This is a genomic window from Micromonospora sp. HM134, from assembly GCF_007833915.1.
GTDB lineage: Bacteria > Actinomycetota > Actinomycetes > Mycobacteriales > Micromonosporaceae > Micromonospora > Micromonospora wenchangensis.
On record NZ_CP041061.1, the window covers coordinates 2,860,153 to 2,917,823 of the forward strand.

Sequence of the window (57,671 nt, forward strand, 5' to 3'; positions counted from 1 at the left end):
GCGTCGCCCGCCGCTGGCTGCTGGGGTGCATGCGCCGCACCGGTCAGCTTCAACCCGGCACCACGGCCTCTGCTCGTGCCGCCGCGCGACGTGGTGACCGGTCGGGTCTGCGCGCTCGCCGACCCGGCGGGAGCCGTCTTCACCGTCATTCGGCCGGCCCACACCGGTAGCTGACTGCCAGGCGTTCTCCGGCAGGTCGTCGTCACCCTGGCATCCCGAGACCGACACCGAGGCACGGCGGGACCCGGCCTGCAACGTGGTCAGGGATCCCCTCGGAGGATGTGCCGCGATCGCGGGAGCGGGGGTCTGGTCAACGACGGGCCGCCCGCCGCAGCGCACCCACCAGCACGACGAGGACGGTCAGGGTTGAGCCGGCAACGAGGATGAGGTTCCCCCGGTTTGCCGGAGGCTCCTCGGGACCTGAACCGGCGCCTGCCTCACCTGCCACCAACCCGTGAAACCATTACACCGCAACAAGCGCCACAGAACCTAACAAAGCACTACCAGGCCTGGTCATACTGCTCCCAAAACCGTGCGCGAAGCTGGTGTCGCACGGCTTCACTCAGATCGACTTCCCCGAGGTGATCAGACAGGTCGGTCAGTAGGGCTTTGTCGATGTCGCGGGGGATCGATGGTTTCCCGGCGGTGAGTTCCGCCAGGGCCTCCGGCGTGGCCGAACTGCGGAAAGTCGTCAGGACGTTGGTGACGACCGAGCCGATCTGTTCGGCAAGGTCAGGAGGGTCCTCGTGATTCGTCGTGCCCGTGCTGATGTCCAGGGCCCCACTGGCGGCGGGCGCGGACGACAGGCGGGCTGCTGGTGAGCCTTCCTGCGCGGTGGAGCCCGTCAACGGGGCTTTGGCACGCGGGTGCCCGCCCAGCGACACCGCCATCGGTGACGGCACCGCCGAGGGTGTCTCCATCTTCGTCACGGCATGATCGATGGCGTCCGGAAATATGATCTTGAGCCCGTCGGCCGCCCGGATCAGATGCCGGCTGATGCCGTGAGGCCGGTCCTGCCCGTTGGGGACGGCGAGCAGGATGACCTGCACCCCGTGCACCTGGGCCTCCTCCACGGCCTCGGTCAGATCATCGTCGCCCGAGACGAGGACGAAGACGTCCGCAACGGCGTTGCGTGCGTGCATCACCAGGTCGAGCCCAATGCGCAGGTCGACACCCTTCTGCTGGCCATCCACGCCGAACCGGCCGAGCCGCAGCTTGACGTTGGGCAGTTCACCGATGAACTGCTGCGAGCCGTCGGGCACGCCGTCTCTCGCGGAGTCGTACCAGTGAACGCGCAACATCGGCAGCTCCGACAGCGCCTCGGACTGCTGGACCAGCGCGTCGATCAGTGACTCGTAGTCGACCTGAATCCCGTTCCGCAGCGACGTCCCCGTCACCCGGACCGCCGCGGCGCTGAGCAGGTAACCGACGTCCACGTAGAGGGAGCATTTAGGCCTCACGATCCACAGGATGCCACCCCCGTGCCGCAACTATCGAGGCCGCATCCCGGCGGCGCAGCTGCGGCCGCCCGCAGGCAACGGCGTCCGCGATCTTGACATCGCGTCGTCCTGGGGGTCGGGGTGTAGCACCACGCCTTGATCGAGGACAGGACCAAGCCGACGATGAGGGATCGTTCCAGGAACGACGCCGCGCAGCAGGCCACCGATGCTGGCGCAGGTGACCGATCCGGCCGCGACATCGGCGAGCATGGCGGTGGAGCATGGTGAAGCCGTGCGATCACGACCAGCATGGTGGGGGAGTGGCACCGCCAGAGACAGGATCCGTTGATCTTGATACGTGCTGGTCGGGTGGTGCTGGACGCTGCCCGCTCCGGTCTACTCGGGTGCTGTGAGGACGCCGGTGGTGAGCAGCAGGACTTCGAGTTGGTGCCTGATGAGGGCGGGTGCTTCGGGGTCGCGCAGCATGGGTCGGGCCCCTGGGTGTCGCCCGGTGCGACACCCAGGGGTTCCCGGGCCCCGTCGGCCCGTCATCGGCGTACCGGGACCGTCCTCGCCGGTCCGGTGCGCTGCCGGTGTGCGCGGATCAGGTCGGCGTACCGCAGCCCGCTCGCCTTGACCGTGCGCCGCTGGGTGGGGTAGTCGACGTGCACCAGACCGAACCGCTTGTCGTAGCCGTACGCCCACTCGAAGTTGTCGAGCAGCGACCAGACGAAGTATCCGGCGAGGGGAACGCCCCGGTCGACGGCGGCCGCGCAGGCGGCCAGGTGCCGCTCCAGATGGTCGGTGCGCTCCCGGTCCTGCACGGTGCCGTCGGCGGTGACGTGGTCCGGCCAGGCCGACCCGCTCTCGGTGACGACGATCCGGGCCGGCGCGTACTCCTCGTGCACCGCGACCAGCAGCCGTTCCAGCCCGGCCGGATGGTTCTCCCAGCCCATCGCGGTCTGCACCGCCCCCGGCACCGGCACCTGCCGGGCGTACGGCGGGGGGCCGTCCGGATCGTCGACGACGACCTGCCGGAAGTAGTAGTTGATCCCGAGGAAGTCGGTCGGCGTGGCGATCACGGCGAGGTCGTCGCCGCGTACCGGCGGTTCCACCCGGTAGGTGGCGAGCATGTCGGCGGGGTAGCCGCGGCCGTGCAGCGGGTCCAGCCACCAGCGGTTGACGTGGCCGTCCATCCGGTGGGCGGCGGCGACGTCCGCCGGACGGTCGGTGGCGGGCTCGCAGGGGCTGAGGTTGAGCACCACCCCGACGGAGGCCTGGCGGGCGGCGTTGGCGCGGACCGCCAGGGTGGCCAGGCCGTGGCCGAGCAGCGTGTGGTGGGAGGTACGCACCGCGCGCGCGAGATCCCGCTCGCCCGGTGCCATCCGGCCCTCCAGGTGCCCGATCCAGGACACGCAGAGCGGCTCGTTGACGGTGGTCCAGTCGGCGACCCGATCGCCGAGGCGGGCCGCGACGACCGCCGCGTAGTCGGCGAACGCCTCGGCGGTGGCGCGTTCCGGCCAGCCGCCCCGGTCCTGGAGGGCCTGCGGCAGGTCCCAGTGGTAGAGCGTGACGAACGGCCGGATCCCGGCCGCGAGCAACGCGTCGACCAGCCGGTCGTAGAAGTCCAGCCCTCGCGGGTTGACCGGGCCGACGCCGGCGGGAAGCACCCGGGGCCAGGCCACCGAGAACCGGTACGCGTCGACGCCGAGGCCGCGTGCCAGCGATATGTCCTGCGGCCACCGGTGGTAGTGGTCGCAGGCGACGGTGCCGCTGTCGCCGTTGTCGACGGCCCCGGGCACCTGGCAGAAGGTGTCCCAGATCGACGGTGCCCTGCCGTCGGCGGCGACGGCACCCTCGATCTGGTATGCGGCGGTCGCGACGCCCCAGATGAAGTCGGCTGGCAGCGTGGACAGGTCGGGCACGTCGGGTTCTCCTCGCGGGACACGGTGGCGGACTCACTTGACCGCGCCGGCGGTGAGGCCGGCGACGAAGTAACGCTGCAACGCCAGGAAACCGGCGACGACGGGCATGCTGACCACCAGCGAGGCGGCCATCACCTGGTTCCAGTAGACGTTGAACTGGGTGGAGTAGCCCTGGAGGCCCACGGCCAGGGTGCGACTGCCCTCGTTGGTCATCACCGAGGCGAACAGCACCTCACCCCAGGCGGTCATGAACGCGTACACGGTCACGGCGACCACTCCGGGCACTGCCGCCGGCAGCACCACCTGGAACAGCGTGCGGAGCGGGCCGGCGCCGTCGACCTGGGCGGCCTCGTCGAGTCCGCGCGGGATGGAGTCGAAGTAGCCGACCAGCATCCAGATCGAGAACGGCAGCGAGAAGGTGAGGTAGGTGACGATCAGGCCGGTGCGGCTGGCGTACAACTGGATGCCGGTGGCGTTGCCCAGGTTGACGTAGATCAGGAACAGCGGCAGCAGGAACAGGATGCCGGGGAACATCTGGGTGGACAGGACGGTCACCGAGAACAGGCCCCGGCCGCGGAAACGGTAGCGGCTGACCGCGAACGCCGCGAAGATCGCCACGGCCACCGACAGGACCGCCGCCACCGAGGAGACGACCAGGCTGTTGACCAGGTAGCGGCCCAGCGGCACGGTCGACCACATGTCCACGAACGCGTCGACGGTGGGACGGCGGGGCCACCAGGTGAACGCGTTCTGCACGTCCTGCAGCGGTTTGACCGACGAACTGACCATCACGTAGAGCGGGACGAGGACGAACAGCGTGAGCAGGGTCAACACGCTGCGGCGGGCCCAACGCTCGGCGGTGGTCTCACGCATCGTTCCTCCGGCGGTTGGTGAGCAGCAGGTACCCGGCGGTGACCAGGAGCAGGAACAGCAGCAGCGCCACCGACATCGCGGAGCCGGAGCCGAAGTCCCAGGTCTTGAAGGAGCTGCGGTAGATGTGGATGGAGACCAGGTCGGCCTGCTCCGGCGCGGAGCCGCCGAACAGCACGTACGGGGTGTTGAAGTCGTTGAAGGTCCACAGGAACAGCACCAGCAGCAGCACCAGGTTGACCGGACGCAGCATGGGCAGGGTCACCGAGCGAAACCGCCGCCAGAAGCCCGCGCCGTCCATCGCGGCGGCCTCGTACAGGTCGGCCGGGATGTTCTGGAGGCCGGCCATGACGCACAGGAAGGCGAACGGCCAGGACCGCCAGACCGACACGATCAGCAACGCGACGAAGCTGTTGTCGCCGATCAGCCAGAACGGCCGGTCGCCGAGCAGCTGCAACTGGTCGACCAACACGTGGTTGACCAGGCCGTTGTCGCGCTGGAATAGGAAACTCCAGGTGATCACGGCGGTGTAGACCGGCAGGGCGTACGGGGTGAGGAAGAGCGCACGCAGCAGGCCCCGGCCGCGGAACGGGCGTTGCAGCAGCACGGCCGCGGTGGTGCCGAGCACCCAGGACAGGCCGACCGAGCAGACCGTGTAGAGCACTGTCACCTGAAACGAGTGCAGCAGTTCGGCTCCGGCGGCAGAGTCGAGATCGAGCACCATCCGGTAGTTCTCGGTGCCGACGAACGGGGCGGTGGACCAGTCGCGGATGTGGAACTGGGTCAGCTCCAGCAGGCTCATCCAGGCGCCGACGAGCATCGGCACGACGTGGATCGCCAGTTCCAGCACGACGGCCGGGGCGAGCAGCAGGTACGGCAGGAGTGAGCGGCGGGGTCGGCGGGGGCGGTTCTGCGGTGCCCCGCCCCGGGGCGGCCCGTCGCGCCCGGTGGCGTCGTGGACGGTGGTGATGGCCATCGTGGTCCTCTCGCGGGGTGGCCGTGGCAGGGTCGGCGTCCCTGCCACGGCCACCGGTCCGGCGGGTCAGCGCATCTGCTGCTGGGCCTTGCTCAGCTTCTGCCGGACGCTGTCCTCGGTGACCGGCTTGCCGCTGGCGGCGTCGGCGAAGAGTTCCTTGATGGCGGTGCCGACGAGGGTCTCGAAGGTGCTCTCGTCGGGAACCTGCGGCAGCGGGGCCGCGGTGGTGGCGAGGGTCGCCTGGAGCACCTTCTGCTCGGGGGCGGTGAACGCCGGATCGCTGGCGGCGGTCGTGACCGGCGGCAGCGATCCGTACGTCTTGTTGAGCGTCACCTGCTCGGCGTCGCTGGTCATGAACTTCACGAACTCCAGGGCGGCGTCGGGGTTCCTGGTGTGCTTGAACACCGCGATGTTGATCCCGGCGACCATGCTGTTGACCTTCCTGCCGCCGGCCGGCGGGGCGGCCAGGAACGGCACGGGGGCCACGCCGTACGCGTCGGCGGCCATGTTCTGGGACTTGAGGTTCGCCCCGGCGGCCTGCCAGAGCAGCATCGCCGCCTTGCCGTTGGCGAAGTCGGACACCGACTGGTTCTGCGCGTACTCGGCGTTGCTCGGGTTGATGACCTTGTCGGTGGCCATCAGGTCGACGTACCGCTTGACCGCGGCGACGTTCTGCGGGGTGTCGAAGGTCGGCTTGCCGGCGGAGTCGAACCACTCGCCGCCGTACTGCTGGCTGAAGGTGAAGGCGTGGTGCGCGTTCTCCGAGGCGTTGGCACCCTCGACGGCGAGGCCCCACCGGCCGTCGCCGGTCAGCTTGCGGCCGAGCTCGGCCACCTGTTCCCAGGTGGTCGGCGGGGTGGTGATGCCGGCGTCGGCGAACGCCTTCTTGTTGTAGTAGAGGGCGTAGGCGAGGCTGTAGAGGGGCACCGCGGCGGGCGGTTTACCCGGGGCCCCGGCGGCGGCGAGCGCGGCCGGGACGAACCGGTCCCTGCCGCCGACCTTGGCCAGGGTGGCGTCGTCGAACTCGACCATGGCTCCGGTCGCCTGCAACGACGCCGACCAGGTGTTGCCGATGTTCACCACGTCCGGGCCCTGTCCGGAGGTGGCGGCGGCGAGCAGCCGGTTGAGCAGGTCCGACCAGGGCACCACCTCCACGTTGACCTTGATGCCGGTCTGCTGTTCGAACCGGTCCAGTTCGGGTTGGAGGATCTGCTTGTCGGCTTCCAGGCTCGCCCCCTGGTTGCTGGCCCAGTAGGTGAGGGTCTTGGCGGACCCGCCGGACGGGTCGTCCGAGCCACCACAGGCGGTCAGCGGGGCGGCAGCCAGGACTGCGGCGGTGAGTATCGCGAGGCGTCGTCTCGACACGATCGGACCTTCCGGTTCTGGTGGTGGGGTGTGTCGGTGCGGTGGCGTGCGCGAGGGGCCGGCAGTCGGAGATCCGGGACCGTCGGATCCGGGGGGTGCGCACCGTGTCGCGGGAGTTACATCACGGCTTAATTAATGTCGTCATTAAAGTGGTTGTCCGCAGGACCGTCAACCCCGGGGTCGTACAGTCGCTCCGGACGGCCCGGGGGAAGGTGGCGGGGTGGAGTTGGCGCGAGCGACGAATCGGAGCGTGCGGCTGCGGAACCGCTCCGCGCTGCTGTCCAGGCTCTTCCTCGACGGTCCACTGACCCGCCAGGACCTGATGCGCAGCACCGGCCTCAGCCAGCCCGCGATCAGCAACGTGGTCAGTGACCTCATCGGCGAGGGGCTGGTCGTCGAGGCCGGGGTGGCCGAGTCCGACGGCGGACGTCCCAGCATGATGCTGCGCGTCGCGCCCCGGTTCGCCTTCGTCATCGGGGTGGACGTCGGGGAGACCCTGGTCCGGGTCGAACTGTTCGACCTCGCCATGACCGTGCTGGCCCGCGCCGGCTACCCGCTGGACCCGGCGCGCACCGAACCGGCGACGGTCGCCGGACACGTGCTGGCCGGCATCGACGCGGTCACCACCCAGGCCCGGGTGTCCTGCGCCGACGTGCTCGGCGTCGGGATCGGTGTGTCGGGCGTGGTGGAGCAGGGCACCGAGGCGGTGGTGCACGCCCAGGCCCTCGGCTGGGACCGGGTGCCGCTGGAGCGGTTGATCCGGTCGGGCACCGACCTGCCGCTGCACATCGACAACGGCGCGAACACCCTCGGCCAGGCGGAGATGTGGTTCGGAGCCGGACGCGGTGCCCGCCACGCCGTGTTCGCCCTGGTCGGCTCCGGGGTCGGCGCGGCCCTGATGACCAACGGGGTCGCCTACCGGGGAGCGTCCAGCAGCGCCGGCGAGTGGGGACACACCACGCTGGTATACGGCGGCCGGACCTGCCGCTGCGGGGCCCGGGGCTGCCTGGAGGCGTACGTGGGCGCCGAGGCGATCATCGATCGCTACCAGGAGGCCCACGGCGGCCGGGCGGTGCCCGGCGGGGACGAGGAGTCCCGGATCGCCGCCCTGGTCGAGGCCGCTGCCAGTTCGCCCACCGCCCGTCGGGTGCTGGAGGAGACCGCCGGCTACCTCGGCGCCGGGGTCGCCAATCTGATCAACCTGTTCAATCCCGAGCGGGTGGTGCTGGGCGGCTGGACGGCGATGGCGCTCGGCGGTCTGCTGCCCGCAATCCGCGAGGCGGCCGGACGGCAGGCGCTGCGCCAGCCGTACGAGCAGGCGTCGATCGAACTGTGCCGGCTCGGCGTGGACGCGGTCGCGCTCGGCGCCGCCACCCTGCCGGTGGCCCGGCTGCTCGCCACCGGAGGACTGCGGCCGACAGTCGATAACCACCATAGGTAGCAACCGGGATAAATAACACTGTTATAGATCGATGTCTTGACGCCCGTGCAACATGACCGCAACACTCGGGAAGAGAGCGCTCTCCGGTCGCGGGCCGGTCCCGGCGGCACCACCCCGGCACCCGCGACCGCTCTCCTCAGCCCCGTCGTGCCCGGCGTCCGCACCCCCTACCGACAGGCGAAGTTCATGACATCTCGTGTCACCCCCGCACGCCCGAGAACGGGCCCACGGCGCTGGCGGCGTACCACCGTCGGCGTGGTCGTCGCCCTCGTCGCGGCCCTGACGCCGACCACCCTGGCCGCGCCGGCACACGCCGCGCCGGCACTGCTGTCCCAGGGCCGCCCGGCCACCGCGTCGTCAACCGAGGGCACCGGCTTCCCGGCATCGGCAGCGGTCGACGGCAACACCGGCACCCGCTGGTCGAGTGCCTTCAGCGACCCCCAGTGGCTACAGGTCGACCTCGGGGCCCGGGCCACCCTCAGCCAGGTCACGCTGGTCTGGGAGGCCGCGCACGCGCGGGCGTTCCAGATCCAGACCTCCGACAACGGCACCACCTGGACCACCGTCTGGAGCACCACCACCGGCACCGGCGGCACCCAGACGGTGCCCGTCACCGGCAGCGGCCGGTACGTGCGGATGTACGGCACCACCCGGGCCACCGGCTACGGCTACTCGCTGTGGGAGTTCCAGGTCTACGGCGAGAGCGGTGGAACCGACCCGGTCGAGCCCACCGACCCACGCAACCCGAACTTCGGCCCGAACACCTTCGTCTTCGACCCGTCCACGCCCACGGCCACCATCCAGAGCCGGCTGAACACCCTGTTCACCCAGCAGGAGACCAACCAGTTCGGCCCACAGCGGTACGCCGTGCTGTTCAAGCCCGGCACCTACACCGCCGACGTCAACCTCGGCTTCTTCACCCAGGTCGCCGGGCTGGGCATGAGCCCCGACGACGTGAACCTCAACGGCCACGTCCGGGTCGAGGCCGACTGGTTCGGCGGCAACGCGACGCAGAACTTCTGGCGCGCCGCGGAGAACCTGTCGGTCACCCTGCCCGCCGGAGTGACCGTCGAACGCTGGGCGGTGTCGCAAGCCGCACCGTACCGCCGGATGCACCTGCGTGGCGCGCAGAACCAGATCCAGCTCTGGAACGGCGGCGACGGCTGGTCCAGCGGCGGCCTGCTGGCCGACACCCGCATCGACGGACTCGTCGTCTCCGGCTCCCAGCAGCAGTGGTACTCGCGCAACAGCGAGTTCGGCAACGGCTGGACCGGCTCGGTGTGGAACATGGTCTTCCAGGGCGTGACCGGCGCACCCCCGCCGCACTTCCCGAACCCGTCGCACACCGTCATTGCGCAGACTCCGCAGATCCGCGAGAAGCCATTCCTCTACATCGACGGCACCGGCGAGTACCGGGTGTTCGTCCCGGCCTTGCGTACCAACTCCACCGGCACGAGCTGGTACGGCAAAACCCCGGCCGGCTCGTCCATCTCGCTGAGCCAGTTCTTCGTCGTCCGGCCGGGCACCAGCGCGGCCACCATCAACGCCGCGCTCGCCCAGGGCCGGCACCTGCTGTTCACCCCCGGCGTGCACCACGTCACCGAACCGATCCAGGTCAACCGCGCCAACACGGTGATCCTCGGGCTCGGCCTGGCCACCATCCAGACCGACAACGGCACCGTCGGCATGCGGGTCGCCGACGTCGACGGGGTCAAGGTCGCCGGCCTCATGTTCGAGGCCGGGCAGACCACCTCGCCCGTGCTCATGGAGGTCGGCCCGCCCGGATCGTCAGCCGACCACTCGGCCAACCCGACCTCGCTGCACGACGTCTTCTTCCGCATCGGCGGGCCGGGCGTCGGCCGGGCCACCAACACCCTGACCATCAACAGCGACGACGTCATCGGCGACCACATGTGGCTGTGGCGTGCCGACCACGGCGACGGCGTCGGCTGGACGGTGAACACCGCCGACACCGGACTGACCGTCAACGGCGACGACGTCACCATGTACGGCCTGTTCGTCGAGCACTACCAGAAATACCAGACCGTCTGGAACGGCAACGGCGGCCGGACGTACTTCTACCAGAACGAAATGCCCTACGACCCACCCAACCAGGCCGCCTGGACGAACGGGGCGACCCGGGGCTACGCCGCGTACAAGGTGGCCGACTCGGTCACCAGCCACCAGGCATGGGGGCTGGGCAGCTACTGCTACTTCAACGTCAACCCCGCGGTGGTCGCCGACCGGGCCATCGAAGCGCCGACGAACCCGAACGTCCGGTTCACCAACATGGTCACCGTCTCGCTCGGCGGGGTCGGCACCATCAACCGGGTCGTCAACAGCGCCGGCGGCACCGCCAACACCACCAACCAGGTCGTCTACCTGACCAACTACCCCTGACCAGAGCTGTACCGCTCAAGGACGGTGGTTGAGGTCGTGTGACGACACGACGTAGAGGGACGTGATGACGAAGGCCTCCGGTTGTGGAGTGGAACCGTCCAGGAACCGCTGCGGCAACCAGGAGGCCTTCGTATCCCACGCTGACGCCGCTTGACCCGCCAACCCGCATACCGACAAGCCCGCCGCACCTTCAACCGGACCTGACCGACCCCATCTCAAACACGCCCACCGCCATCAGACCAACCCTGCGGCGACTACTGTCAGACGCCCCGCCCCCCCGCTCGCGCTGAGCGTTGAACGATCTCGCTACGTCGCGGCGAGTTGTGTGAACGTGCAGGTGGTCGGCGAGTTTGCGGATGCTCCACCGGCTGGACGGCCGCCCCAACTTCTCGGAGCGGATGATGGCCGTCTCGACGATTGCTGCCTTGTCATCGGGACTGATCCGGCTGGGAGGCAACCCATCGCCCGCCTCGGTCGGATCGGTGAACCGGCTCCCCGACGGTCGACTCTGAGTAGCTGCTGACCTTCTTGATCACTGAGCCGCCGCACGCGCACAAGATCCGCCTGGGTGAAGAAGGGTCGCGAGGTGCGCGGCGAGGCCACCGGCACGGGTGGCTGTCGGGCGTCGGCGGCGTGCGGCAGGGCGGCCATCGCTCGTTTGTGCCGGGTAGCCGAGGGTAGCCAGGGCCTGTCCGGGACGGGAAGGGCGGGAGCATGGTCGAGCTGAAGTTCTTCGACAAAGTGGCGGCACGGGCGGGCGTTACGCCGGACACGGCGCAATCCCTGACCGTGGCCACCCTGCGTACCCTCACTGAGCGGATCAGCGGCGGCGAGGCGGCGGACCTGGCCGACCGTGTGGCGTACGAGCTACGCCAGTTCATGGTCAAGGGCACGGATGAGCCGGAAGCTTTCGGTTACGACGAGTTTCTGCGGCGGGTGTCCGACCGCGCGGGGGTGGAGCGCGGCGTCGCAGAGCGTGGCGTGCGGGCCGTACTGCAGACCTTGCACCGCGTGGTCGGGCACGGCGAGTTCGAGGATGCGATGGCGCAACTGCCGGAGGACCTCCGGGCCCTGGCCCGGCCGGTGCCCCGCGGGCCATGACCGGTACCGGCCCTGGTTGGCGGCCGTTTCGCAAGACGTTCCTCCGGTAAGTGGCTCGTAGCCTCGTCACACGAAGTGAGGGAAAGCAGTCCTTTTCTTCTCCCTCACGGGAGGGATTCCTGCGGGGCGCCGTGGAGGGTTCCTGCTTCATCGCCGATTGCCCGCATAGGCTTCCGGTCGGAGTTCACCCAGCGCGTCAGCGCACGCGCCGGCGTGGCGTACTCCTGGCCCAGAAGGGACGTTGCCCACGCCCGCAGGTGCCTGGGAAGGCAGAGTCGAAAAGGATGCCGGTCGCGGACACCTACGAGACTCTCCAACTGGTCGGGAGGGAGAAGCCGTGAACTTCGCCGAGTTTCTCGAAGCGGTGAGGAGGCAGGCGGGACTGCCACCGACGGAGGCGGCGAACGTCATCCGAGCCACGCTAACGACGCTGGCGGAACGGATAAGTGGTAGCGAGGCCCGCAATCTGGCCACGCAACTTCCCGAGGAGTATCGAGGGTACCTGCACAAGGAAGTGGATTTCGCCGAAATTCTCGATCGTGTGGAATTCCTGAACGAAGTGCGGACGCGGTCAGGATTGGATGACCAGCAGGCGGCTGAAGGTGCTCGCGCGGTATTGATGACCCTGCGCGAGGCAATGAGCGCCGACGAATTCGAGAACCTGGACTCCGAGCTGTCGGAGGACATTCGGCAGCTGTTTCATCCGGAAGGCCGAGTCTGGGCTTGACACGAGCCAGACCCTGGGCCGAGCGACGGGACAGCCCATGTCGAGCCGGCGGGCGGTCAGGCCAGACAGACCACGCAGCAACTGACTCAGAACCGTGTGGCAGCGGCAAGATCCGGGCGGTTCAGGGCGCGTTGGGTCACCGCAGGGGGCAACAGCAGCAGAGCTGATCGAGGTCCGCCGTGGTGTGTTGCTGCCGCACGTGGGGCAGGGGGCCCGCCCGGGTGCGGGTACGGCTGGAGGAGCTCGCGGCTGGGGTGTTCGCGGGGTTGCCGCGGTCGGGCCCCATCGACTACTCCGGTGCCAGCGTCCGCAGGCCGACAGTGCGGTGGAGAAGATTTCGGCCAACCGAACCGCTCGACATCCTTCGCTGGAGCCGTCCCGCTCGAAAGCATGGGTGCCCCGGCGCCGGGTACCCGCCGGGCATGGGTAGCCACAAGCGCAACAAGCATGACAGCGGCGGCGAGTCGGCGCGGGGCCGCCGGCATCCGGGCAGCGGAGCGCGGGGCCGGCAGGGGGCCACCGTGGAGAATTCGCCGGACCAGCGACACGAGCGCACCGCGACCGGATCGGCCGGGACCGAGCGCGACCATGGCCGGTCGAAGACGTCCCGAGAGGGAAGGGTCAACCGGCAGGGTACGGCCTGACCTGCGGTCACCCCCTCCGTGCACTCGTCGGTCCGCTCCGCGCCTGCGGGGAGTAGATGCCGCATCGCCGACGGGTGCCCGGCTATGCTCCCGGCTCGATCCTCGACCTCCCGATCGGCGCGGTTGAGCCGGCCGCCGTGCTCGCGTGGAGGCTTGTCCCAGGACGGGAAGAGGGAGACCTCGACGAGCCGGTCCCGGACTTCCGCTCACGGAACGGTCCCCAGCGCGCAGTCCCGGTTGCTCAGTGCGCACTGCGCGGGCCGGTCGCGAGGCGCGGCCGAGCATGGCGGGCCGTCGATTCGCCGCTCTCGGAGCAGCCCGATCCGGTGACCGCTCGGGGTTTCCCCTGCCCGAACCGGTCGAGCCAGAACGCTGCACGTCGCCGAGAGGGCCGCGTTCAGCCGACTGCCGGGCGAGACGCCGGCCGACCGCCGGGTCCGGCGCGCCCGCACTCAGATTCGACCGGTACGGCGCCTCACCTCGGTCGTGGTGACGGTCGTGGCGATCGGCCTGATCCTCACCACCTTCCCTCCGCTGCGCACCATCGGACTGTCCGTGCTCACCTCGGCGGGTGTCGTCGGCGCGCTGCTCGGCCTGGCCGCACGCACCGCGCTCGGCAACGCCTTCGCCGGCATCCAGGTCGCCTTCGCCGACGGACTCCACGTCGGAGACGTCATCGTGGTCGACGGGCAGTGGGGGCGCGTCGAGGAGGTGAAGCTGACAAACGTGGTCATCCGGCTCTGAGACGACCGGATGCTCATCCTGCCCAACAGCTGGTTCACCGAGCACCCCTTCCAGAACTGGACCCGGCATGAGACGCGGGTGGTCGGCGAAACCCGGCTCCACGTCGATCACACCGCCGACCTGGACGACCTCCGCGCCGAGACGAGGCGGATCGTGGAATCTTCACCACTGTGGGACCGGCACCAGTGGGTGCTGCAGATGGTGGATGCGACGCCCCAGACCGTCGTGGTCCAGGTCCAGGCATCGGCGGCCGACGGGCCGAGTGCGTGGGACCTCCGCTGCGACGTCCGCGAGGCCCTTGTCCGGTACCTGCGCGACCACCACCCCCAGTGGCTGCCCCGCACCCGCGGCGAGTACCACCCCTGAGTCCGCACACCCGCCGGCCGCCGAGTCCGGGAAGCTCGGATGTATCCGCGACCCCGCCGTGCAGGACGTCGTCGCCGTCTTGATCCCGGACACTGCGGGCGGTCCAGCGCAGCAGGACCGGTCCGGCGTCGACGCGGGTGCGGAACAGGGCGTACGGCTTGCGCCGCGGTCCTGTCCCCGCTGGTACTTCGGCTGTCGGTGCAGCTGGTTGACGGTGACGTAGAGGTGCCCGTCCGTGGCGACGGACATGGTGTCCGGCCGGAGCAGACGGGGATCGTGCACGACGGTCTCGTACTCTCCGTCCGGCTGCCGGCGCAGCACGGCGTTGTTCTCGTACGAGGTGAGGTAGAACCGGCCGGCGTCGTCGGTCTCCAGGCCGTCGGAGCCGCCCTTGTCACCCTCGTCCGCCACCGTGGCGGCCACCAGATCCTCGGTGAGGTCGGACGGTCCGATTCCAGGCGCACTTGCTGTTCGAACTGGTCGTACAGGTATTGCGGTCCCGTGCTGTGGGACTCCGTCCCGACCGCCGAAACGCTCGGCGACGCTACAGCATCTCCAGCGGTTGCGGACCGGCCGGCGGCGGGAACGCCGTGTCGAGTGCCGCCATGTCCTCCTCGCTCAGTCGCAGGTCACACGCTTCCGCGTTCTCCCGGGTGTGTTCGGGGTTGGACGACCGGGGGATGGCCGCGACGCTTTCCTGCCGCAACAGCCAGGCCAGCGCCACCTGAGCGGGCGTGACCCCGTGCCGAGCGGCGGTCTCAGCGACTTGGGGGTGGCCGAGCAGTCGGCCCTGCTCGATCGGCGAGTACGCCATCACCGGGATGCGGTGCGCGAGTTGCCACGGCAGCAGGTCGTGCTCGGGACCGCGGCGGGTGAGGTTGTACAGGATCTGGTTGGCCGCGCAGGCGCCGCCGCCCGCCTCGACTAGATCCGTCATGTCGGAAACATCGAAGTTGCTCACGCCCCACTGCCCGATGTCGCCGGCGTCGACGAGTTCGGCGAACGCCTCGATCGTCTCCGCGAGTGGATGTGAGCCGCGCCAGTGCAGCAGGTAGAGGTCGATGTGGTCGACGCCGAGTCGTTGCAGGCTGCGGCGGCAGGCTTGCACCGTCCCCCGTCGGCTGGCGTTGGACGGGAGCACCTTGTCGACCAGAAAGACGTCGGAGCGTCGTCCGGTGATCGCCTCGCCGACGAGTTCCTCGGCGGCACCGTCACCGTACATCTCCGCAGTGTCGATCATCGTCATGCCCAGGTCGATCCCGGTCCGTAGGGCGGCTATCTCGTCCTGCCGCCTCTCGGGGCTCTCGCCCAGGTACCAGGTTCCCTGGCCGAGCACGGGCATCGTCTGGCCGGACGGTAGCTCGATCGCGTCAAGAGCGAGGGTCATTTCGTCACCTTTCCGGAGCAGCCTGGGCACCAGTAGGTTGCCTGCTTTGCCCGCTACGACAGGCAGCACACCTCGTAGCGGACCTTCTCCGCGGGGGGTCCTCGCTGTGCAGAGGGCAGGTGGCCGCATTTCCGCCCCAAGTGACGTTCGCCGGTCTGTTTGCGCCACCGGTGACCGTACGAGCCATTGGTCCGCCAGCGCTCCGTTCGGCAAAAACGTCGGGTGGGACGCGGAAATCGTCGACGAGGTGGCCGGCGAGAGGATCGCGTGGCGGTCGACCGGCGAGGCCGACGTGCCGAACTCCGGCACGGTCCGGTTCGTGCCCGCCCCGGACGGCGTCAGCACCGAGGTGCACGTCGTTATGTCGTACGACATTCCTGGTGGTGCGGTCGGCAAGGTGATCGCCAGGTACTTCGGCGAGGAGCCGCACCAGCAGCTCGACGATGACCTGCGCCGACTCAAGCAGGTGCTGGAGACCGGCCAGGTGGTCCGGTCCGAGGGCGCCCCGTGGGGCAAGCGGGCCCGCAAGGAGTTCCCGCAGCGTCCGGCGCAGCCGCCGTCGGATTCCGAGCTGGCGAAGGGGGCGGACGCGTGAGGGCGAACACCTGGGCGGGCCGCAACAAGGTCAAGGTCCGCGACGTACCGGACCCCAGGCTCCTGAACGAGCGCGATGCCGTCGTACGGATCACTTCCACCGCGATCTGTGGCTCGGACCTGCATCTGGTCGATGGGTATGTGCCCACGATGCAGGACGGCGACGTCATGGGTCACGAGTTCATGGGTGAAGTGGTCGAGGTCGGCCGAGGCGTCGACCCGGCTCGGCTGCGCGTCGGGGACCGCGTCGTCGTTCCGTTCCCGATTGCCTGCGGCGCGTGCGGCGCCTGCGCCGCCGAGCTGTACTCCTGCTGCGAGAACTCCAACCCCAATGCCGGGATCGCGGAGAAGATGTTCGGCCACCCGGTCGCCGGGATCTTCGGCTATTCGCATCTGACCGGTGGCTTTGCCGGCGGCCAGGCACAGTACGCGAGGGTGCCGTTCGCCGACGTCGGTCCACTGAAGATCGAGTCCGATCTGGCCGATGAGCAGGTGCTGTTCCTCTCGGACATCCTGCCCACCGGCTACATGGGCGCCGAGATGTGTGACATCCAGCCCACCGACGTGGTGGCGGTGTGGGGCGCCGGCCCGGTCGGCCAGTTCGCCATGGACAGCGCCCGGGTGCTCGGCGCCGCGAAGGTCATCGCCATCGACAAGGAGCCGTACCGGCTGCAGATGGCCGAACGGGCGGGCCACACGCCGGTGAACTTCGAGGACGTGGACGTGCGGTCCCGGCTGCTGGAACTGACCGGTGGGCGGGGACCGGACAAGTGCATCGACGCGGTCGGCATGGAGGCCAGCCACGGCAGCGCGCCCCTCTACGCCTACGACCGGGTCAAGCAGGCAGTCCGCTCGGAGACCGAGCGCCCGCATGCGCTGCGGCAGGCGATCATGTCGTGCCGCAGCGGTGGCATCGTGTCCGTGATCGGCGTGTACGGCGGTCTGCTGGACAAGTTCCCGGCCGGCGCCTGGATGAATCGGGCGCTGACCCTGCGTACCGGTCAATGCCACGTGCAGCGCTACATGAAGCCGCTGCTGCAGCTCATCGAACGTGGCGAGATCGATCCGACCCGGGTCATCACCCACACCCTGCCGCTCGACGAGGCGGAACGCGGCTTCGAGATGTTCAAGAACAAGCAGGACAACTGCGAGAAGGTCGTCCTCAAACCCTGACCATAAACCGCATCCCCGGTGACCGAGTGGCTGGGGCGGGCCTCAGTGCTCCTGCCTCACCGGACCAGCCGGGCCGCCAGCCGCAGTCCGGCTCAGTCACTGACTGTCAAGGCGAGCAATCGCAGGTTCTCCTCTGACGGGCTGCCTGGGTCAGCGGTGTAGAGGAAGAGCGTCTGGTCCTCGTCGCCGGGCAGAGTCAGGGCTTCGTACCGCAGGGTGATCGGCCCGACGGCAGGGTGGATCATGTGCTTGGTGCCGTGGGTGCGCTCGTGGACCTTGTGGCTGTTCCACCACGTACGGAACTCAGGGCTCTTGATCGTGAGTTCACCGACCAGCTCGCTGAGCCGGGCGTCGTCCGGGTTGCGGCCGGCGTAGAGGCGCAGCGTGCCGACGACATCAGCGGCCACCGACGGCCAGTCGAGGAAGGCGGCACGGGCACCGGGATCGAGAAAGGTCCACCGCGCGTAGTTGCGGTCCCGGGCCGGCAGCCGCGTCCAGTCGGTGAGCAGGGCCCGGGCGAGCAGGTTCGCGGCCAGCACGTCGGTACGCCGGCCCAGGATCACCGCCGGATGCTCGGTCATCGAGGCGATCATCTGCTGCATGGCCGGGCGGACGCGTTGCGGCGGTGTCTGCCTGACGCGTTGCCGGGCCGGTCGCGCGAGGTCGGCCAGGTGCGCGCGGGCGGCCGGCTCCAGTCGGAACACCCGTGCCAGGGCGTGAACGACCGCGTCCGACGGGGTGCTGTGGCGGCCCTGTTCCAGGCGGGTGTAGTAGTCGACGCTCACTCCGGCGAGATGCGCCACCTCTTCCCGACGCAACCCGCGTACCCGCCGCCCGACCGCTGCGCCCGGTGCGACGATCCCGGCCGTCTCGGGGGTCGTGTTGGCCCGGCACGTCCGCAGAAACTCGCTCAGGTCCGTGTGCGCCGCCATGCCAGAAATTATGGCGCGGCCCGTTTCCCGGCGAGAAGACCGTGCGGGGGCATGGTGTTCCCAGGTAGCGCTGGGCCAGCTGGAACCTGTCGGCGCCCGCGATACAGCGGCCAGGATCGAAACCGTCGAAATCCGAACGCCACGAGGAGAACCTCATGTCGCACCCCACCACCTGGTTTGTCACCGGCACGTCGCGGGGGCTGGGACTGGAACTGGTCACCCAACTGCTACGTCGCGGCGACACCGTGGCCGCGACCACCCGCACGGCGCGGCGCCTCGACGAGGCACTCGGCGAAGCCGATCGGTCCCGGCTGCTGATCCTCGAACTCGACCTCACCGACGAGGCGGCCGTCGCGGCGGCCGTGGAGAAGTCCACCCAACGGTTCGGTCAGATCGACGTGGTGGTCAACAACGCGGGGTACGGCTTCCTCGGCGCGGTCGAGGAGGTCTCCGACAGCGAGGCCCGGCAGATGTTCGACGTACAGATCTTCGGAGTCTGGAACGTGCTACGGGCGGTACTGCCGGCCATGCGGGCGCGACGCGGCGGCCGCATCATCAACATCTCGTCGATCCTCGGCTTGACCGCGTTCCCAGGCTGGGGTCTCTACTGCGCCGGAAAGTACGCCCTGGAAGGCCTCACCGAGGCGCTGGCCGCCGAGGTCTCCGGCTTCGGCATCGACGTGAACCTCATCGAGCCCGGTTACACGCGCACCGACTTCCTGCGTACCACCTCTCTCGGCCTGCCGTCGGCCACGATCGCCGGATACCAGTCGATCCGGGAGATGACCGAGGCGCATCTGGCGATGCCCGGCACCCAGCTCGGCGACCCGGTCAAGGCCGCCGCCGCGATCATCGAAGTGGCCGCCGACGGCAAGGCCCCGTTGCACCAGCTACTCGGCTCCGACTCGTACGGGTTGGCGAAGGCCCGCATCGACGCGCTGACCGCCGATGTCGAGAACGGCCGCAAGGTGGCCCTTTCCACCGACATCACGCCGGACGCGTGATCCGGTACCGTGTCGTCGGGAGATTGTCGCCGTTGACCGCCGTCGCGGTAGGCGAAGACGAGCCGGCCGGCGACCGGCCCGGCCGGCGCGGTGGCGTACGTCGGCATGCCCACCACCTGCATGATCCGGTCCAGAGTCCTTTGTTCGTTCCAGAGGCCCTTCCTCCTGCCACGCCACCGTGCCGCGCGCAAGCCACCGACATCAATGGCCGCTGACCTCACGCGCCGGTCTGCGGGATGCCCTGGACGCCCACCAGGACGCTGCCGCAACCGCGGCCGCCGACAGATACGGTGGTGTTCAACACGACGAGCACGGTCGACCAGCATCGCGACCGATCCCGCCGCTCTCGCCGCCGACGCCCTGAGCGGACCGTCCGGACGGCCGCTAGACTGCCCGTCGCGATAGGATGACCGTCTGTCAGCCGTGGCCGTTCTGCGCCCTGCTCGGCGAAGGGAAGTGGTGGCCCCAGGTGAGCACGCTGCCGGGACTCGCGGCGGACACCGCCTCCACCGCCTTGGCGATAATGGCCCCGGACGGCCGCTTTCTCTGGTGCAACCCAGCCGGTCACCGGTTGGGTGTCGGGCTGGCAGAGTTGCCGCTGGGGCAGATCGGGCCCGACGAGCCCGCAGTGGACCACCCGGTGCGAGGTGCCGACGGGGCCACCAGGTGGTTACGGGTGCGATGTCACGGCATGGAGCACGAGGGGCAACCGCTGCGCCTGTACGAGCTGCGTGACGTCAGCGCCGAGCGGCAGGAACGCGACCGTGGGCGCAACTACCGGTGGCGGCTGGCCCACCTCGAGCAACTCGCCAAGGTGGGCACCTGGGAGTGGAACGTACTCACCGGTGAGGTCGTCTGGAGCGACGTGCTGCTGCAGATGTTCGGTCTGCCCGCTGATGCGCACCTCGACTACGACTCCTACCGGCAGATGTTGTACCCGGACGACGTCGCGATGATCGAACGGACGTTGGAGAAGGCCCTGCGCGACGGCGGCTCGTTCTCCTACACGCATCGGATGTACCTCGCCGACGGCGCGACACTGCGCGTCTTCGAGTGCTACGGCGAGGTCTTCCCCGACGCCGCTGGGGCGCCGGCGCGCGTCCTGGGCACCGCCCACGACATCACCGCGATGCGGCGAGTGCAGGACGAGCTGACCAAGCTGGCCGAACGCGACCCGCTGACCGATCTGCCGAACCGCCGTGCCCTGCTGGCCCGCCTCGACGACCTGATCGCCGAGCTGCGGGAACGGTCCGCGGCGTTGCTGCTGATCGACATCGACAACTTCAAGGACATCAACGACGTGCACGGGCACGCGGTCGGCGACGACGTGCTGCGCGTCCTGGCCCGGCGGCTGCTGCATGAGCTGCCCGACGGCACGGTGCTGGGCCGCCTGGGCGGCGACGAGTTCGCGGTCGTCCTGCCGGGGGCGTACGCCGAGGACGCCCTCGCCGTCGCCGAGCGGCTCTGCGACGCCAGTGTCCGCACGCCCGTGCCGTTGGCCGGCACCGGGCTGCGGGTGACCCTGAGCATCGGTGCCGCCTCGCTGGAACCGGGCGACACCCGCGACACCGTGCTCGCCCAGGCCGACCTCGCCCTGTACGAGGCGAAGAACGCCGGCCGCAACCGGGCCAGGCTCTACCTGCCGGAGCAGTACCGGCACGCCGTGCAGCGCGTCAACGTTGTGACCCGGGTCCGCAAGGCCCTCGACGAGAACCGGATGCGGTTGGACGCCCAGCCGATCATCGACCTGTCGACCGGGGAAGTGGTCAGCCGCGAACTGCTCATCCGGCTGCGGGACGGCGGCGAGCCCAGCCTGTCACCGGCGGAGTTCCTGCCGACGGTGGAACGTGACGACCTCATCGGTGAGCTCGACCGGTGGGTGGTGTCCACCGCCACGCAGGCGCTGGCCCACCCCAAGGCCATGACGGCGGGAATGTGCTTCGACATCAACATCTCGGCCCGATCCCTGGAATCGCCGGGCTTCGGTGACTGGGTGGTGCGCACCCTGCGCGCTGCCGGCATCGACGCGAGCCGGCTCGGCCTGGAGATCACCGAGACTGCGGCGATCACCAATGTCGCCGCGGTGCGGCACCTCGCCAGCACCCTGCGCGACGCCGGATGCCGGCTGAGCCTGGACGACTTCGGCGCCGGGTTCGGCTCGTTCGCCTACCTCAAGCACCTGCCCTTCAGCACGGTCAAGATCGCGGGCGACTTCGTCCGCCAGGCGGATCACGGCGGCGCCGATCCCGTGCTCATCGACGCGGTCGTCCGCGCCGCGCACGGCCTGGGCATGCGAACCGTCGCCGAGTCGGTGGAGCGCGCCGAGCTGGTGCCGGCGCTGCGGACGCTGGGCGTGGACGCCGGCCAGGGCTACCACCTGGGCCGACCGACCCCATTGGACGAACTACTCGGTCGAACGTTCAACTCGCGGCAGGGCGGCGGGGCGACCGGGACAGTCGTGGGGCATCCTGAACCCTGATCAACCGCCCCGGTTTGGAGACTCAGGTGAACGCACCCCGGACAAGGCCGTTCCCCACCGGCGCCGAACTCGTCACGAGCGACCTCGACGCTGCCCGTAACTTCTACCAGGACCTGTTGGGCTGGACGTACCAGGCCACCCCCGACGGCTACACCGCGCTCGCCGACGGGGTTCCCGCCGCCGAGCTGCGGTTCGGTCCTGCCCCGGCCCGCTGGTGGACTGTCTTCGGCGCCGCTGACGAGGCCACCGTCCGAGCCGCCGCCGGCGCAGCCGGCGCCCGGCTGACCGGCGACGAGGTGCACGACCCGCTGGGCGGGAGCTTCCGGCTACGCACCGCACCGGCCCCGGTGGCCCCGGGCCTCGGTCGGCCCTGCTGGTACGAGTACATGACGACCGACCCGGCCGGAGCGGACCGGTTCCACACCGCCGCCCTGGGCCTGCGGTCCAGCGTGCCACCCGGCGCCCCCGACGACTCGTACGCCCTGCTCGTCAGCGACGTCGCGCCGGTCGCCGGCCGGCTCGCCACGCCTGCGCCGCTGGATACCCTGCTACCCGCCGGCTGGATGGTCTATCTGGCCGTGGCGGACCCGGACGACGTCGCCGAGCGGGCCCAGCGGGGCGGTGGCCGACTGCTGGTGCCGCCGCGCGACGTGGTGACCGGTCGGGTCTGCGCGCTCGCCGACCCGGCGGGAGCCGTCTTCACCGTCATTCGACCGGCCCACGCCGGTAGCTGACTGCCAGGCGTTCTCCCGCAGGTCGGCGTCACCCCGGCGTCCCAAGACCGGCACCGAGACACGACGGGACCCGGCCTGCCACGCGTTCAGGCATCCCCTCGGAGGATGTCCCGCGATCGCGGGAGCGGGGATCTGGTCAACGACGGGCCGCGCGCCGCCGCAGCCCACCCACCAGCACGACGAGGACGGTCGCTGCAGCTCTCCGGACCCGCATTCCATGCGCACCGCCCGACGCGGCCGGCAGGCCCTCGTAGGTCACGAGCTCTCGGGACGCGTCACGCGGATCCTCCATCACGCAGCGAAGCGAGACGCGCCCGCTCGGTGTCCACATCGAACTCGACGTCACGGGCGGCGACCCGTGTCACGAGTTTCTCAAGCGCGTCGAGCAGCCCGCTGCGCAACAGGGCTGCGGGCTGCCCGGCCCGCAACACGTCCTCACTGTTGTACCGGAGTTCACCGCTCACGGTCCGTGTGGCGAGGCGCAGGCGGGGACGTTGCAGTCCCGTGGGCTCGGACACGACGGTGAGGTCGCCGCCCACCGTCACGAACAGGTCGTAGTCGTAACCCCACTCCAGACCGCGAAGCTCCGTCTGGAGGCGTTTGAGCTCGGTGATCACCTCACCGGGAATCCCCGGTCCGCCGAAGACCGTGCGGAATGAGAGTCGCCCCGTGGTCGGGATGCTCACGCGGTCACGCCGTCCGGGGTGCTGATCCGCCAGAATTTATCGGGCGGCCCCTGCGGGATGACCGGCGAGATCCACTCCGTGACCACCTCAAGCACGGCCCGTTCGAGGTCGTCGCGCGTCCAACCGCGCGGACGCCCGGGCACATCGGGCTCCCAGCCCTCCTCGCCCCAATCGACCCCGAAAAGGTGGCGCTCCTCGTCGAACCGCTGATGCAAAGCGAACGCGGCGTCACCGCAGAAACGCACCCACACGTCGAAAGGCCCCTCGCCATCCTGGTCGACGAACACATCGATAAAGATGCCTTCGACGTCGCCTCCGGCTTCCTCCGCCGCCAAGCGGAACCGAGCCAGCCGGCTCGCCACCTCCGCCGTGCGCGTGGCGAGGATCGACCCGAGCTCGTCTGCGTAGTCCCGCGCATCCATCTTCGCAGGTTATCTGCGCTGCCACCCGAGAACGAATCACCGCTGCGCGCCTTCCCCATCCAAGCCGCCGGCACGCTCACGACATGACGAGGACCGCGCAATCGCCGCTGACCGTGGCAGCAGTTGAGTCCTCCCTGAAGCAGTCTCATTCCCTCTGAGTAAGGGCTCCGGTCGGTCACGAACGTGCCGTACCCCACCCGTAACGGAGTGCCGCACGTGTCACCTACACCGTGCTGTGGGAAGACCGGGCAGGTACGTCGGAGCGCAGGCTTGCGGCGAAGGCGACTGAACCGAGAGCCGCGGAAGCGGCCGCCGCCAGGCGGCAGCTTCCGAACAGCGGCGCGTCGTCGACGGGGAGTGCCTGCGGATCTCCCGGAAAGATCGACGATGGTGATCTGGTCGATGCGCGGTCGGCGTCCGGGGGTGAGGGCGAGCAGGGGGCCGAGGGTGTCGATGACCCGGTGCGCGGCGGAGTGCGACACCCCGAAGAGCGGTCCGATCTGCCGCATCGTCAGGTTCGTGCGCCAGTACGCGGCCACCAGCAACACCCGGTCGGCGAGGTCGAGCGACCACTGCCGGCCCGGCCGACCGTCAGCGATCGCGTCACCACCACGCTCGGCGACCAACCTGACCAGCCTGCGGAACTGGGCGGGCTGCAGCCCGGTGAACGGGATGATCCACTCCGGGCGGGCCGCCGAGATCACCTGCACCCGAACATGATCCACCATGGACCAAGCATCGAGTTACGAGACGTCCTTCAGGCATGTTGCTTTCGGATGCCCAGCGGTCGTTGTTCGAGGGGATGCTCCTGAGAGGGCGGTCCGCAGTAACTTGATCTGATCTATGCGTTGCGTCCGGTTGGCGGCCTTCCGGCGGGTTCACAATGCATAGCGCCAGGTCGATCTGCGGGATGTGAGTCTTGGTCGTGACTGTCGGGCGGCTGCGGCGTTAGCCGGAACGGTGTGCGCAGTGGTGGCGGGCATGCCGTCAACCACACGGTCTGATCGTGGGGACAGCATGCGTGACGGCGGCGTCGCGGGTGAGGTGGCCGTAGGTATCGATGGTGGTGGCCATGTTGCTGTGGCGCAGCGTCTTGGACACCACGGCGATCGGCACCCCTCGGTTGATTGTGATCGTGGCGGCGATGTGTCGCAGGTCGTGCACCCGAATCGCCGGAAGCCCGGCGTCGGCGGTGAGACGCCGCAGGTGGTCGAGCACGTACTGCGGCCGTAGGGGTTGCCCGTCGGGTCTGGCGAACACGAGGTCGAGATTGTCGTGATGGCGGGTGGGCACCTGTTGCCGGCATTGGCGGCGGCGTTGCCGCTGCAACGCGTCGACGGCGCGGGTGGACAGGGCGATCCAGGCCCGGCTGCCGTGGGTATTAGGCGCATTGAACATGCTGCGGCTGTTGTCGACGCTGACCAACGTTGAGTGCACGAACAGTGCCCGTGCATCGAGGTCCGCGATCTCGCAGGAACGCCTCCTGCTCGCGGGATTGAGGCAGCGGTCCGCGCGACCACACGTCGCTGTCGGCACCTCATGACCTGCGTCGCCTTGTGTCATGCTGCTCAGCATCGGGCGATCCGGCCCGATGCTGAGCAGGTGCCGCCAGTTCGTCCATCCGCTCCAGGTGCGAGGAGGTCGCGGGCGGCTGGCCGCCGCACGGTCATCGCGCGCCGCGTGGTCAGGACTGCAGCGGGCGCACCTCGACAATCATCTCCGTCTCGCAGCAGATGTCCAGCGTCAGCGCGGCGACGGTGACCGCCGAGCGGGCGTGCCGTCCGCGCTCGCCGTACAGGTCGATGAGCAGGTCCGAGCAGCCCTCGGCGACCACCGACGGCTTGTTGAAGCCGGGCTCGCCGTAGACGTATGCGTTGATCTTGACGATCCGGACCACGTCGTCCAGGTCACCGATCTCCTGACGCAGCGAGGAGAGCAGGGCGAGCGCGTTGTAGCGGGTCGCCGCACGGGCCTCGGCGACGCCGATGGTCACGCCGACGGGCCCCTTGAAGGGGTAGCCCCCCTCGTGGAACGGACCGTGGCCGGCGAGGTGGACGAGGTTGCCGGTGCGGACCGCGCGGACCCGGCGAGTGCCCGGCTTCTCCGGCAGCACGGGCAGTTCCAGGCCCAGTTCCGCGATCTTCTTCTCGATCTCCATCGTGCTGCTCCCTCAGTTCCGGTCCCAGAAGACGATCCGTTTGCGGGCCAGCTCGATCAGCTTCGTCATGCCGATGCCCATCAGCCCGAGCAGGATGAGGATCGCGAAGACGGTGGCGATGTCGAGCCGGAAGTTGGCCTGGAGGATCAGCACGCCCAGCCCCATCTGGCCGCTGACGAACTCGCTGACGATCGCGGCGATGACCGCGTAGACCGCGGCGATCTCCAGGCCGGCGAAGATGAACGGCAGGGCGCTGGGCACGATCACCAGACGGATGGTGAGCGCCCGGCCGGCGCGGAGCGAGCGCATGAGTTCGAGCCGCTCGGCCGGCACCGAACGCATTCCCGACACGGTGTTGACGAAGATCGGAAAGAACGTGACGAGGACTGCCAGCGCGACCTTCGACTCGATGCCGAATCCCAGCCAGACCACCATCAGCGGAGCGATCGCGATCTTCGGTACGGCTTCGATCATGACGATGTACGGGCGGATGATCGCCTGCGCGGTGGGGGAGATGGCAACCAGGCCGCCCAGCAGGAGACCGATGACCACGCCGCCGCCGAACCCGAGCAGCACCTCTTGGAGCGTGCGCCAGAAGTGCGGGTAGAAGCTGGCCGGACCGGTTTGCGCGAGTCCTCGCCAGAGCGCCTGCACGACACTGACCGGGGTGGGGACCAGCACCGAGTTGACCTGGGTGACCCGGACCGCGACCTCCCAGCCGACGATGATGAGCAGGAGGGAGGCCGGAAACCAGAGTCGCGCGGTGATGCGGCGCTCGGCCGGCTCCCCGCCGCCGAGGGTTTTCCGGGCCGACAGGACTTTCTCCGACACTGCCATGCGTCACTCCGGTCGGTCGAGGAGCTTACGGATCTGGTTGGTGTACGCGCCGAAGTCCGCCGAGCCGGTGACCTCGAGTTCGCGGGGCCTGGCCAGGGTGACGTCGACGATCTCGCGGATCGTGCCGGGGCGTCCGGTCATCACGATGATCCGGTCGGAGAGGAACACCGCCTCGGCGATGCTGTGCGTGACCAGCAGGATGGTCTTGCCGGTCTGCTGCCGGACCCGCTCCACCTCGAGGTTCATCTGGTCGCGGGTCATCGCGTCCAGCGCTCCGAACGGTTCGTCGAGCAGCAGCAGCCGGGGATCCTGCAACAGCGAGCGGGCCAGTGCGGCACGTTGCTGCATGCCGCCGGAGAGTTCGCCGGGGTACTTCTCGGCGAATCCGTCCAGCCCGACCATCTCGATCAGGGATCGGGCCCGGGGCCGTACGTCCCGGAACCGGCGTCCGGCCACGATCCCGGGCAGGGCGACGTTCTGTTCGACCGTCCGCCACGGCAGCAGGACCGCCTGCTGGAACATCAGGCCGACGTCGGTCCCCGGTCCGGCTCCGGCGGCGTTGACGTCCACCGTGCCCTCGGTCTCGCCGGTCAGGCCGGCGACGATGCGCAGCAGGGTCGACTTGCCGCAGCCGGACGGGCCGAGGATGGAAACGAACTCGCCCTCGGCGACGTCGAACGACACGTCCGCGAGGGCGACGACAGGGGTGCCGGTCCGGGTGCTGTACACCTTGGACAGGCCCCGGGCCGACACCACCGGTGTCCGGGTCACGAGGTCGGCCACGACGTCGCCTTGTCCCGTACCGCCGCCGCGTCGATCGAGCCGATCTTGGCGGCCACGTCGTTGGTGTAGAAGGCCGAGACGTCCTTGACCTTCTCCTGGACACCGAGGAACTGGACGTATGCCTGCCACGATTCCGTGGTGAACTGGCCGTACGGCTTCTCCGCCGAGCCGTCGTCCTCGATCACGTCGATCCGGCGTTTGAGCACCGGCAGTGCGGCCTGCATGGCCTTGGCCCGGTCGCCGGTCGGGGCGAACTGCGGGTACTGCTCCCAGTGGATGCGGATGGCCGCCTCCGGGTTCGCCTTGGCGAACAGCACGGATTTGGTGTACGCGCGGGCGTATCCCGCCGCCGCCTCGGGGTTCTCGGTCAGCCAGGCATTGCGGGCGAGCAGCCCGGCTCCGAAGAGGTTCGCGGTCACGCCGGGCTTGTCGAGGTAGCGGAACTGGTATCCGGCGGCCTCCAGCGCGGCGTATCGCACGTCGTTGATGACCAACGCGTCGATGTCGCCCTTCTTGAGCGACTCGGCCGCCGCCGCCTCGGTGCCGACGGCGACGAAGTCGACCGAGGCCGGGTCGACACCGGCGGCGCGCAGGCCGGCCTTGGCGAAGAGTTCGAAACTGCCGCCCAGGGAGGCCAGGCCGATGGTGGCGTCCTTCAGGTCGGCGAAGGACCGGACCGGGCTGTCCGGCAGGACCGTCGCGTCGAAGAGGAACTTCGGTGCGACCTCGTAGAAGTACCGCAGGTCGAGGTTGCGACCGTCGGCGGCGGCCTGCACCAACACGTCCGGGCTGGGCGCGGAGATGTCGGCCTGACCGGCGGCGAGCAGTTGCAGGCAGGCGCCGGTGCCGCCGGAGACGGGCAGCATCTCGAGGGAGATCTTCTCCTCGGCGAAGTAGCCGAGCTTCTCGCCGATCCAGAACGGCGCGCCGCTGGCGGCGAGCGTCTCGGCGCAGTAGACGTAGCGGACCTTGCTGACTCCGTCCGCGTCGGCGCCGCCGCCCGCGCCGTCGTCGCCACACCCGGTGGCGGAGAGCGACACGGCGAGCACACCGGCGAGGAACAACCGCTTTCTGATCATCCGACTACCTCCACGACCGTTCCGGATGGGCCCCCGACTGTCATGTTCCGTTTAGCGGAACATTGTTTCTGTGGTTGATGAAGCTAGGGAGTGGTCGGGATCGCTGTCAAGACATCGCCCGGACGGCGGTGGCAAAGTCGGCCATCTGTACCAGCGCGTCGTCGCCGCTGATCCGACCGGCGAACTTGACCACCAGATCGGTCACACCGACCTCGGTCTTCAGTCGCCGTACCCAGTCGACGCAGGTGGCGAGGTCACCGACCACGTACCGATCCGCCAGCCGGCTGGCGAAGTCACCGACGCTGGCCTGGGCCACCATGGGATTGCCCCGCAGCAGGTGCAGCTCGTGCGAGACGCGCAGGTACTCCTCGGCGTCCCGCCGGGCCTGCGCGTCCGTCTCGCCCAGCACCACGTGCCGGACCAGGGGTCGCAGGGCGGCCGGTGGCCGGCCCGAAGCGGCCCGGTGCTGGTCCACGGTCGCGAAGCCCTTGACGACCTCGTCCACGGTGAGCGCCGCGTCCGGGAACCAGGCATCTGCGTGTCGGGCCGCCCTGCGCATCGCGGCGACCGACCGACCGCCGACCCAGACCGGGACCGGCCAGGCGGGACGGGGGGAGAGGGTGAAGTCGACCAGGGTCCGGGCGTCGTCCCGGTACGAGATCGACTCCTGCTGCCAGAGCCGGTCCATCAGGGCCAGGTGACGGTCGGTGACGGCACCCCGCCGGCGGACGTCGGCGCCCAGCGCGGCGAACTCCGGCTCGTCCCAGCCGATCCCCGCGCCGAGCACGGCCCGGCCCTCGCTGAGGTTGCTGAGCAGTGCGAATTCCCCGGCCAGCCGCACCGGGTCGACCAGCGGCAGGATCAAGATGTTCGTGCCCAGCCGGACCCGGTCGGTCCGGGCCGCGACCGCTGCCAGCACCAGGTGCGGAGAGGGCCAGTAGGTGGGGTAGCCGTGGTGCTCGCCAAGCCAGACCGAGTCGTACCCCATCGCCTCGGCGGCGACGGCGTGGGCGACGGTACGGCGCACGTCCGGCCCGCCCTCGGGCAGCCGGACCCCGAGTCGGAGCCTAGCCACGGTCGGCCGCCGGGTAGCTGGCCTGGTCGAACACCCTCATGTCATGGCCGGGGAGCACCACGTCGGCGTGTTCGGCCAACCGGTCGAAGGACCGGTAGTAGTCCGCCAGGTTCACGTGGGTCCGGGACGGGACCACCCGGTAGGGCCCGGCGCCCCGCCAGTTCTCGAACTGGGCGCAGTGGTCCCCGGCGAGGGCGTACCGGCCGGCGGCGGTGTCCACCACCATGGCGGTCATGCCGGGGGTGTGCCCCGGGATGTGCAGCAACCGTAGACCGGGACGGAGCGTGACGTCGCCCTCGATCAGCCGCGTCCGGTCCATGGTGGCCAGCCAGCGGGGGGTGAAGCCGAGCGCCGGGGCCTCGTAGGCGGCCTGATGCACCGGGTACGGCGCGACGGCGTACGCGACCTCGCTGCGCTGTACCACGAACTCGGCGTTCGGGAACAGGTGGTTGTTGCCGCAGTGGTCGTAGTGCAGGTGGCTGAGCACGACCGTCCGGACCGCGGCCGGGTCCACGCCGGCGGCGGCGAGCGCGGCGGCCGGTTCCTCCTCGGCCGTGCGCTCGAACGGCCGGTGGTGCCGGGTCACCCACTCCGCGTCCGGCGAGCCGGTGTCCAGGACCGTCACGTCGCCCCGCTCGTCCCGGACCACCCAGATGATGTGCGGACTGTCCACCGTGTCCCCGGGGTGCTGCCCCCAGAGCAGGTCGGCGCGTCGGATGCCGGGGGCTCGACCCACTCGTACCGGCACGATCTGCGATCTCATCGTCCTCCCGCCCCGACGGGCCAGCCGTCGATCGGTCCATGTCGGCCCGCTTGGTGGAACACCATTCCGTTGAGCGGCACGGTAACAGTGCGTGAGAGTGAATCCCAGGGTCGGCGGACCGCCATTTCCTCTCCTTGACCAGCGGGTCCGGCACTCGGTACGGTTTGAGGAACGACGTTCCTGCCAACGGAACGACCGAACGACGGGAGTGGGCCGGGTGGGTGGTCAGGAGTCGCGGAGCCGGCGGGCGCTGGACGGTGTCCGGGTGCTCGACGTGTCGACGATCCTGGCGGGTCCGTTGACCTGCCAGATCCTCGGCGACTTCGGCGCCGACGTGATCAAGGTCGAACACCCGCGGCACGGAGACGGCATGCGGGGCCACGGCCTCAGCAAGGACGGCATCGGCCTCTGGTGGAAGATGATCGGCCGGAACAAGCGGACCGTCGGGCTCTACCTGGGCGACCCGGAGGGTCAGGAGATCTTCCGGGAACTGGTCCGCACCGCCGACGTGGTGGTGGAGAACTTCCGCCCCGGCACACTGGAGCGCTGGGGCCTGGGCTGGGCGGACCTGCGGGCGCTCAATCCGGCGCTGGTGCTGCTGCGGGTCACCGGTTTCGGGCAGACCGGCCCGTACGCCGCCCGGCCCGGCTTCGGCACCCTCGCCGAGTCGATGAGCGGCTTCGCCCACCTGACCGGGGCGCCGGACGGACCGCCGATGCTGCCCGCCTTCGGACTGGCCGACTCCATCGCCGGGATCGCCGGCGCGGCGGCGGTGCTGACCGCCCTCTACGCGCGGGCCACCGGCGACGGCACCGGCCAGGAGATCGACCTCGACATCCTGGAACCGATCATGACGGCGGTCGGTCCGAGCGTCATCTACGTCGACCAGCTCGGCGTGGTCCAGCAACGGACCGGCAACCGGTCGCTGAACAACGCCCCGCGCAACACGTACCGAACCTCCGACGGGCACTGGGTGGCCATCTCGACCTCGGCGACCTCCATCGCCGAACGGGTGCTGACCCTGGTCGGGCACGCCGAGGTGATCGGCGAGGAGTGGTTCGCCACCGGCGCTGGCCGGGCGCGGCACGCCGACCTGCTCGACGGGTACGTGGCCGACTGGATCGGCGTGCGGACCCGGGTCGAGGTGATCGACTCGTTCACCGCCGCCGGGGCCGCCGTCGCGCCGGTGTACGCGCCGGACGAACTCCTCGCCGACCCGCAGGTCAGGGCGCTGGACATGATTACCCAGGTGCCCGATCCGGACCTGGGCCACATCCGGATGCAGAACGTGCTGTTCCGGATGAGCGACACCCCCGGAGAGATCCGCTTCACCGGGCGGGGCTTGGGAGCCGACACCGACGAGGTGCTCGGCGACGAACTGGGTATCGGCGCGGAACGACTCGCCGAGCTGCGAGACCGGGGAGTGCTGCGATGACCGTGGAGACCATCCCGAGCGAGCGGCGGGGCGACGTTCTGCTCGCCGCCGTCGAGGCGGGGGTCCGGGTCTTCGACCTGGGCCGGCCGCTGCGCATCGGCATGCCCCAGTCGCCGAACCACCCGCCGTTCTGGCACACCCTGCCCCGCCGCCACGGCGACAGTTACCGGGCCGACGGGATGTCCGCCGCCAACGACCTGATCTCGTTGGGCACCCACGTCGGCACGCACATCGACGCCCTCGCGCACGTCTCCGTCGACGGCCGGCTGCACGGCGGCTCCGACGCGATGCGGGCGCAGACCGGCGGCGGCTTCAGCACCGGGGCGATCGACGAACTGCCCCCACTGGTGGGACGAGGGGTGCTGCTCGACGTGCCGGCCGCGCTCGGGGTGCCCGCCCTCGACCCGGCATACGAGATCACGCCCGCCGACCTGGACGTCACCGTCGCCCGGCAGGGCACCCCGGTCGGACCGGGCGACGTGGTCCTGATCCGCAGCGGCTGGGGGCGCCGCTATGACGACCGCGAGGCCTACCTCGGACACGCGACCGGGGTGCCCGGCGTCGGCGAGGCCGGGGCCCGGTGGATCGCCGCCCGGGACGTCCGGGTGGCCGGTGCGGACACCATCGCCTTCGAACGCCTGGCCGCCGGGTCCGGGCACGCCCTGCTGCCCGCGCACCGGGTGCTGCTCGCCGAGCACGGGATCAACCTCATCGAGGCGATGGCCCTGGAGGAACTGGCCGAGTCCGGGGTGCGGGAGTTCACCCTCGTCCTCGCGCACCTGAACATCGTCGGCGCGACCGGCAGCCCGGTCCGCCCGCTTGCCCTGGTCGTGTCCGGATGACCGGCACGCCGCCGGCGGCCACCCTCGGCGGTCAGCTCGCCGCGTTCGCCGCTGAATACGGGCCGGCAGGCGTTGCCCTGCCCCCGCCGGTGGTGCGCAGCGTCGCCCAACGAGTGCTGGACGTGCTGGGTATCGCGGTCGCCGCCACCACCCTGCCCACCAGCGTGGCCGTGCTCGAGCTGGTCGCCGAGCGGGGCGGCCGGCCGGACGCCCGGGTGGTCGGGCTGCGCCAGCGGGTGCCGGCCAGCGAGGCGGCGTTCGCCCACGGTGTGCTCGCCCACTCGCTCGACTACGACGACACCCACCTGCCGTCGGTGCTGCACCCCAGCGCCAGCGTGGTCCCGGCGGCCCTGGCCGTCGCCGAGCGGACCCGGGCCACCGGCGCGGAGGTGGTCGCCGCGATCGCGGTCGGGTTGGAGATCTGCGTACGGGTGGGGATGGCCGGGTACGACGCCGAGACCGGGGCGAACCGGTACTTCGACCGGGGACAGCACGCCACCTCGATGTGCGGGGCGGTGGGCTCCGCCGCCGCCGCCGCGAAACTGCTCGGTCTCTCCGCCGACGGCGTGCTGCACGCCATGGGCATCGCGGCCAGCATGGCGTCCGGGATCATCGAGAGCAACCGCACCGGCGGCACCGTCAAGCGGATGCACTGCGGCTGGGCCGCGCACGCCGGGGTGTACGCCGCGCAGCTGGCCCAACGGGGGATCACCGGACCGCCGACTCTGTTGGAGGGGCGCTTCGGCTTCTTCCAGGCGTTCCTCGGCGGCGAGTTCGACGCCGGAGCGGTCACCGACGGGCTCGGCCAGAGCTGGGAGGTGCCGGGGATCTTCTTCAAGCCGTACCCGGCGAACCACTTCACGCACGCCGGCATCGACGCGGCGCTGGCGCTGCGCGGCGCCGGCCTGCGCCCGGCCGACGTCGCCAGCGTCGAGTTGGCGGTGCCGACCGCCACCGTCCGTACCATCGGCGAGCCCCTCGACGTCAAGCAGTCCCCGGAAACCGGTTACCAGGCGCAGTTCTCCGGCCCGTACACCGTCGCGGCCGCGCTGCTCGGTGGCGGCGGTCTCGGTCTGGGTCTGGACGACTTCACCGACGACCTGGCCCGCGACCCGGTCCGGCGGCATCTGATGAGCCGGATCACCGTGGTCGCCGACCCGCGCTGCGACGAGATCTTCCCGCACCAGTTCCCGGCCGTGCTGCGCGTGCGCACCACCGACGGCCGGCTCCTCGAGGAGGCGGTGCTCGCCAACCGGGGCGGCTCGCACCGCCCGCTCACCGACGACGAGGTCGCCGGCAAGTTCCGCGACAACGCCGGCCGGGTGTTGCCACCGGAGCGGGTGACCGCGATCGCCCGGGCCGCTCGGGCACTGCCCGACGCGGCCTCGGTGGATGACCTGCTCAGCCCTCTGGTCTTTGAGAACGGTATTCCGCTGTGAGGAACTACGTCGCCCTCGGCGTACAATCTCGTTCGCCGCGTCACGGACCGGAGTGGTCTGACGCCGCAGCGGAAGGACTGTCAGTGAGCGAGACCAGCAAGACGATTCTCACCGTGGGACGGGCGATGGAGGTGCTCACCCTCTTCACCGAACGGAGGGAGTCCACCCTCGGGGTCACCGAGATATCCAAGGCGCTCGGACTGTCGAAGGCCGTCGTGCACCGGATCCTGTCGACCCTGCTGGAGAAGGACTACATCCAGATCGAGCCGCAGACCCGCCGGTACGCGCTCGGCCACGCGGCACTCAAGCTGGGCCTGACCTACTTCGAAGGCATCGACGTGCGTCGCATGGCTCAGCCGATCCTGCACGAGCTGGTCACCGCCACCCAGGAGACCTCCACGCTCTCCATCCGCAGCGGCTGGACCCGGATCTACATCGACCAGGAGACCCCGCCCACCGACATCCGCATGTCGGTGCGGCTCGGTCATCCGTACCCGCTGCACGCCGGTTCGTCGTCGAAGGCGCTGCTGGCCTTCCTCGACCCCGAGGAGCAGGACGCCTACCTGGCGACCGGCCCGTTCGAGCGGCTGACCGACGCCACCATCACCACGCCTGAGCAACTGCGCGCCGACCTGGACCGCATCCGCAAGCGCGGGTACGCCCGGTCGTTGGGGGAGCGCCAGGCCGACGCGGCCTCGGTGGCCGCCCCGGTCTTCGACCACCGGGGCAAGCCGACCGCGGCGATCAGCGTGTGCGGCCCCCTGCGCCGCTTCGAACCGAAGATCGACGAGGCGGCGGACGCGCTGCTGGACGCCGTACGGCGACTCTCGGCCCTGATGGGCCACCGGGAGTCGGCGATCATCGGGCAACGCTCCACGGAGTGATGCCCGCCAGTGGTGGGGCCGCGCCGCCCCACGGGAGGGAACAGCGGTGTCGGTGCCATCCGTGCTCGACCCATCGGGCGACTCGGTGCTCTACGCGGAGCCCGGCGAGGTGGACCGGCTACGTGCCCCGCTGATCGCGGCGCAGGTCCAGCTACTGGCCCGGCACCACCCCCACTACCGTCGACTCTTCGCGCGCGCCGGCGTCGACCCGGACCGGGTACGCGGGATCGCGGACCTGCACCGGCTTCCGGTCACCGGCAAGCAGGACTTTCTCGGTGACCCCGAGTCCTTCCGGCTGACCGCCCCGGCCGACCTGCCGGTCGCCGACCGCACCCTCGCGTACGTCATCTACACCACCGGCACCACCAGCGGAGCGCCCGCCCCGCTCTACGTCACCACCAGCGACGACTGGGCCTACCTGCTGCACGCCCGGCGCTGCGCCCGACTGCTCGGTCTCGGCGCCGACGAGGTGATCGCGAACCTCTTCCCGCTCACCCCGTTTCCGATGGGCGCCCGGATCCGCGCCGACCGGACGGCGGCGGCTCTCGGGGCGACCATCTTCCAGGGGCACACCGGTCGCCCCTCGCCGGACTGGCCGGTGCACCGCCGGCTCGACGAGGCGATCGACCTGGTGGTGGCACACGGTGCGACAGTGCTGTGGGGGGTGGCCGGGTTCGTCCGCCGGGTGCTGATCCGGGCCGCCGAACGCGGGCTGCGGCTTCCCGCGGTCCGCTGGTGCTTCGTCACCGGCGAGGCGACGAGCGCCGCCGGCATCGAGGACTTGCGTGCCCGGCTGCGCGCGGTGGGCGCGGAGTCAGCCCGGGTCGCCAACAGATACGGCTCGACCGAGGGCTGGTCGATGATCGAGTGCGGGGAGGGGCCGGGTTGGCACAATCCCACCCCGGACCTGATCCACCTCGAGACCGTCGACGCGGCCAGCGGGGAGCCGGTGCCCGACGGGGAACCCGGCCTGCTGCTCATCACCCACCTGCGGGCCCGGGGCACCGCCTTCCTCCGGTACGCCGTCGGCGACATCGTCCGGCTGACCCGCGAGCGGTGTGCCTGCGGGCGGAGCGCCGAGCGGATCGTATCCCAGCCGGTCCGCACCAAGGACCTGGTCAAGGTCAACGGCACCCTGGTCAACCTGACCGTGCTCGGCGACGCCCTGGTCGACCTGGCCGGCGTCGCCGAGTACCGGGTGGTCCTCGACCACCGGCTCCCCGGCGACGCGCTCTCCGGCGACGGCGTGGTGGTCGAGGTCGCGCCGGTCGCGGGACGGGACGCCGACGCGCTGGTCCTGGCCGTGCGGTCGCGGATCCGCGACCTGACCCACCTCACTCCCGAGGTGCGGGTGGTCGGTGTGGACGACATCTACGACCCACTGGCCGATGCCAAACCCCGTCGTCTCGTCGACCGCCGGCACGTCGGCTGACGTCGTCGACACGAAGCTGTTCAGAGAGGTAGTGACCGTGTATACCGGTGCCATCGACGTGGTCGTCAATCCGTACACACCCGAAATCGTGGCCGGGCGACCGGCGTGGTCGAAGGACTTCCTCGGTCGCAAGATCGGGGTCGGGGACCGGCTGCCCGGGACGACGATCGAGGAGTATCTGGCCAAGATGGACCGGGCCGGGATCGCCCGGTCGTTCCTGATCGCCGCGAAGCTCGGCCCGGCCGGTGACGTCAACAGCTACGCCCTGCAGGTCGAAACGGTCGCGGAACTGGTCGCCGCGCATCCGGACCGATTCAGTGGCCTGGTCGGGTTGGACCCGACCGCCGGCATGGCCGAGCTGCGGCACCTGGAACGGGCGGTCACCGAGTACGGCTTCGTCGGCGCGCACTCGTACCCGCACTGGTTCGGGCTGCCCCCGGACCACCGGCGCTACTACCCGATCTACGCCAAGTGCGCCGAGCTGGGCGTACCGATCCAGCTCCAGGTGGGCCACTGCCTGCGATACGACGACGCCCGGCCGCTGCGCAGCGTCGGCCGGCCGATCACCCTCGACACGGTCGCCTGCGAGTTCCCCGAACTGAAGCTGGTCGGCATCCACACCGGGTGGCCGTGGACCGAGGAGATGATCGCGGTCGCGTACAAGCACCCCAACGTGTACATCGGGGTGGACGCGTACGCCCCCAAGCACTGGCCGGCCGCACTGGTGCACTACATGAACACCTTCGGCCGGGAGAAGGTGCTCTTCGGCACCGACTACCCGGTGATCGACCCGGAGCGCGCCATGACGGAGTTCGCCGAGTTGGGCCTGCGGGCGGAGTCGGCCACGGCGGTGCTGCGCGACAACGCCCTGCGCCTCTACGGCCTCACCGGCTGACGGCCCGCCGCCGGGCCCGCGTCACCGGCGCCGACCGACCACGGTGAGGGCGACAAGCGCGACGACGGCGGCGGCGCCACCGACTGAGAACGCGGCCATCGGGCCGACCGCGCCGACCAGCACCGCGCCCACGGCCGGGCCGGTGGACTGGCCGAGCCGCGACGACGCCGACCACGCGCCGATGAGCATGCCCCGGCCGTCGACCGGCTGCCGGGAGACCGCGTGCACGGAGGCGTTGTACGCGCAGCCCACCCCGACGCCGAGGATGACCACGGCGACCGCCACCACCCACACCGCCGGGGCGGCGGCGGTGAGCAGCAGGGAGGCCGCGCACAACCCGAGCCCGATCCGGGCGACGTGCCGGTCGGCGGTTCGGCCGGCGAGCAGGGCCAGGGCCGCCGAGGCGGCGAGGCTGCCCACGTTGCCGAGTCCGACGAGCAGACCTCGAGCCGCCAGGGGCACCTCGAAGACCCGGTCCAGGGCCAGCGGCAGCATCGCCGCGGTGGCCGCGGTCATCAGGCCGATGACGACGGTGGTCAGGGTCAGCGCGCCGATCACGGTGCGCAGCTCTCCGGTCTGCCGCAGGTCGGCCAGGAGCCTGGCGGAGCGGTGGTCGCCCGTCGCCCGTCGCCCGGGGCCGAGTCCCAGCACCCGGACGGTGCCGGGCACCAGCAGCGCGCCCAGCGCGTAGAGCCAGAACGCGGCCCGCGGGTCGCCCAGGCTTGCCACCGCGCCGCCGGCCATCGGTCCGACCGTGGAGGCGCTGGTCAGCACGAAGGTGTTGACCGCCAGGCCGCGCTGCCGGGCCGCGCCGGTCAGGGTCTCGCCGATCACGGTCGGGGGGATGGTGAGCAGGCCGGCGAAGCCGATTCCCTGGACCGTCCGGAGCGCGACGGCCGTGCCGAACGAGTCGACCAGCGCGCAGGCGGTGCCGGCGACGGAGAACAGCAACAGGCAGGCGAGCGCCACCCGGCCGCGGCCGAGGCGGTCGGAGAGGCCGCCCAGCGCCACGGTCAGCACGATGCCCGGCACCGCGATCACGCCCTGGAGGAGCCCGACGGCGGTTTCCGAGACCTGGTACGCGGCGGCGAGTTCCGCCATCGCCGGGGCGAGCGTTCCGTAGCCGGTGGCGCCGACCGCGGACAGGGCGGTGACGGTCAGGATCGCGCCGGTACCGAGCGGTGGAGAAGGCGCCACAGGCGGTCCATTCAGCGGAACGATGTTTCGCTGAACGTACCGTAAACCCTGGCGTGGGTCCATAACGGCACGTCAGGCCGTTGACACTCCGGAGAAGCCGGTCCTAGTGTGTAGAAACGCTGTTCCGCCAAGCGGATCGAAGTGCGAATCGTACGGGAGAGGGGTGCCGGGATGAGTCCGAAGACGGAAGTTCTCGGCCGGTTCAGAGCCCTGAAGGTTTCTGCTCTGGTCGGGGTGGTGGCCCTCCTGGCCACAGCCTGTGGTTCGTCCAACGGGGACAAGAAGGCGGAGGCGGACTCCTCCCCGGGAGCAGCCGGGGCGAACATCGTGGTCGGGGTCGGGGCGATCAACCCCGACCTTGACGCATTCTCCGCCACGTCCCCGCCGCGTTCCTTCTACGCCTACCCGGTCTGGTCCCTGCTGACCCGGGTCGACACCCTCGGTGAGGGTGCCAAGGTGGTCCCCGGCGTCGCCGAGTCGTGGACCCGCGTCAACGATCTGACCTGGCAGTTCGTCCTCCGCAAGGACCTGAAGTTCGCCAACGGCGAGCCGGTCGACGCCGCGGCCGTCGTCTACTCCACCAAGTTCATGCTCGACCCGAAGAACGAGGCGAGCATCCGCGGCAAGCTCGGCATCATCAAGCAGGTCGAAGCGGTCGACGACAACACCATCCGGTTCACCATGAGCGCGCCGGAGGCGATCCTGCCCCGGCTGCTCGGGGCGATGCCGATCGTCCCGCCCAAGGAACACGCGCGGGTGGGCGCGAAGGCGTTCAACGTCAAGCCCATCGGCACCGGCGCGTTCATGGTGGAGAAGTTCGTCCCCGGCAAGGAACTCGTGCTGGTGCCGAACCCCAACTCCGGACAGGGCAAGGCCCTGCCGGCCTCGATCACCTTCAAGGCGATCCCGGAGGACGCGGCCCGGGTGGCCGCCCTGCGCGCCGGTGACGTTGACATCATCACCAAGGTCCCGATCGACGGAATCAAGCCCCTGGAGTCCGGAGCCTTCACGCTCTACGACGCGGTCGAACCCCGCACCTACGTGGTGGACCTGTTCACCGACTCCGGGCCGCTGACCGACGTGCGGGTCCGGCGCGCGATCGCCCAGTCCCTCGACCTGGACGCGTTGGTCCAGGGCGTCATGGGCGGCAAGGGCCAGGTCGGCCAGGGCCAGTTGGCGCCGAGCTTCATGTCCGGCTACTGCAAGGACGTCACCCGGTACCCGTACGACCTAGCCGCGGCCAACAAGCTGATGGCCGAGGCCGGAGTCTCCGGGCTCAAACTGAAGTTCCAGACCTCGCAGGGCTTCATCCTCAACGACACCCTGCTGGCCCAGGCGATCGGCGAGATGGTCAACAAGCTGGACGCGGTCGAGTCGGTGGAGATCGCCCCCATGGAGTTCTCCAACTACCTCGACGTGTACTACAACCGCACCGAACGGGCCGACTTCTTCGCCTGGGGCATGAGCAGTTCACCATTCGTGGATGCCTCCGTGCAGCTCGAGCGCCTGGTCAGCGGCTACCCCCAGCACAACATCGGCTACTCCAACCCGAAGTACGACGAGTGGTTCGGCAAGTTGCGCTCGGCCGAGGAGGGCACCCCGGAGCGGCAGCAGGCGTTCTGCGAGTTGTCGAAGATCTACAAGGAGGACGTCCCGTCGGTGGCGGTGATGACCATGCCGGACGTCTGGGCCAGCTCCGACAAGATCCGGGGATTCAAGGTGGACCAGGCGGGCAACCCGGCCTGGGAGCTGATCACCAAGGTGACGGGCTAAACGGGGTCCGACCGTGGCGAAGCTTCTGCGACAGCGGCTCCTGCAGCTGGTCCTGGTCATCCTCGGACTGTCCAGCCTGGTGTTCTTCCTGGTCCGCATCTCCGGCGACCCGGCTTCGGCCATCGCCGGTGCGGACGCGGACCCGGAGACCCTGGCGGCCATCCGCAGCAACCTCGGGCTGAATGAACCGGTGCTCGTCCAGTACGTGAGGTTCCTCGGCGACCTGCTGGTGCTCGACTTCGGCGACTCGTACCAGTACCGCAGCGACGCGATGGCGTTGGTGCTGGACCGGTTCCCGGCATCGGCGCTGCTGACCATCATCGCGATGCTCATCGCGGTCGGACTCGGCGTACCGGCCGGGGTGCTCGGTGCGGTGCACCGCGACGGGCTCCTCGGCCGGGCCGTCAACGGCCTTGCCATCCTCGGGCAGAGCGTGCCGAACTTCGTGCTCGGCCTCGTGCTCATCATGATCTTCGCGGTCAGCCTGGGCTGGCTGCCGAGCTTCGGCGGGGACGGGGCGATGAGCCTGATCCTGCCGGCCGTCACCCTCGCCGCCTTCATCTGCGCCCGGCAGATGCGGCTGGTGCAGGCGTACACCCTGGAGGAACTCAGCAAGGGGTACGTGCGGACGGCGAACTCGCTCGGCTACAGCACCCGGCGGATCCGTTACCGGCACATCCTGCGCAACGTCACCGTGCCCATGCTCTCGCTCGTCGGGCTGGAACTCGGCCAGTTCATCGCGGGTTCGGTAGTGATCGAGTCGGTGTTCTCCTGGCCCGGCCTGGGCCGGTTGATGGTCGAGTCCGTCACCGCCCGCGACTACCCGGTGCTCCAGGCGGGCGTGTTCGTCATCGGCGTGCTCGTCGTGCTGATCAACTTCATCGTCGACCTGCTCTACCAGGTGGTCGACCCCCGACTCAAGGCGCAGTTGGTGACCCGATGAGCACAGTGCTGACCGTCCCTGGGCCCGGCGGGACCGAACCCGACGCCGAGGTCGTCCCCGCGCCCCGACGCCGACGCCTCCTGCCGAGACACTTCGGTGCCCGGATAGCGCTCGGCTTCCTGATCGTCGGCGTCCTGGCCGCGATCTTCGCCCCGGCCGTCGCGCCGTTCGACCCCAACGAGCAGGTACTGCTCAACCGGCTCGCCGCACCGTCGCTGTTCGGCGGTGAGGGCGCGCACCTGCTCGGCACCGACGAACTCGGCCGGGACCTGCTCAGCCGCGCCATCTACGGCGGCCGGGTCAGCTTCACCGTCGGGTTCGTCGCGGCCACCTTCGCCGGGCTGCTCGGCACCGTCCTCGGCGTCGTCGCCGGCTACTACCGGGGCATCGTGGAGTCGGTGATCATGCGGACGGTCGACATCCTCACCGCATTCCCGTTCCTCATCGTCGCCCTCGCCGTGGTCGCCGTCTTCGGCGCCAAACTGTCGGTGCTGATCATCGTGCTGGTGCTCTGGGAATGGGTGCCGTTCACCCGGCTCGCCCACGCCAAGACGCTGAACGTGGTCTCCACCGACTACTTCCGGGCGGCGGTGGCCATCGGCCGTCGGGGCGTCGGCATCCTCGCCCGGCACGTACTGCCCAACATCGCCGGTCCGCTCATCGTCGTCTGGACGTTCGTGGTGGCCCGGTCCATCGTCATCGAGAGTTCGCTCAGCTTCCTCGGGCTCGGGGTGCCGCCGCCCACCGCCACCTGGGGCGGGATGCTGAGCGCCAGCCGTGGCTACCTCGACACCGCATGGTGGATCCCGCTGGTCCCCGGCGTGGCCATCACTCTGGTCGTGTTGAGCGTCAACGTCGTCGGTGACTGGTTGAGTGAGAGGTGGGATCCGCATGGCCGGCGCTGACGCCGTACCGCTGCTCGAGGTCGAAGGGCTGGACGTCACCTTCGACACCCTCGGCGGGCCGGTGCACGCCGTCCGGGGAGCCGACTGGTCGGTGCGGCAGGGCGAGACCCTGGTGGTGCTCGGCGAGTCCGGCTCCGGCAAGAGCGTCTCGCTGCATGCCGTCGCGGGGCTGCTGCCGGCCAACGGCCACACCGCCGGCCGGGTCCGCTTCCAGGGCCGTGACGTGCTCGGGCTGCGCGGCGCGCAGCTGCGCCGGTTCTGCGCCGAGAACTACGGCATGGTCTTCCAGGACCCGATGAGTTCGCTGGACCCCAGCTTCACCGTCGGCGACCAGATCGCCGAGATCCTACGGGTGCACCGGGGCGCGTCGGCGAAGGACGCGTGGCAGCGGGCCATGGACCTGCTCAGCGTGGTCCGAATCGACGACCCGGCCCGCCGGGCGAAGCAGTACCCGCACGAGCTCTCCGGCGGCATGCGTCAGCGTGTCATGATCGCCATGGCGATCGCCCTGGACCCGCCGCTCTTCCTCGCCGACGAGCCGACCACCGCGCTGGACACCAGCGTCCGGGGCGCGGTGCTGGAGACCATGATCGAGTTGCGGGACCGCCTGTCGATGGGGGTCGTCCTGATCACCCACGACATCGGCGTGGCGGCGGCCGTCGCCGACCGGGTCGCCGTCATGTACGCCGGCCGGGTCGTCGAGTACGGCACCGCGGAGCAGGTGCTGCACCAGCCCGGCCATCCGTACACCGCCGCGCTGCTCGGGTCGCTGCCCCGGTTGCGGCGGCTCCGGTCCACGCTGACCGCCATTCCCGGCGCGCCTCCGAACGCGGCCCGGCTGCCGGCCGGCTGCTCCTTCCACCCCAGGTGCCGGTTCGCCACCGACCGCTGCGCCGAGGAACTGCCGGTCCTGCAACTGAGCGGCGCCGGCCAGGTCGCGGCCTGCCACTGGACCGACCGGCTGAGCGCCGACGGCGACCTCGGCTACTGGCGTGCGGGCGGCGATCCGCTCGTCGACGCCCGGCCCGGCGATGCGGAACAACCGTTCGTGGCGGTCGAGAACCTGGTCAAGGAATATCCACTCGGCTCCGGCCGCAAGGGCCGGGTGTTGCGGGCGGTGGACGACGTCTCCTTCACCATTCCGAAGGGCACCACTCTCGGCCTGGTGGGGGAGTCCGGGTCCGGCAAGTCGACCACCGCCATGATCATGTCCGGGCTGCTCGCCCCCACCTCCGGACGGGTGGTCATCGGCGGCGTCGACATCGCCCGGCTCTCCGGCAAGGCCATGCGTGACGTCCGCCGTGACCTTCAGGTGGTCTTCCAGGACCCGTACTCCTCCATGGACCCCCGGATGACCATCGGGCAGATCGTCGACGAGCCACTGCTGGTGCACAAACGGGGCTCGAAGGCCCAGCGGCGGGGCCGGGTCACCGAACTGCTCGACCTGGTCGGGCTGGACGGCGACTACGCCGGACGTTTCCCGCACCAGCTCTCGGGCGGGCAGGCCCAACGGGTCGCCATCGCACGCGCGCTCGCGCTGGAACCCGCGCTGATGGTGCTGGACGAGCCGGTCGCCGCGCTGGACCTCTCCATTCAGGCGCAGATCCTCAACCTGCTGCGCGATCTGCAGGCCCGGCTCGGCCTGACGTACCTGTTCATCGGGCACGACCTGGCGGCGGTGGCGTACATCTCCGACCGGGTGGCGGTGATGTCCAGCGGGAAGATCGTCGAACTGGACCGGGTCGACGCGATCTACCAGCGGCCGGCGGCGGCGTACACCCGGCAACTCCTCGACGCGGTGCTCGACCCCGAGACCGACCTCGGCCGGTACCGGGATCGCCCGACGACCCGGAAGGAGGCGCCGTGCATCCCCTCGGCCCCGGTGACGCCCTGATCGTCATCGACGTCCAACGCAAGTACGTCACGGGTCCGCTGGCCGTCCCGGACGCCGCCGGGCTGGTGGATCGGATCGCCCGGTTCACCGATGCGGCCCGCGCCCGCGACGTACCGCTGGTGTGGGTGACCCGCGAGCTGCGCCCCGGCGTGTCGATGGGCGCCGCCACCACCGCCGGGTACGGCGCCGCGGTCGCCGAGATGTTCCGGAGCCCGGCCGCCGACCTGCATCCCGGCCTCGGCGCACGCGACGACGAGATCCGGGTGGTCAAGCCCCGCCAGTCGGCGTTCTACGGCACCGACCTCGAGGTGGTGCTGCGCACGCTCGGCGCGGGCCGGGTGGTCCTCGCCGGTGTCACCACCAACATCTGTGTCCAGGCCACCGCCCAGGACGCCCGCGCCCGCGACCTCGACGTGCTGGTGGTCGCCGACCTGACCGCCGCGCTGCCGGTCACCGCAGCCGGTTTCGACCTGCCGGCGGAACAGGTGCAGCGGGCCACACTGGCCACCCTCGCGCACGCCGTCGCCACCGTCCGGCCCGCTGCCGCCGTCCTGCCCGCCTGAACCCGCCCGGGGCGGCACGCCGTGCCGCCCCGGGACCGCCGGCGCGACGTCTGGTCGGGCGGGGGTCCCGGATCTCAGTAGCCGCGGTCGCGGTCGAACTCGCCGAGCAGGGGTTCGCCGGCGTGCCAGCGGCGCAGGTTCTCGCAGAACTGCTCGACCACCCGTTCGGCGCGGCGCGGCGATCCGCCGGCGATGTGCGGGGTGACCACCACGTTGGGCAGTCGCCACAGCGGGTCGTCGGGGGCGAGGGGCTCCCTGGTCACCACGTCCAGCCCGGCCCCGCCGAGGCGTCCGCCGGTGAGCGCGGCGCGCAGGGCCGATTCGTCGACCAGTTCGCCCCGGCTGACGTTGACCAGGATCGCGCCGGGTTTCAGCGTGGCGATCCGGCTGGCGTCCAGCAGGTGGCGGGTGGCCGGGGTGAGCGGCACGGTGAGCACCACCACGTCGGCGGTAGGCAGCACCTCGTCCAGTCGGTCCGGGGTGACCAGCAGGTCCACGTCGGGGCCGGGCTCGACGGACTCCGGCTCGACCGCGACGATCCGCGCGAACTCGAAGCCCCGGGCCCGGCGGGCCACCGCCCGGCCGGCCCCGCCGAGGCCGACCACCAGCATGGTCCGGTCGGTGAACTCCCACTGGGTGGCCCGCACCGCGATGCGGTACGCGTCGGTCCAGTCGGGCGCGCGCAGCACCGTCGCCACGCCCCGGGTGAGGGCGAGCAGCAGCGCGAACGCGTGCTCGGCCAGGTGCGCGCCGACGATCCCGCCCTTGGCCGAGACCAGGCGGACGTCCCGGCCGGCGAGGTGGGCGGCGATCCGGTCCACGCCGGCGCCGACCGACTGCACCCAGCGCAGGTTCGGCGCGGCGTCGAGGGCGGCCGGCTGGATGTCACCGAAGAGGACGGCCGCGTCGGGGGCGTGCCGCAGCACGGTGGCGGGGTCCCGGGCGACCACCACCTGCTCGGGTGCGGCGGCGGCGCGGATCGCCTCGACCTGCGCCTCGGTCAGCGGGGCGATCAGCGCGTGCGCGGCGGCCAGGACGGTGCCGCTCGACCCGCTCACGTGTCGCCCGGCCCGGCCCCGGGGCCGCCCGGCCGGGGCGGGACACCGCCGGCGTCCAGGTAGCGGTTGCGGAGCCGGGCGACCTCGTCGTAGCCGATGAGCCGGGTGAACTCGCGCAGCGGTACGCCCCGGGCGGCGACCACGCCGGGCTCCGGGCCGAGCAGGTCGGTGTACGCCGCGGTGAGCGCGCGGGCGGTGGCGAGCAGGCCCTGGAGCCCGTAGATGACCACGGCGATGCCGAGTTCCCGGGCGATGCCGGGGGTGAGTTCGCGTTCCAGCCAACTGCCGGGGGCGACCGCGGCGGCCAGTGGCCGGCCGCAGGCGTCCCGGGTGGCCTGCCACGCCTCGAACGGGAACGTCTCGTCGTGGCGCATCGGGAAGACCACGTCCGCCCCGGCCGCCGCGTACGCCTCGGCGCGCCGCAGCACCTCGTCGACGGTGTCGGCGTTGGTCCGAGCGACCACGGCGGCCCGGTCCCGGGCGTCGACGCACGCGCGGACCTTCGCCGCCGCCTCGGCCCGGGGCACCAGGCTCACTCCGGCCTGTTCGCTCAGCGGCCCCGGCTTGGGGGAGATCTGGTCCTCCAGCATCAGCGCCGCCGCGCCGGCCTGCTCGAAGTCCCGGGCGGCGTGGTACGCGTTGACCGCGTTGCCCCAGCCGGTGTCCAGGTCCGCGATGACCGGCAGGCCGCCGGCCCGGGCGGCGACGCCGACCGCGCGGGTCATGTCGGCGCGGGTGTAGAGGTCGGCGTCGGGCAGGCCGAGCGAGGCGGCCACGGCGAAACCGGAGACGAAGAGGCAGCGGAAACCGGCTGTGGCGGCCAGGGTGGCGCTGAGCCCGTCCCAGACGCCGGCAGCGTAGACGGGCGGTTCGGCGGCGAGGACGTCGGCGAAGCCGACCGGGGCGTGCACCGGCATCGGATCACACCTCCGGCAGGTCGACGACCACGTCGACCAGGACGGGACGACCCTCGCGGACGCCCTTGACCGCCTCGGTGAGGGTGGATGCCAGGGCGTCGCGGTCGGTCACGGTGAACGCCTCGACGCCCTGGGCACGGGCCATCCCGGCGTGGTCGACGTCCGGTCCGGTCAGGTCCATGCCGTGCCGGGCCCGGTCCAGGTCGCCGCCGCGCGTCTGCACCACCCGACGTTGGTGCAGCCAGTCCGCGCCGTAGCTGCGGTTGTTGACCACCACGGCCAGCAGCGGGAGCCGGTGGTGGGCGGCGGTCCAGAGCGCCTGCGGGGTGTAGAGCAGGTCGCCGTCGGGTTGCAGGTCGACCACCACGGTGTCGTCGTCGCGGTGGTGCAGGGCCGCGCCGATCGAACCGCCGATGCCGAAGCCGAGACCACCGGCGCCGGAGCCGCCCAGGTGGCAGTTGTAGTCGACCAGGTCCCAGGTGCGCCGGGGCCAGCCCCGGAACATGGTGAAGCCGATCTGCCAGGGGCCGTCGCGTACCGCGTCGTAGGTGGCGGCCGCGAGGACGCCCTCGGTGATCCCGCCGTGCGGCGACTCGGGCGGCGGACCCTGCGCGGCGCGCAGCGCGGCGGTGTGGCCGGTCAGCCACTCGCGTCGGGCGGCGACGGCGTCGACGCGGCGGGCGACCCGCTCGGCGACCAGGTCGGCGAGGACGGGCAGGGCGACGGCGGTGTCGGCGACCAGGTACTCGTCGGCCCGGATCGGCGGTTCCAGGTCGAGGAAGCCGTTGTGTTTCAGGTCGTTGAGGGTGATCACGGCGAGCTTCGTGCCGGGCCGGGTGAGCATCCGGTAACCGCGCCGGTCGTTGTCCACCTGGGACGTGGCCCAGCGGACGTCCCGGCAGTCCAGCGCCAGGACGAGGTCGGCGTCGGCGAGCCGACCGGCCCGGTCGGCGGTGCAGTCGGCCCAGTGCCCGGTGGGGAAGTTGTGCCGGCTACCGAGGTCCACCACGGGCACGGCGAGGGTCTCGGCGAGCCGGCGCAGCGCGTCGAAGCCGGCCCGGCTCCGGCCGACGAAGTCGGCGAGGACGACCGGGGAGTCGGCGGCGACGAGCAGGTCGGCGACGGCCTCGAGGCGATCCAGCGGGGCGGTCGGCGGGGCGAGCGGGGCCGGCCCCCAGTCGCCGAGGTCGACCGCGGGCGCGGGCGACTCCTGCATCAGCGCGTCGAGGGCCACGTAGGTGGGGCCGGGCGGTTGGGCCACGGCGAGCTGGTGGGCGCGGAGCATCAGGTCGGGCAGGGCGGCGACGGACGTGGGTTCGGTGTCCCACTTGACCACGTCCCGGACGGCCTGGCCCTGCTGGTTCGCGGTGTGCACCCAGTCGATCCACGGTCGGCGGCGGGCCTGGTCGGACGGGCCGGAGCCGCCGAGCAGGAGCACCGGCGCGTGGTCGGCGTACGCGTTGAAGGTCGCCATCACGGCCTGCTGGAGGCCGACCAGGTTGTGCACGGCGGCGGCCATCACCTCGCCGGAGGCCTTGGCGTAGCCGTGGGCGACGGCCACGGCTACGCCCTCGTGCAGCGCCGAGATCACCTCGGGGCTTCCGCTGGTGGTGAGGGAGTCGTGCAGGCCCCGGAACGAGGCACCGGGGTTGGCTGCCACGTACCGGATGCCGAGGCGCTGGAGCAGCGCCACCATCACGTCGCTTCCGTATGTCAGATCCATGTGTCACGTCCTGTGTCGGTCGGCCTGTCCCGCCCCCGTCGGCTGCGCTACTTTATGAAACACCGTTTCATCAACCGGAACAAGAGGGGTGCGTGTCATGCATCGACCTGGTCAGGCCGTGGATCTGCACAGTCACTGGTGGCCCCGGGAGTTCGCGTCGGCCGTCCGGGCCGGCCGGCGCTGGCACGCCTGGGACGCCGACCTCACCGCCGCCACCCCTCGGATCGTGGCCGGGGACCGGGACGCCCCGGCCCCGGTCGACCTGTACTCGACCGACCTGGCCGCCCGTCGGGAACGCCGGGCCGCCGAGGGCATCGTCCGCGAGGCGGCGATGGTCCCGGTCTTCCTCTGGGGGTACGACCTTCCGGCTGCCGAGGCCGAGGCGTACTGCCGAGACGTCAACGCGGACCTGGCCGACGCACAGGCCGCCTCCGACGGCACCTTCACCGGCCTCGGACTGCTGCCGCTCCAGGACCACGACGCGTCGCTGCGGGTGCTCGACCACGCAGTGAAGGACCTCGGCCTGTATGCGTTCAGCATCGGCACCAACGTCGAGGACGCCAATCTGGACGACCCGAAGGTGGTCGCCATCCTCGACCAGGTGCTCGCCGCCGGGGCGGCGATCGTCATCCACGCCAACTGGTACACCCGTGCCGGGCGTGAGCGCACCTGCCGGCACATGTTCGACAACTCGGTGGGTGTGCCTCTCGAGTCCGGGCTGGCGTTGGCGTCACTGATCTACTCGGGCCTGCTGGATCGGCACCCGGGCGCCCGGATCTGCTGCTCGCACGGGGGTGGCTGGCTGCCGTACGGCATCGGCCGGCTCAACCTGCGCTACCTGCAGGGGCGCGACAGTGGCCTGCTGGCCGAGGCTCCGGACCGGTACCTGCGCCGGTTCCACTACGACTGCCTGGTGCACGACGAGCGTGCCCTGCAACTGCTTGTCGAGCGGGTCGGCTCGGACCGGGTGGTGATCGGCACCGACCACCCGTACGGCGGGGACATTCCCGAGGTCGGCGCGGTGCGCTGGGTCGCCGATCAGCCGTTCCTGACCAGCCGGGAGAAGGACATGGTGGTCCGGGAGAACGCGGCTCTCTTCCTCGACGGCGCCCGGCGGGCGGTCGGCGGCGCCGGCTGACGTCCCGTCGCGCCCGACGGCGGATTCGCTGGTCACGGCGTCCGTCCGGCCCTTGACACGGTTCGACGGGCCCCCCTACGTTTCGTGGAACGCCGTTTCGCTGAGTGGAAGGAATGTGATGGCCACGCTTCGAGGGTTCGGCAATCCCCTGTCCCCGTCGGGTCGGGCGGCGCTCGTCGACGACCCCCCGCACCACATCAGCGCCGACGCCATCCAGGTGATCTACCGGGTCGACCCGGACAAGGCCCGCGCCTACCTGCCCGACGGCCTCGACCTGCACCCGGAGGCCCTGGCCTACGCCTACGTCGCCGATATGGTCAAGGTCAGCGACAGCCACCCCGACCAGGCCTGGACCGAACCGCAGTGGTCGCAGTACCAGGAGGGCATCCTTGGCCTCTACTGCACCTACCAGGGCCAGCCCGGCCGGTTCAGCGCCTACATCTACGTCAGCGAGGACTGGTCGGTGGTCTTCGGCCACTTCATGGGCTTCGCCAAGAAGCAGGGCGTCATCCACAAGACCAAGATCCAACCGGCCAACCCGGCGTTCGGGCCGATCGGCCCCGGCAGCCGGATGCGGGGGACCGTGGACCGGTTCGGCCGGCGGATCTTCAACGTGGACATCCAGCTCACCGAGAAGATCGACGACGACGCGGTGCCCTCGCACGGGCACCGCGTCTACACCTACCGGCACATCCCCTCGCCCAGCCCGCAGGTGCCCGACCAGCGGCAGCTCTTCGCCCTCGACCTGGACCGGGCCACCACCATCGACGCCTGGAAGGGCACCGGCGGCGTGGAGATCTTCACCGACGTGATCAACGAGGACCTCGACGGCTTCCAGCCACTGGAGATCGTCGAGGCGTACAGCTTCCAGCGCGGCTGGACCACCAAGGCCGGCGCCACCCTGCTGCGAGAGGACCACTGATGACCGACTGGGCCGCGATCCAGGTCGCCAAGGCCGCCGACAACATCGTGAACACCTCCCTGGCCGTGCGGCCCGGGGAACTCGTCGCCGTCGCCGCCGACCACAACTCCGACCACGCGGTCGTCGACGCGCTCCTCGCGGCGGTCGCCGCCGCCGGCGCCGAGGGCACCCTGCTGGTCCAGCCCGCCCGCGCCCGGGCCGGCGAACCGGCGAACCGGATCGTCGCCGCCGCACTGGCCGGCGCGGACGTGATCATCTCGCCGACCTCGACCGCGCTGAGCTTCACCCCCGAACTCAAGCAGGCACTCAACCGGGGCGCCCGGGCGATCGTGATGACCGGGGTGACCCGGGCCGAGCTGACCGGCGGCGCGGGCATCGCCGACTACGAGGAGGTCCACCGGATCACCAAACCGCTGGCCGACGCGATCACCGCCGGCTCCCGGATCCGGGTCACCTCGCAGCAGGGCTCCGACCTCACGGCCAGCCTGGAGGGCGTCACCTGCGGAGTGGGCGCGTCCTTCGCCCGTGAGCCCGGCCAGATCTCCAGCTACCCCAGTGGCGAGGCGTGGAGCGCTCCGGCCACCGGCACCGGGCAGGGGGTCCTGGTCGCCGACGGTTCCGCGCACCAGCTCGGCAAGCTGCGCGAACCGATCCGGGTCCACTTCGACCAGGGGCGCGCGGTCCGGATCGAGGGCGGCGACCAGGCCGGCGAGCTGCGCCGCATGATCGACGGGGTGGAGAACGGCGACAACCTCGGTGAGATCTCCATCGGCACCAACCCGGCGGCCCGCTTCCTCGGCAACATCACCGAGGACAAGAAGCAGGTCGGCACCGTCCACTTCGCCCTCGGCAACAGTGTGGTCGGCGGGACGGTCAAGGCCCCGATCCACGTCGACCTGCTGCTGCTCACCCCCACCGTGGAGGTGGACGGGGAGATCCTGGTCCAGGACGGGAAGATCGTGAAGGTGGCATGACCGCCGCATCCGCCCCGGCCCCCGGAGACGCCGTCTCCGGGGTGCCGGCCATCGACACCCACACCCACTTCTGGCCCCGAGGGCTGCTCACCGCCGGGCGGGAAGGACGGGACTGGTACGGCTGGCGACCGGTCACCGAGGCCGACGGCCGGCGGGCGTTCGCGCTGGGACGTACCGTGCTGGCCTTCGCCCCGCCCGAGGTGGACCTGGCCGACCCGACGGCCCGGCTCGCCGCCCGCGCCGAGCAGCAGGGGATCGGCTTCGAGGCCGTCCAGGTGGCCGGGTTCCTGTTCAACTACCACCTGGACGCGGCCCGCGGCGCGGCCTTCTGCCGGGAACTCAACACCGAGCTGGCCGAACTGGAGGCCGCCGCCCCGGGCACCTACCGGGGGCTGGCGCAACTACCGCTCCAGGACCGCGAAGCCGCGCTGGCCGTGCTCGACCACGCCGTGACGGAGTTGGGGCTGCGGCACTTCGTGCTCACCCCGGCGGTCAACGGGCGCAACCTCGACGATCCGCAGATCCTGCCGGTGCTGGAGGCGATGGCCGAGGCCGGCGTGACCGCCAACGTCCACCCGGCGTTCTTCGACAAGCTCGGCGCCGGCGACCGGCTCGGCCGGTACTACTTCGAGAGCTCGTTCGCCGCGCCGGTCGAGGCGAGCATCGGGCTGATGACGGTGATTCATTCCGGCCTGCTGGACCGTTACCCCGACTTCCGGATGTGCTTCACCCACGGCGGCGGCATCGCGATCCACTCGCTGGGCCGGTTCGACCACCGCTGGCACATGATCTCCCCGGCGCAGCGCACGATGGCCCGACCGCCCAGTGAGTACCTCTCCGCCGGCAACCTCTTCTACGACGTGCTGGTGCACGACGAGCGCGCGCTGGAGCTGGTGATCGAGCGTGTCGGGGTGGACCAGCTCACCATCGGCACCGACCATCCGTTCGCCTGGGACCACCCCGGTGGCGCCGCGAACTGGATCCGTAGCGCCGACTTCCTGGACACCACGGCCCGGGAGAAGATCCTCTGGCGCAACGCGGCCCGCTTCTACGGCCTCGACCCCGACAGCCCGCCCGGGACGGCCGGCTCATGAGCGACTGCGACACCCTGGTCGCCGGCGCCGGAGCGGCAGGCATGGCTGCCGCGCTGGCCGCCGCCCGACCCGGCCGCACCGTCGTCCTCGCCGAGGCTCGGGAGACGTTCCGGCAGGGCAGCAACACCGCGATGAGCACCTCGATGATCCCGGCCGCCGGCAGTCGCTGGCAGCGGGCGGCCGGCGTCGAGGACTCACCCGGTCGGTTCCTCGCCGACATCCGGGCCAAGACCCACGACCGGGTCGACCCGGTCGTGGCCGCCGCGCTCACCTCGGTCGCCCCCGAGCTGGTCGACTGGCTGGCCGACGACTGCGGGGTCCCTCTCGAACTGGTCACCGACTTCCGCTACCCGGGGCACTCGGCGCTGCGCTGCCACAGTGTGCCGGACCGCTCCGGTGCGGCCCTGCACCGCGCCCTGCTCGACGCCGCCGCGGACCGGGACGACCTGCACCTGATCGTGCCGGCCACGCTGGTCGACGTGCGCACCGACGAGGGCGGCGCGGTCCGGGGCGCGGTGCTGGAACGACCCGACGGCAGCCGGGAGGAGCTGAGCTGCCCGGCGGTGGTGCTGGCCACCAACGGCTTCGCCGCCGACCCCGACCTGGTCCGTCGTCACCTGCCCGAGATCGCCCACGGCGTCTACCACGGCGGGGAGGCGTCGCGCGGGGACGCGTTGCGGCTGGCCGAACGGCTCGGCCTGGACACCGGCTACCTCGACGCCTACCAGGGGCACGGCTCGCTGGCCGTGCCGGACGCCATCCTGCTCACCTGGGCGACGGTCATGCACGGCGGCTTCCTCGTCGACTCCACCGGGCGACGCTTCGGAGACGAGACGGTCGGCTATTCCGAGTACGCCGTACCGGTGCTGTCCCGTCCGGACGGCCGGGCCTGGGTGGTCTACGACGAACGCGTCCACGACGCCTGCCGGGCGTTCAAGGACTACCGGGACGTGCTGGCCGCCGGTGCGGTCCGCTGGGCCGACGACGTCGACGCGCTCGCCGCCGTGCTGGGCGCTCCGACCGACGCGCTGGCGGCCACCCTGGCCGACGCCGACGCGGCCGCCTCCGGAACCGCGTCCGACGCGTTCGGTCGGAGCGCCTGGGGCGCGCCGCTGCGTCCGCCGTACGCGGCCGTCCGGGTCACCGGGGCGCTCTTCCACACCCAGGGCGGGCTGCGGGTGGACCGGCACGCCCGGGTGTTGCGCGCCGGGCAGCCGGTGCCGGGACTGTACGCGGCCGGTGGCGCGGCCGTCGGCATCTCCGGGCACGGGGCGGACGGGTATCTGGCCGGAAACGGCCTGCTCGCGGCCCTCGGCCTCGGATACCTCGCCGGCCGGCACGCCACCGCCTGATCCGGTACCGGTCCGGTCTGACCCGGGCCGGTACCGGCGGTGCCGCTAGGCCGTGTTTCGTAGCGGCCTATGGCATGGCGGTGGTCGCTAATCGAAGAGGTCTCCGGTAGTTGGTGCAGCGACCAAGCAGAACTTCACACCGGAGACCTCGTGCCGAGCGTAGCGGCAGTGAGGCGACATGACCTGGCAGACCCTGTATCGATGATTTCGGCGCTGGCAGCGTGACGGTATCTTGGCCCGGCTCCTCACCTCGTGGTGTGCAGACCGAACCGGCCGATCACGGGCTCGGCCGATCGCGGGGCGGCTGGACCACCAAGACCCATCTGGCCTGCGAACAGGGCCGCAAACTGATGGCCGTGGTGGTGACCGCCGGACGACGCGGCGACAGCCCGCGGTTCATCCCCGCGCTGGCCAAGGTGCGCGTCCCCCGCCCCGGTGGCAGCCGGCCACGGACCCGCCCCGACACCGTGCTGGCCGACAAGGCGAACACGTCCACGGCCAACCGAGCCCACCTGCGATCCCGGAGCATCCGCGTGTGCATTCCGAGCCAGACCGACCAGGACGCCCACCGCAAGGCCACAGGCTCCAAAGGCGGACGTCCGCCCGCCTTCGACCCCGAGACCTACCGCCTGCGTCACGCCGTGGAGTGCGGCATCAACCAGCTCAAACAACACCGCGCCATGGCCATCCGCTACGACTCGCCGTGCGCTACGAAGCCACCCTCACCATCGCCGCCATCAACCAATGGCTCCGCGCCCTACGAAACACGGCCTAGTACTGCAACGGCAGTAGGCGAATCGTCTTCGGGTCGGGTTCGTTGGTCAGCTCGTGACGGACGTTGATATCGATCGGTGGCATGCGGAACTGGACCGGCTCCATGCTCGGGTCGGGGTGCGGTTTCGTCGGTCGGAGCCGCGTCGGCGGGCGCGGCAGTACCTGTGTGGGCTGGTTTCGGGTCTGGGTCGTAAGAACGGCTGGACCTTGGCGGAGCAGGCCGGGGATGTGTCGCCGGACGGGATGCAGCGGTTGTTGCGGTGGGCGGACTGGGACGTCGACGCCGTGCGGGATGACGTGCGTGACTACGTGGTCGAGTATCTCGGTGACCCGGCGGGGGTGTTGATCGTCGATGACACCGGGTTCCTGAAGAAGGGCGTCCGGTCGGCGGGGGTGCAGCGTCAATACTCCGGCACGGCTGGTCGGACGGAGAACTGCCAGGTCGGGGTGTTCCTTGCCTACCGGTCAGCGAAGGGTCACGCCTTGATCGACCGGCAGCTCTACCTTCCGACCTCGTGGACCGATGACCGGGACCGGTGCCGGGCCGCCGGGATCCCCGACGAGGTGGAGTTCGCCACGAAGGTGCAGATGGCCCGCACCATGCTCGCCCGCGCCCTGGACGCGGGGGTGCCGGTGGGGTGGGTGACGATGGACGAGGCCTACGGGCAGTCGAAGTCCCTGCGGGTGTGGCTGGAACACCGGGATGTGGCTTATGTGGTCGCTACCCGCCGCAACGACGACATGATCACCACCACCATGGGAACTGCCCGCGCCGACCAACTCATCGCCGGTCTGCCCGCTCGGGCGTGGTGCCGGCTCTCGGCCGGCGCCGGCGCGCACGGCCCACGCGAGTACTGGTGGGCTCGGGTGCCGGTACGGATCTGCTGGCGGCCGGGCCGCGGACACTGGCTCCTGGCCCGGCGCAGCATCACTACCGGCGAGATCGCCTACTACGTCTGCTACGGACCACGTCGGACCCGCCTGGTCGACCTCGCCCGTGTCGCGGGCGCGAGGTGGGCGATCGAGGAGTGCTTCCAGCAGGCCAAGAACGAAGCAGGCCTCGACGAATACCAGGTCCGTGACTGGCGGGCCTGGTACGCCCACATCACCCTCGCGATGGCCGCCCACGCCTGGCTGTCCGCAGCCAGATCCCTTGCGGCAAAAGGGGAACCAGCGCCGACGACGGCATGATGATCGGCTACACGGTACCGGAGATCCGAAGACTCCTCACCGCACTCGCAGTGCGATCAACCCACCCACCAGAGCACGTCTGGGCCTGGTCCCGATGGCGCAGACGACGCCAACACCAAGCCCGAACCTGCCACTACCGACGACACGGCTACCCCTAACCAACTGCCGTAGCAGTACTAGCGGCTGACCGGGCGGCGCAGGTATTCACCGCGCGGGGTGCCGACGACCGCGCCATCGCGGAGGATGCGATGTCCGCGCAGCCATACGTCGTCCACCCGGGCGGTCAGCTCGAACCCCTCGAACGGGGTGTACTCCTGAGTGGACTCACTGGCCTCCGCCGTCACCGTCCAGGTGCGGTCCGGGTCGACCAGGACGACATCCGCGTCGAAGCCCACCGCCAGGTCCCCCTTGCGCGGCCACAACCCGTAGCGCTTCGCCGGATTGGCGCAGACCAACTCGGCGACCCGGCCCAGCGGCAGCCCTTGCCGCCGTCCCTCGGTGATCAGGGCGGGGAGCAGGTACTCCGCCCCGCCGAACCCGGACTTCGCCACGAAGACGTCGTCCCGGTCGGCGCCGAACTTCGCCTCGTCCCGGCAGCAGGCGTGGTCGGAGACCACCCAGTCGACCTGTCCGGCGAGCACGGCCCGCCAGAGCGCCTGCCGGTCGGACTCGGCGCGTAACGGAGGGTTCACCTTGCCGCCGAGCCCGGCGGCGGTGTCGTAGGTGGCGATCAGGTGGCCGATGGTGACCTCGCGGCGGAAGTCCACGTGCGGGAAGGCGGCGGCCATCCGCAGCGCGGACTCCATCGCCTTCTCGCCGGACAGGTGCAGCAGGTTGATCGCCGGCAGGCCGGTCTCGTGGGCCAGGTAGGAGGCGATGGTGATCGCGAGCCCCTCCGAGTGCGCCGGGCGGGACGCGCTGTAGGCGGCCAATCCCTTCAGATCCCCGGCCTCCTCCACCAGTTTCGAGTAGGCCGCCATGATTTCGGCGGTCTCGCAGTGCAGCGACAGGCTGATGCCGTCCGCCAGCTCGGGCCGCTGTTCCCGGACCCGTTGAAGGCCGCGCATGACGAACTCGAAGTGCGCCAGATCGTAGCGCTCACCGGGCGGGGTCATCAGGAACGACGACTGGTCGGTGGAGCGCCCGTGCAGGCCGTGTGAACCGTAGAACATGAAGATCTTGAAAGAGCTGACCCCGAACTCGTCGACCAGCATGCCGATCTCGTCGATGTGGCCGGCCTGCATGGGGGCGAGGTGGAAGGCGTAGTCGACGTAGGCCCGCCCCTCGGCCAGGCGCAGCACCTCGGGAAAGAACTCGGCGTAGCTGCCGCCCCGGTTCAGGTAGTACTGCCCGGTTCGCATGTAGGTCAGCCCGGTGGTGACACCGCCCTGCGCCGAGGCCCGCGACTCGCTGGCGGTGTCGACGTCGAGCGGGTTGTAGATCCCCCAGTGCTGGTGTCCGTCGACCGCGCCGGGGAAGGCCAGTCGGCCGCCGGCGTCGACCACCTCCTCGGCACCGGCGGGGGAGAGGTCCGGCCCGATGGCCGCGATCCGGCCCGACCGGACCGCGATGGATGTTGGGACGGGCTCGTCCTCGCCCGGGCGCACCGCCCGCGTGTTGGCGATGAGCAGGTCATAAGCCATGGGGCCACCTCCTTGCGGTGGGCACAGGCTAAGCCCGTCGGACCGCTGAGCGCAACACCGATCCGTTGAGCGGAACAGATGGATCGGCTACCGACGCGCGCGAGCCAGCACCGCCCGGGCCGAACGGGCGACCGCCTCGTCCACCATCGTTCCGGTGCCGTCCACCGCCGCCGCCCCGCCGCCCCCGCCGGCGTACGCGGCGATGACCCGCTCGGCCTCGACCACCTCCTCGGCGGTCGGGGTGAAGACTTCGTTGATCACCGGCACCTGAGCGGGGTGGATCGCCGTCCGTCCGGAAAAGCCGAGCCGGCGCAGGGCCTCGGTGCCGGCCCGCAGTTTGTCGGTGTCCCGGTAGTTCACGGTGGCCGGGCCGACCGGCGCGGCCAGCCCGGCGGCCGCCGAGGCGACGACCGCCTCGAACCGGGCCGGAAGCAACTCCAGCTCGTCCGGACCGGCACGCAGGCCCAGGTCGGCGGTCAGGTCCGCCTCGCCGAGTCCGAGCAGCAACACCCGGGGTGCGGCGGCGACGGCGTCGATCTGCCGGAGCCCGCGCGCCGACTCCAGTCGGGGCGAGACTGC

General features: G+C 70.7%; 49 protein-coding genes and 3 pseudogenes (1 of these 52 running past the window's edge). 29 read left to right on the forward strand and 23 right to left on the reverse strand.

Translation table 11 applies throughout. The annotated features are described in order from the left end of the window. Positions 1-500 precede the first annotated feature (500 nt). From FJK98_RS12540 to FJK98_RS12560, 5 genes are all read right to left on the reverse strand, one after another. Positions 501-1,436 carry an NYN domain-containing protein gene (locus tag FJK98_RS12540; protein WP_205789428.1) on the reverse strand — a complete coding sequence of 312 codons (936 nt, stop codon included), beginning with the start codon at positions 1,434-1,436 and terminating at the stop codon, positions 501-503. A 551-nt stretch (positions 1,437-1,987) separates the two neighbouring features. After that, positions 1,988-3,364 carry a GH1 family beta-glucosidase gene (locus tag FJK98_RS12545; protein WP_145919179.1) on the reverse strand — a complete coding sequence of 459 codons (1,377 nt, stop codon included), beginning with the start codon at positions 3,362-3,364 and terminating at the stop codon, positions 1,988-1,990. 33 nt (positions 3,365-3,397) lie between these two features. Next, on the reverse strand, positions 3,398-4,237 hold the full coding sequence (locus FJK98_RS12550) for a carbohydrate ABC transporter permease (protein ID WP_088642435.1): 840 nt from the start codon (positions 4,235-4,237) through the stop codon (positions 3,398-3,400). After that, entirely contained in the window at positions 4,230-5,210 is a 981-nt protein-coding gene (locus FJK98_RS12555) for a carbohydrate ABC transporter permease (protein ID WP_088642436.1), read from the reverse strand. The genes FJK98_RS12550 and FJK98_RS12555 overlap by 8 nt, the downstream gene beginning before the upstream one ends. Before the next feature lie 66 nt (positions 5,211-5,276). Then, on the reverse strand, positions 5,277-6,575 hold the full coding sequence (locus FJK98_RS12560; RefSeq protein WP_145919180.1) for an ABC transporter substrate-binding protein: 1,299 nt from the start codon (positions 6,573-6,575) through the stop codon (positions 5,277-5,279). A 220-nt stretch (positions 6,576-6,795) separates the two neighbouring features. Here FJK98_RS12560 and FJK98_RS12565 point away from each other — a divergent pair, with 220 nt between their 5' ends. The 6 genes from FJK98_RS12565 (at position 6,796) to FJK98_RS34820 (ending at position 13,998) form a co-directional block, all read left to right on the forward strand. Next, positions 6,796-8,016, forward strand: a complete 1,221-nt coding sequence (locus tag FJK98_RS12565; RefSeq protein WP_088642438.1) for an ROK family transcriptional regulator — start codon at positions 6,796-6,798, stop codon at positions 8,014-8,016. Positions 8,017-8,202: 186 nt separating this feature from the next. Then, positions 8,203-10,416: a discoidin domain-containing protein gene (locus FJK98_RS12570; protein ID WP_145919181.1), complete on the forward strand. Its 2,214-nt coding sequence runs from the start codon at positions 8,203-8,205 to the stop codon at positions 10,414-10,416. 714 nt (positions 10,417-11,130) lie between these two features. Beyond that, complete coding sequence (locus FJK98_RS12580; protein ID WP_145919182.1) at positions 11,131-11,517, forward strand: DUF2267 domain-containing protein; 387 nt, start codon at positions 11,131-11,133, stop codon at positions 11,515-11,517. Between the two features lie 337 nt (positions 11,518-11,854). Continuing rightward, positions 11,855-12,244 (forward strand): DUF2267 domain-containing protein, encoded by a 390-nt coding sequence (locus FJK98_RS12585; RefSeq protein WP_145919183.1) that lies wholly within the window; start codon positions 11,855-11,857, stop codon positions 12,242-12,244. A 1,142-nt stretch (positions 12,245-13,386) separates the two neighbouring features. Then, positions 13,387-13,632, forward strand: coding sequence for a mechanosensitive ion channel domain-containing protein (locus FJK98_RS34815; RefSeq protein WP_370517044.1), 246 nt, complete (start codon positions 13,387-13,389; stop codon positions 13,630-13,632). A 9-nt stretch (positions 13,633-13,641) separates the two neighbouring features. After that, positions 13,642-13,998 (forward strand): mechanosensitive ion channel family protein, encoded by a 357-nt coding sequence (locus FJK98_RS34820; protein ID WP_370517045.1) that lies wholly within the window; start codon positions 13,642-13,644, stop codon positions 13,996-13,998. A 544-nt stretch (positions 13,999-14,542) separates the two neighbouring features. On the opposite strand, the gene FJK98_RS12600 is transcribed toward FJK98_RS34820, so the two are convergent. Further along, complete coding sequence (locus FJK98_RS12600) at positions 14,543-15,385, reverse strand: aldo/keto reductase (protein ID WP_145919184.1); 843 nt, start codon at positions 15,383-15,385, stop codon at positions 14,543-14,545. Between the two features lie 247 nt (positions 15,386-15,632). Between FJK98_RS12600 and FJK98_RS12605 the strand changes: the two genes are divergently transcribed. Next, on the forward strand, positions 15,633-15,980 hold the full coding sequence (locus FJK98_RS12605) for a hypothetical protein (protein ID WP_240762793.1): 348 nt from the start codon (positions 15,633-15,635) through the stop codon (positions 15,978-15,980). Beyond that, positions 15,977-17,152 carry a zinc-dependent alcohol dehydrogenase gene (locus FJK98_RS12610; RefSeq protein WP_145919185.1) on the forward strand — a complete coding sequence of 392 codons (1,176 nt, stop codon included), beginning with the start codon at positions 15,977-15,979 and terminating at the stop codon, positions 17,150-17,152. The genes FJK98_RS12605 and FJK98_RS12610 overlap by 4 nt, the downstream gene beginning before the upstream one ends. Positions 17,153-17,244: 92 nt before the next feature. Here the strand turns inward: FJK98_RS12610 and FJK98_RS12615 are convergent, their stop codons facing one another. Beyond that, positions 17,245-18,084 carry a helix-turn-helix transcriptional regulator gene (locus FJK98_RS12615; protein ID WP_145919186.1) on the reverse strand — a complete coding sequence of 280 codons (840 nt, stop codon included), beginning with the start codon at positions 18,082-18,084 and terminating at the stop codon, positions 17,245-17,247. Positions 18,085-18,239: 155 nt separating this feature from the next. Here FJK98_RS12615 and FJK98_RS12620 point away from each other — a divergent pair, with 155 nt between their 5' ends. The 3 genes from FJK98_RS12620 to FJK98_RS12630 all read left to right on the forward strand — a co-directional run bounded on the left by FJK98_RS12620 (position 18,240) and on the right by FJK98_RS12630 (position 22,301). Beyond that, the gene (locus tag FJK98_RS12620; RefSeq protein WP_145919187.1) at positions 18,240-19,088 is read left to right on the forward strand and encodes an SDR family NAD(P)-dependent oxidoreductase; all 849 of its coding nucleotides are present in this window, start codon (positions 18,240-18,242) and stop codon (positions 19,086-19,088) included. Between the two features lie 691 nt (positions 19,089-19,779). Continuing rightward, positions 19,780-21,567 carry a bifunctional diguanylate cyclase/phosphodiesterase gene (locus tag FJK98_RS12625; RefSeq protein ID WP_168222443.1) on the forward strand — a complete coding sequence of 596 codons (1,788 nt, stop codon included), beginning with the start codon at positions 19,780-19,782 and terminating at the stop codon, positions 21,565-21,567. 26 nt (positions 21,568-21,593) lie between these two features. Then, positions 21,594-22,301 carry a VOC family protein gene (locus tag FJK98_RS12630; protein WP_145919189.1) on the forward strand — a complete coding sequence of 236 codons (708 nt, stop codon included), beginning with the start codon at positions 21,594-21,596 and terminating at the stop codon, positions 22,299-22,301. A gap of 275 nt (positions 22,302-22,576) precedes the next feature. On the opposite strand, the gene FJK98_RS12635 is transcribed toward FJK98_RS12630, so the two are convergent. From FJK98_RS12635 to FJK98_RS12680, 10 genes and pseudogenes are all read right to left on the reverse strand, one after another. Further along, positions 22,577-22,987, reverse strand: a complete 411-nt coding sequence (locus FJK98_RS12635; protein ID WP_145919190.1) for a hypothetical protein — start codon at positions 22,985-22,987, stop codon at positions 22,577-22,579. Next, positions 22,984-23,409 carry a DUF6389 family protein gene (locus tag FJK98_RS12640; RefSeq protein WP_145919191.1) on the reverse strand — a complete coding sequence of 142 codons (426 nt, stop codon included), beginning with the start codon at positions 23,407-23,409 and terminating at the stop codon, positions 22,984-22,986. Before FJK98_RS12640 ends, FJK98_RS12635 begins: the two co-directional genes overlap by 4 nt. A gap of 380 nt (positions 23,410-23,789) precedes the next feature. Continuing rightward, a pseudogene (locus tag FJK98_RS12645) lies at positions 23,790-24,137 on the reverse strand (transposase family protein); the annotation flags it as partial. A 259-nt stretch (positions 24,138-24,396) separates the two neighbouring features. Then, on the reverse strand, positions 24,397-24,984 hold the full coding sequence (locus FJK98_RS12650) for a tyrosine-type recombinase/integrase (protein WP_145919192.1): 588 nt from the start codon (positions 24,982-24,984) through the stop codon (positions 24,397-24,399). Positions 24,985-25,093: 109 nt separating this feature from the next. Continuing rightward, entirely contained in the window at positions 25,094-25,567 is a 474-nt protein-coding gene (locus FJK98_RS12655; protein ID WP_088643340.1) for a RidA family protein, read from the reverse strand. A 12-nt stretch (positions 25,568-25,579) separates the two neighbouring features. Further along, the gene (locus tag FJK98_RS12660; protein WP_088643341.1) at positions 25,580-26,404 is read right to left on the reverse strand and encodes an ABC transporter permease; all 825 of its coding nucleotides are present in this window, start codon (positions 26,402-26,404) and stop codon (positions 25,580-25,582) included. 3 nt (positions 26,405-26,407) lie between these two features. Beyond that, a complete protein-coding gene (locus tag FJK98_RS12665; RefSeq protein WP_205789429.1) occupies positions 26,408-27,187 on the reverse strand; it encodes an ABC transporter ATP-binding protein in 780 nt (259 codons plus the stop codon). Beyond that, positions 27,172-28,266 (reverse strand): ABC transporter substrate-binding protein, encoded by a 1,095-nt coding sequence (locus tag FJK98_RS12670; RefSeq protein WP_145919193.1) that lies wholly within the window; start codon positions 28,264-28,266, stop codon positions 27,172-27,174. The genes FJK98_RS12665 and FJK98_RS12670 overlap by 16 nt, the downstream gene beginning before the upstream one ends. Before the next feature lie 106 nt (positions 28,267-28,372). Further along, complete coding sequence (locus tag FJK98_RS12675) at positions 28,373-29,341, reverse strand: LLM class flavin-dependent oxidoreductase (protein WP_145919194.1); 969 nt, start codon at positions 29,339-29,341, stop codon at positions 28,373-28,375. Further along, a complete protein-coding gene (locus tag FJK98_RS12680) occupies positions 29,334-30,104 on the reverse strand; it encodes an N-acyl homoserine lactonase family protein (RefSeq protein WP_088643344.1) in 771 nt (256 codons plus the stop codon). The genes FJK98_RS12675 and FJK98_RS12680 overlap by 8 nt, the downstream gene beginning before the upstream one ends. A 217-nt stretch (positions 30,105-30,321) precedes the next feature. Between FJK98_RS12680 and FJK98_RS12685 the strand changes: the two genes are divergently transcribed. The 6 genes from FJK98_RS12685 to FJK98_RS12710 all read left to right on the forward strand — a co-directional run bounded on the left by FJK98_RS12685 (position 30,322) and on the right by FJK98_RS12710 (position 37,031). Continuing rightward, complete coding sequence (locus FJK98_RS12685; RefSeq protein ID WP_145919195.1) at positions 30,322-31,539, forward strand: CaiB/BaiF CoA-transferase family protein; 1,218 nt, start codon at positions 30,322-30,324, stop codon at positions 31,537-31,539. Next, on the forward strand, positions 31,536-32,381 hold the full coding sequence (locus FJK98_RS12690) for a cyclase family protein (RefSeq protein WP_145919196.1): 846 nt from the start codon (positions 31,536-31,538) through the stop codon (positions 32,379-32,381). The genes FJK98_RS12685 and FJK98_RS12690 overlap by 4 nt, the downstream gene beginning before the upstream one ends. Beyond that, the gene (locus FJK98_RS12695; protein WP_145919197.1) at positions 32,378-33,820 is read left to right on the forward strand and encodes an MmgE/PrpD family protein; all 1,443 of its coding nucleotides are present in this window, start codon (positions 32,378-32,380) and stop codon (positions 33,818-33,820) included. Before FJK98_RS12690 ends, FJK98_RS12695 begins: the two co-directional genes overlap by 4 nt. Positions 33,821-33,903: 83 nt before the next feature. Beyond that, positions 33,904-34,704: an IclR family transcriptional regulator gene (locus FJK98_RS12700; RefSeq protein WP_240762795.1), complete on the forward strand. Its 801-nt coding sequence runs from the start codon at positions 33,904-33,906 to the stop codon at positions 34,702-34,704. Positions 34,705-34,750: 46 nt separating this feature from the next. Further along, complete coding sequence (locus tag FJK98_RS12705; protein WP_145919198.1) at positions 34,751-36,136, forward strand: phenylacetate--CoA ligase family protein; 1,386 nt, start codon at positions 34,751-34,753, stop codon at positions 36,134-36,136. Between the two features lie 37 nt (positions 36,137-36,173). Continuing rightward, entirely contained in the window at positions 36,174-37,031 is an 858-nt protein-coding gene (locus FJK98_RS12710) for an amidohydrolase family protein (protein WP_168222444.1), read from the forward strand. A 21-nt stretch (positions 37,032-37,052) separates the two neighbouring features. On the opposite strand, the gene FJK98_RS12715 is transcribed toward FJK98_RS12710, so the two are convergent. Beyond that, positions 37,053-38,228, reverse strand: coding sequence for an MFS transporter (locus FJK98_RS12715; protein WP_168222445.1), 1,176 nt, complete (start codon positions 38,226-38,228; stop codon positions 37,053-37,055). Between the two features lie 171 nt (positions 38,229-38,399). Here FJK98_RS12715 and FJK98_RS12720 point away from each other — a divergent pair, with 171 nt between their 5' ends. The 5 genes from FJK98_RS12720 to FJK98_RS12740 are packed head-to-tail and all read left to right on the forward strand — an operon-like array spanning position 38,400 to position 44,306. Next, positions 38,400-40,001 carry an ABC transporter substrate-binding protein gene (locus FJK98_RS12720; protein ID WP_088643350.1) on the forward strand — a complete coding sequence of 534 codons (1,602 nt, stop codon included), beginning with the start codon at positions 38,400-38,402 and terminating at the stop codon, positions 39,999-40,001. 13 nt (positions 40,002-40,014) lie between these two features. Continuing rightward, complete coding sequence (locus tag FJK98_RS12725) at positions 40,015-40,944, forward strand: ABC transporter permease (protein ID WP_088643351.1); 930 nt, start codon at positions 40,015-40,017, stop codon at positions 40,942-40,944. Then, the gene (locus FJK98_RS12730; protein ID WP_145919201.1) at positions 40,941-41,849 is read left to right on the forward strand and encodes an ABC transporter permease; all 909 of its coding nucleotides are present in this window, start codon (positions 40,941-40,943) and stop codon (positions 41,847-41,849) included. The genes FJK98_RS12725 and FJK98_RS12730 overlap by 4 nt, the downstream gene beginning before the upstream one ends. Further along, positions 41,836-43,743 (forward strand): ABC transporter ATP-binding protein, encoded by a 1,908-nt coding sequence (locus FJK98_RS12735; RefSeq protein WP_145919202.1) that lies wholly within the window; start codon positions 41,836-41,838, stop codon positions 43,741-43,743. Before FJK98_RS12730 ends, FJK98_RS12735 begins: the two co-directional genes overlap by 14 nt. Then, a complete protein-coding gene (locus tag FJK98_RS12740; RefSeq protein ID WP_145919203.1) occupies positions 43,713-44,306 on the forward strand; it encodes a cysteine hydrolase family protein in 594 nt (197 codons plus the stop codon). Before FJK98_RS12735 ends, FJK98_RS12740 begins: the two co-directional genes overlap by 31 nt. A gap of 74 nt (positions 44,307-44,380) precedes the next feature. Here FJK98_RS12740 and FJK98_RS12745 read toward each other — a convergent pair whose 3' ends face one another. From FJK98_RS12745 to FJK98_RS12755, 3 genes are read right to left on the reverse strand one after another with little or no spacing between them, the layout of a single operon-like run. Continuing rightward, entirely contained in the window at positions 44,381-45,364 is a 984-nt protein-coding gene (locus FJK98_RS12745) for a D-2-hydroxyacid dehydrogenase (protein WP_088643355.1), read from the reverse strand. Then, positions 45,361-46,281, reverse strand: a complete 921-nt coding sequence (locus tag FJK98_RS12750) for an isocitrate lyase/PEP mutase family protein (protein WP_145919205.1) — start codon at positions 46,279-46,281, stop codon at positions 45,361-45,363. The genes FJK98_RS12745 and FJK98_RS12750 overlap by 4 nt, the downstream gene beginning before the upstream one ends. 4 nt (positions 46,282-46,285) lie before the next feature. Beyond that, positions 46,286-48,004 carry a thiamine pyrophosphate-binding protein gene (locus FJK98_RS12755; RefSeq protein WP_145919206.1) on the reverse strand — a complete coding sequence of 573 codons (1,719 nt, stop codon included), beginning with the start codon at positions 48,002-48,004 and terminating at the stop codon, positions 46,286-46,288. Positions 48,005-48,101: 97 nt separating this feature from the next. On the opposite strand from FJK98_RS12755, the gene FJK98_RS12760 reads away from it, so the two are divergent. The 7 genes and pseudogenes from FJK98_RS12760 (at position 48,102) to FJK98_RS12790 (ending at position 55,607) form a co-directional block, all read left to right on the forward strand. Next, the gene (locus FJK98_RS12760; protein ID WP_088643358.1) at positions 48,102-49,142 is read left to right on the forward strand and encodes an amidohydrolase family protein; all 1,041 of its coding nucleotides are present in this window, start codon (positions 48,102-48,104) and stop codon (positions 49,140-49,142) included. 118 nt (positions 49,143-49,260) lie between these two features. After that, the gene (locus tag FJK98_RS12765) at positions 49,261-50,064 is read left to right on the forward strand and encodes an acetoacetate decarboxylase family protein (protein WP_088643359.1); all 804 of its coding nucleotides are present in this window, start codon (positions 49,261-49,263) and stop codon (positions 50,062-50,064) included. Next, on the forward strand, positions 50,064-51,038 hold the full coding sequence (locus FJK98_RS12770) for an aminopeptidase (RefSeq protein WP_088643360.1): 975 nt from the start codon (positions 50,064-50,066) through the stop codon (positions 51,036-51,038). The genes FJK98_RS12765 and FJK98_RS12770 overlap by 1 nt, the downstream gene beginning before the upstream one ends. Further along, a complete protein-coding gene (locus FJK98_RS12775) occupies positions 51,035-52,132 on the forward strand; it encodes an amidohydrolase family protein (RefSeq protein WP_145919207.1) in 1,098 nt (365 codons plus the stop codon). The genes FJK98_RS12770 and FJK98_RS12775 overlap by 4 nt, the downstream gene beginning before the upstream one ends. Then, positions 52,129-53,484, forward strand: coding sequence for an FAD-binding protein (locus FJK98_RS12780; protein WP_145919208.1), 1,356 nt, complete (start codon positions 52,129-52,131; stop codon positions 53,482-53,484). Before FJK98_RS12775 ends, FJK98_RS12780 begins: the two co-directional genes overlap by 4 nt. A gap of 248 nt (positions 53,485-53,732) precedes the next feature. Beyond that, positions 53,733-54,259 (forward strand): annotated as a pseudogene (locus tag FJK98_RS12785) (transposase); the annotation flags it as partial. A gap of 53 nt (positions 54,260-54,312) precedes the next feature. Next, positions 54,313-55,607, forward strand: a pseudogene (locus FJK98_RS12790) (IS701 family transposase). A gap of 18 nt (positions 55,608-55,625) precedes the next feature. On the opposite strand, the gene FJK98_RS12795 reads toward FJK98_RS12790, so the two are convergent. Together FJK98_RS12795 and FJK98_RS12800 are read right to left on the reverse strand one after the other, a co-directional pair. Continuing rightward, the gene (locus FJK98_RS12795) at positions 55,626-57,092 is read right to left on the reverse strand and encodes a dihydroorotase family protein (protein WP_145919209.1); all 1,467 of its coding nucleotides are present in this window, start codon (positions 57,090-57,092) and stop codon (positions 55,626-55,628) included. 87 nt (positions 57,093-57,179) lie between these two features. Further along, on the reverse strand, positions 57,180-57,671 hold the 3' portion of the coding sequence (locus tag FJK98_RS12800) for a CoA ester lyase (RefSeq protein WP_145919210.1). It continues 354 nt past the right edge of the window; 492 of the gene's 846 nt are visible here — the last part of the coding sequence; its start codon lies off the right edge, out of view — the gene reads right to left on this strand; it ends in the stop codon at positions 57,180-57,182.

Coding starts and splice junctions, on each gene's coding strand:
- FJK98_RS12550 (WP_088642435.1), bottom strand. CDS start 4,237: ATGCGTGAGACCACCGCCGAGCGTTGGGCCCGCCGCAGCGTGTTGACC.
- FJK98_RS12555 (WP_088642436.1), bottom strand. CDS start 5,210: ATGGCCATCACCACCGTCCACGACGCCACCGGGCGCGACGGGCCGCCC.
- FJK98_RS12570 (WP_145919181.1), top strand. CDS start 8,203: ATGACATCTCGTGTCACCCCCGCACGCCCGAGAACGGGCCCACGGCGC.
- FJK98_RS12580 (WP_145919182.1), top strand. CDS start 11,131: ATGGTCGAGCTGAAGTTCTTCGACAAAGTGGCGGCACGGGCGGGCGTT.
- FJK98_RS34820 (WP_370517045.1), top strand. CDS start 13,642: ATGCTCATCCTGCCCAACAGCTGGTTCACCGAGCACCCCTTCCAGAAC.
- FJK98_RS12600 (WP_145919184.1), bottom strand. CDS start 15,385: ATGACCCTCGCTCTTGACGCGATCGAGCTACCGTCCGGCCAGACGATG.
- FJK98_RS12615 (WP_145919186.1), bottom strand. CDS start 18,084: ATGGCGGCGCACACGGACCTGAGCGAGTTTCTGCGGACGTGCCGGGCC.
- FJK98_RS12620 (WP_145919187.1), top strand. CDS start 18,240: ATGTCGCACCCCACCACCTGGTTTGTCACCGGCACGTCGCGGGGGCTG.
- FJK98_RS12625 (WP_168222443.1), top strand. CDS start 19,780: ATGGAGCACGAGGGGCAACCGCTGCGCCTGTACGAGCTGCGTGACGTC.
- FJK98_RS12640 (WP_145919191.1), bottom strand. CDS start 23,409: ATGGATGCGCGGGACTACGCAGACGAGCTCGGGTCGATCCTCGCCACG.
- FJK98_RS12650 (WP_145919192.1), bottom strand. CDS start 24,984: ATGCTGAGCAGCATGACACAAGGCGACGCAGGTCATGAGGTGCCGACA.
- FJK98_RS12655 (WP_088643340.1), bottom strand. CDS start 25,567: ATGGAGATCGAGAAGAAGATCGCGGAACTGGGCCTGGAACTGCCCGTG.
- FJK98_RS12660 (WP_088643341.1), bottom strand. CDS start 26,404: ATGGCAGTGTCGGAGAAAGTCCTGTCGGCCCGGAAAACCCTCGGCGGC.
- FJK98_RS12670 (WP_145919193.1), bottom strand. CDS start 28,266: ATGATCAGAAAGCGGTTGTTCCTCGCCGGTGTGCTCGCCGTGTCGCTC.
- FJK98_RS12680 (WP_088643344.1), bottom strand. CDS start 30,104: ATGAGATCGCAGATCGTGCCGGTACGAGTGGGTCGAGCCCCCGGCATC.
- FJK98_RS12690 (WP_145919196.1), top strand. CDS start 31,536: ATGACCGTGGAGACCATCCCGAGCGAGCGGCGGGGCGACGTTCTGCTC.
- FJK98_RS12695 (WP_145919197.1), top strand. CDS start 32,378: ATGACCGGCACGCCGCCGGCGGCCACCCTCGGCGGTCAGCTCGCCGCG.
- FJK98_RS12720 (WP_088643350.1), top strand. CDS start 38,400: ATGAGTCCGAAGACGGAAGTTCTCGGCCGGTTCAGAGCCCTGAAGGTT.
- FJK98_RS12730 (WP_145919201.1), top strand. CDS start 40,941: ATGAGCACAGTGCTGACCGTCCCTGGGCCCGGCGGGACCGAACCCGAC.
- FJK98_RS12735 (WP_145919202.1), top strand. CDS start 41,836: ATGGCCGGCGCTGACGCCGTACCGCTGCTCGAGGTCGAAGGGCTGGAC.
- FJK98_RS12750 (WP_145919205.1), bottom strand. CDS start 46,281: ATGCCGGTGCACGCCCCGGTCGGCTTCGCCGACGTCCTCGCCGCCGAA.
- FJK98_RS12755 (WP_145919206.1), bottom strand. CDS start 48,004: ATGGATCTGACATACGGAAGCGACGTGATGGTGGCGCTGCTCCAGCGC.
- FJK98_RS12760 (WP_088643358.1), top strand. CDS start 48,102: ATGCATCGACCTGGTCAGGCCGTGGATCTGCACAGTCACTGGTGGCCC.
- FJK98_RS12765 (WP_088643359.1), top strand. CDS start 49,261: ATGGCCACGCTTCGAGGGTTCGGCAATCCCCTGTCCCCGTCGGGTCGG.
- FJK98_RS12770 (WP_088643360.1), top strand. CDS start 50,064: ATGACCGACTGGGCCGCGATCCAGGTCGCCAAGGCCGCCGACAACATC.
- FJK98_RS12775 (WP_145919207.1), top strand. CDS start 51,035: ATGACCGCCGCATCCGCCCCGGCCCCCGGAGACGCCGTCTCCGGGGTG.
- FJK98_RS12780 (WP_145919208.1), top strand. CDS start 52,129: ATGAGCGACTGCGACACCCTGGTCGCCGGCGCCGGAGCGGCAGGCATG.
- FJK98_RS12795 (WP_145919209.1), bottom strand. CDS start 57,092: ATGGCTTATGACCTGCTCATCGCCAACACGCGGGCGGTGCGCCCGGGC.